Here is a 57303-nt window from a genome sequence, read left to right on the forward strand (position 1 = left end):
CGCGCTATCATGCGCTTCATTTCCCTCCTACAGGTTATGTAGTGGTGCCGGCGATAGGACTTGAACCCACAACCCCCTGATTACAAGTCAGGTGCTCTACCAATTGAGCTACACCGGCATTTGATTTGTTTTTCGTTGTGTGCGTTTCGTGTGTGTCCCGCTCACGAGATTTAATATAGCACGTATAAATTTTAAATGCAATAGAAAATCTAAAATAATTTCATTCAGAATAAAAATCGAACAAAAAAAAGAGCAGTGGAACGACTCCCCACCGCTCTTTTCTTCTATTATACTATCCTGCTCGAAAGCCCTCTCCCAACACTTCTTGAGCAGGGCACAAAATAATGAATGCATCTGGGTCCACGGAGCGTACCATGATTTTCAGCTTGCTCACTTCACTTTGGCTGACAACTGCCATGAGTACCTTACGCGCGTCTCCGGTATATCCACCAGCACCATCCAACAAAGTGACACCACGGTCCAAATCATACAAGATGGTTTCTCTCAGCGTATCTGTTTCATTCGAAATGATATAAGCGACTTTGGAGGTATTCCAGCCCATCTGAACAATATCAATCGTCTTGCTGGTCACAAACAATGCGATAAGTGCATACAATGCTTTTTCCGGATCGAATACAATCCCTGCAAACAAGATCACTAGTCCATCAAACACAGCTACACATGCACCTAAGCTAAATCCTGAATATTTGTGGAGGATCTGCGAAGCAATTGAAAAGCCCCCCGTCGATCCTCTCCCCCGAAACACGATACCGATCCCGAGTCCTACCCCGATTCCCCCATAAATACTCGCCAACAGGAGATTCGTAGTTAACGGCTGCAGGTGACTGGTCAGCATGACACACAAAGGGAGAACAATCGAACCAACCGCCGCCTTCATACTGTATTGCCGATCGAGAAGTTTAAATCCTAATAGAAACAAAGGAATATTCATTGCCCATTGCACCACTGCCGGAGAAAAACCAAACATGTTATGCAAAATCGTAGAAAGTCCAGAAACGCCTCCAGAAGCAATTTGGTTTGGATTCAGAAACAAATTGAAACTAGTTGCCAATACTAGCGATCCTAGAACCAGCATGCCATATTCGAGCACTTTTCGCTGCGGACTGTTCATCTGGATTGCGGTTCGTCTTTTTCGTGCCACATGGTTCCACTCCTGACATTATCACGTAAGCAAAATCCGCACATACACTACCATGTTTTGGTCGAAAAGAAAACCCCTATTTCATTATCCCTCTTATGTAAGATTTACGCATCCCCCAGAAACATGCACGCTCAAGCCAAGAGCTGGATAAGATATGGAAAGAAAAAGTTGACTGCACACAAAATAAAAAGGATAATTATAATATAGTAATTATTATAATCTAAGGACGGGGTGACCTGTAATGGATCATCATATTGTCAGTGTCACACAACAAGTAAAACATCTAGGAAAAAGATTAACCATTCAAAGAAGAGCCGTACTCCTTCTTATGCTTAGCACTCGGAAATACTATACAGCCAAAGACGTTTACCATGCTTTGAAAAACGAGATGCCAAACATCACACTCTCAACCGTTTACACCAGCCTGCGCTTTTTCGTGAAAATGGGTATTCTCAAGGAGCATGTTCACCACGACTCCCCCAATCAATTTGAATGTGTGGTAACGATGGACGACATTCAGTTGCCAGAAGTCATTTGAATCCTATTCCTTTTCCTCAACGCAAAAAACTCCTGATGATTTCAGGAGTTTTTTGTATGCCATCAGCTATTAAAAATCAAAGTTATCCGGGTCTGGACCTACTCGAAGATTTTGGTTCAACGCATGAATCATTTCCATGTCTTCTTTCGACAGTTCGAAATCAAATACGGATGCATTCTCGATGATTCGATGCTCCTTGGTCGACTTTGGAATGGTCACAACGCCATTTTGCAAATCCCAGCGTATAATGACTTGAGCAATGGACTTCCCGTATTTTTCCGCAATTCCTTTTAGTACTGGATTGTCCAATAGCTGTCCTTGCATAAGCGGAGACCATGCTTCAAATTGAATCCCTTGCTCCTTGCAGTAGGCACGCAGTTCATCTTGGGACAGGCGCGGATGGAATTCCACTTGGTTCACCATCGGCTTAATCTCAGCGTCTTTAAGCAGTTCCTCTACATGATGAATGTGGAAATTGCTTACCCCGATAGCTTTTACCAACCCTTTTTTGTACAGCGTCTCCAATGCTCTCCATGCTTCTTTGAACTTTCCTTCTACCGGCCAGTGAATGAGGTACAAGTCCAGGTATTCCAGCCCGAGTTTTTTCAGGCTCGTCTCATATGCTTCCAACGTGGACTCATACCCTAAATCCGCATTCCATACTTTCGAGGTAACAAAAAGATCTTCACGAGTGATGCCCGCTTCCTGCAAACCTGCACGGATTCCACGGCCAACACCTTCTTCGTTGTTATAAATAGCGGCGGTGTCGATACTGCGGTAGCCATGCTTAATTGCTGTTTTCACAGCTAGCTCGAGCTCCTGGCCTTCCTCTACTTTAAAAACACCCAGACCCACCCAAGGCATTTTTACTCCGTTGTACAGCGTAGTCGTATCTTGCAAATGTTTTGGCATAACTTGTCTCCTCCATCCATGTTCTCTATGTTAGTAAGACTGTTTTCAGCCACCTAATGTGCTTCATGCCGTTTGACAAGTGTTATTATGAGATAGACTAACGAAAAGTAAAAGTACGCACTTTTTTGTGTGATAGGCACTAATAAGTACCTATCATTCAGGAGGAAATCAACAATGAAGAAGAAGTATAACATTTCAGTGGAAGCTACACTTGAGGTCATCGGCGGTAAATGGAAATGCGTTATTTTGTGTCACCTGACTCACGGAAAAAAGCGTACAAGTGAGTTAAAACGACTAATGCCGAGGATTACGCAGAAAATGCTAACGCAGCAACTTAGAGAGCTTGAAGACGATGGCATCATCAACCGGATTATTTACAATCAGGTTCCGCCAAAAGTGGAGTATGAGCTCAGCGAGTACGGCTGGACCTTGAAAAGTATTCTCGATTCGCTCTGCTTATGGGGCGAAAAGCATATCATTAAGGAACACGGCGACAAGTATGCTGTATTGGAAGAAAGTATCTTAAATCAATAACAGAACGGGAGTAGGTGAAGTGGCTTGGGAGCAATCGAAACGCCTGTCTTGCGTAAATTGGGCAGCTCAGACCTGATGCTTTCTCCTCTAGGCCTCGGCTGCTGGCAGTTCAGCAATGGACACGGAATGGTGGGGAAGTTTTAACCTTCAACAAATGAAAAAGCTGCCGATCTAATCGACAGCCAAAATGGCGTAGTCATACACAGCTCTTCCCAGTAATCCTAGTGTGTTCAAAGCGGATTGAGCGGTTACATCTTTGGATAGGGCTGTAATGGAAAAGCAGCGATTGTTCGTATACAGCAAACCTACATCATGCTGTCTGCCAGTATCCCAACCCGATTTACACGGCAGTTCCCAAGCAGGATGATTGGATTCTTCCTCATTTGGCAATTGAGACGGCAGACCATTACGGACTTGCTGCTTTTTCATAATGGCGATCATCTCTTTGCAGGCACGCTCAGACAAATAACTGCCCGTTGCCAATTGACCTAGCATACTCGCAACATCCCCAGCGGTTATCTTATTGTTTTCTGTGATGTCGAGTGGATAAATCATCAGCTTGCGTGAATAACAGCTTTGGCGCATTCCCAAATCGATCATGGTCTGGTCGATCTGCGCTTTTCCTACCAAATCAATCAGCATATTTGTCGCTGTATTGTCGCTCTGAATAATCATGAGGGTCACCAAGTCGCGAATCATAAGCTTCAAGCCTGGAGATAGCGCGTACAAAATCCCCGATCCCCCCACCAGATCCTCATGGCGTAGGACAAGCTGATCATCCAATCGAAAATGCCCCTGCTCACTTGCCGCGAAAACGGCTGCCATGATCGGTACTTTGATCACACTCTCCGCAATAAACAGCTCGTCCGGTACATGTTCAAAACGGGTTCCTTTAGCTGAGCCCTGTTCCTCCACAACGACGCCCCAAGTCCCCTCTGCTTGTCCGATAATGGCCGACAACCTTTTTTCCAGCTCCACAGCTTTTCTTCCCTTCTCCTGTTGGCTCATAGTTTCTTGCCGCTTTCTTTTTATCATACTATTCCGAAAACGTTCCAGACAAGAGACGGTACCTGCTTACGGTTCGTTTATCCATCCTAAACTTGGAAATAATACGTAAGATAAACCTACGGACAAGGTGAGGCATCATGCAGAACTCCGATAAGATTGGCAGCCGTCAATTTATCATCCTCGTAACATTCATCACCATAGGAGATTCCATCCTGATCTTACCTTCCATACCTGCGACTGAAGCGAGTCACGATGGATGGCTATCAGGATTGATCGGCATGGTACTGGGGATAGCCATCGTATACTTGTTTTGTGTAGTCGCTCGCATCTACCCCGAACAAACGCTGATTGAAAAGAACAAGCTCATATTTGGACGTTGGCTCGGCACGTTCTTTTCTCTCTTCTTTTTGGGGGCTGTGTTAATCAACGGCGCTATCTATGTACGGACGATTGGAGAATTCATGACCACTCACATTATGAAAGAAACTCCCATCCATGCTGTCCTGTTCTTACTCGTTGCCTGTGCCATATTCGCTGTTCGATTAGGCCTTGAAGCTTTCGCACGGACCAGCGAAATTTTTTTCCTTTGGTTTGTCTTTACATTCGTTATGTTTTTTCTTTTATTAAGCCCTCAGTTCCAATTCGAGAACCTTTTCCCCTTTCTGGAAAATGGCATAAAGCCCGTTATAAGAGGAGTATTTTCCGTGACCGCTTTTCCCTTCTCGGAACTGGTTATTTTCCTCATGATTACCCCGCTCCTAGATGCAAAACAAAAGCTCACGTCTGCTTTTTTGCGAGGAGCCATTTACGGTGGTGTTTGTCTGCTTGCCGTCATCTTCTTATCGCTTTTGGTGCTCGGCCCGGAATTGGTTTCCCGTGAGACCTTTCCGAGCTATTCCCTCGCCAAACGAGTCCATGTAGGGGAGTTCTTTCAAAGGCAGGAAGCGATGATGGCTCTCATGTGGTTTGTCTCGATCTATTTCAAAGTGGTGTTGTACATGTATGGCTTCTGCGTGGGTATCAAGCAGCTTCTCCAATTAAAGGAGCATCAGGCGCTTACGTTGCCCATTTGCATCTTATTTGTCGCCAGCGCAATTCTGCTCATTCCCAACGGTACTTTTTTATATGAGACTTTTACCTATTGGCCATTCTTTGATCTGACAGTAGGTTTCTTGTACCCGCTACTCCTCGTCATCGGCTACTGGATACGGAAGCAAATGAACAACAAGCCGGCTACCTTACAAAAGTAAGGTGTCGGCTTGTTTTATACTTACAGTAGTTGTTTGATGGCTGCCACTCGCTCTGCATCAACGTATCGAAGAGCCTGTCCTTCTTCTCGTACTGCCGATCCAAAATGAACCTCTGTGACACCCGTACGTTTCACGAGGTCTCCCACGTTAGCCAGCGACAATCCGCTTCCTGCCAAAATCGTGAGCTGCGTGTTCTCTGTCAGCTTGACGAGCTGCTCGATGCAATCAGCTCCCTCGATGGCCGTTTTTTTGCCCCCAGAAGTAAGAATGGTACGAACTTGGGGATATTTCAGGAGAATCAGCGCTGCTTCCATTTGATCCACAGCATCATCAAACGCACGGTGGAACGTCACATTCAAAGCACCTGACTCACCAAGTAACAGCTCCAATCCCCGCTGATCGAGCCTATTCTCTGGAGTCAGCATGCCAAATACGACACCTGTTGCCCCAAGTTCACGGATGATACGTACATCCTGCCGCATGACCGCAAGTTCTTCTGCTGTATAGCAAAATGATTGGCTATGCGGTCGCACCATGACGTTTACCGGGATGGAAACCGCCTTGACCACTGCCTCAATCAATCCCCAGCTCGGAGTAATGCCTCCCTCCAAAATTCCCGAGATGAGCTCCAGCCTGTCAGCTCCGCCCTGCTCCGCACGTTTTGCATCCTCAACTGAAGTCGCAATCACTTCCACTAGCATGATACTTCGCCTCCGTTTTTAGCATTTGTTCAAGATAAAAACTGGTCGTTTCTCCCCTACCACCAACTGATTGTCGTTTTTAATGGCTTTTGGCGCCAGCGCATGCAGTCGGTCGATGGTTTCCTGATTATCATACTGAATCTGCTCCAAAATCGATGCGATAATAAGCGGCCATACTAATTCAGAGCCATTCAGTACCTTAAGCGAGAAGCTGAGTCTCTCTTTTTTCAAAGCAAAGCCATATACACCCATCGCTCCGCCTTTGGCGATTATATTTTCATCCATTAAGAGCGCTGTACAGATGAAGTTGTGACTGGCAATGATCTCGGGACTGCTCGTCATCCAGCCTGTGACTCTCACTACTGCCTCTCGTGTCTCGTGATCCTCGATCAGATCCGGACAAGCGAGCTTTAGATATGCGATCGCCAGGTTCTTGAGCGGCAACGCAAAAACCGGGAAGCCACAGCCGTCGACGCTTAGCTGAACCTGCTCTTTTGGGTAATCAGCCAGGTTGGCAAACACCTCCAATGCCTCCTGTTGCGCTGGATGCTCTGCCTTGTAGTAATCATGAGTGGAATATCCTTGACCCTTCGATAACGCCAAGTACCCCAAATGCTTTCCCGCACAGTTATGAAAGAGTCTACGTTTTTCTATGCCTTGGGACAAGCAAGCAAACTTCGGCTCCTCGTTGAGCGGATAAGTCGGGCAAGTAAGTAATTCATCTTCCTGAATGCCAGTCTTTTGTAAAATCGACTCCAAGCCTTCCATATGATAGACTTCACCACGATGTGAGGCCGCAAAGAGTGCTGCTTCGCTGCTGTTCAGTCCGAATTTTTCATCAATTTTACGTTTGGCGATGGGAATGGCTTGAAAGGGCTTAGCTGCGGAGCGCAATAAGATGATATGGTTCTCATCGCCTGCCCGAAAAGCCACCTCTCCTTTTTCATTCACGCCGCACACGATGCCGTTATGTACGTTCTCCAGAATGCCGCCGCGATATTCTTCCACTAAAGGGACATCTCTCATCAAAATCACCCGCTCCACTCCATGTTGATCGATTATGAAAAAAACACTAGCAGTAGCACCCTCCATCCGTCAATCTTTTTCCAAGCGATAATCCCCCCACTTCGACACTGATTGTTGTATAATGTCTCAAGGTGCCCACTTAGGTTCCACAAATAAGAAATCCGTGCATCTGCACGGGAGAGGTTCGCGAACTCCCTCTATAAAAAACTAAGCTGGATAACAGTACCTTTCTTTGGTATTGTTATTGTTTTTTTGCAGGAAAGTTCAAGAACTCTCTTTCTTCGATAATTAAAAGGAGATGGAGAGCAATGAAAAAGGAAAAAGCCATTGTCGTCTTTAGCGGAGGTCAGGACAGCACTACCTGCCTGTTTTGGGCGAAAGAGCAATTCGGAGAAGTAGAAACCCTCACGTTTGATTACGGGCAGCGACACAAGCTGGAGATCGAGTGCGCCCAGCAAATTGCCGCAGAACTCGGCGTCAAAAACTCCGTATTGGACATGAGCCTGTTAAACCAGCTCGCGCCCAATGCACTCACCCGCACAGATATTGACATTACCCAGGAAGAAGGCCAATTGCCATCCACGTTCGTCGACGGACGCAACTTGTTGTTCCTTTCTTTTGCGGGCGTATTCGCCAAGCAACGAGGAGCACGTCACTTGGTGACCGGCGTATGCGAAACGGATTTTAGCGGTTATCCCGACTGCCGTGACGCCTTTATCAAATCACTCAATGTGACATTGAATTTGTCGATGGACTATCCGTTTGTGATTCACACGCCGCTCATGTGGCTGAACAAAGCACAAACGTGGAAGCTGGCGGACGATTTGGGTGCCTTCACCTATATTCGCGAAAATACCCTCACCTGCTATAACGGCATCAAAGGGGACGGCTGCGGCGAATGCCCTGCCTGCCACCTGCGAAAAGCCGGACTGGACACTTATCTTTCCGAGAAAAATCAACCTGGAGAAAAAGCCTGATGAGCGCGAACTTTGATTTTCGTATCGTCGATCGCATGCAGGCACTGGGTACCCATATTCAAAAATCACAGCTTCGCTACCATAACAAACGCGTTTTGGTAAGCAAGGAATTTACTTTTGACGCTGCACATCATCTGCACGCTTATGAAGGAAAGTGCAAAAACCTGCACGGCCATACGTACACGGTCGTCTTCGGCATCAGCGGCTTTCCGGACGAAATTGGACTCGTCATCGATTTTGGCGACATCAAGCAAATCTGGAAAGAGCACATCGAAATTTATTTGGATCATCGCTATCTGAATGAAATGCTCCCTCCGATGAATACCACTGCCGAAAACATGGTCGTGTGGATTTTCGAAGAGATGGAAAAGCAATTGCAGTCAGATGCTTACCGCGACCGTTATAACGGCGCTCGGGTGGAGTTCGTTCGCCTATTCGAGACACCGACCAGCTATGCAGAGGCAAGACGGGAGTGGATGACGGAATGATCCCGGTCTTGGAAATATTCGGCCCTACGATTCAAGGCGAAGGAATGGTTATCGGACAAAAAACGATGTTTGTGCGAACAGCTGGCTGTGACTATCGTTGCAGCTGGTGTGACTCCGCTTTTACATGGGATGGATCTGCCCGCGATGAAATTCAGCAAATGTCACCCGAGGCGATTTGGGAGGAGCTCACTCGTTTGGGCGGGGACCGTTTTTCCCATGTCACAATCTCCGGGGGAAATCCTGCTCTTTTGACTGGCATCGGCGACTTAATCGCCCTGTTGAAGGAGCATGGCATTCGCACAGCAATCGAAACACAAGGCAGCAAGTGGCAAGTGTGGCTTCCACTGATTGATGACATTACCATTTCACCGAAGCCGCCTAGTTCCGGGATGGAAACAGATTTTCGAGCGCTTGATCGAATTGTACACGATCTTTTGGAACAAAAACATCCTGGACTTAGCCTGAAAGTGGTTGTTTTCGACGACGCCGACTTTGCCTATGCACGCACCATTCATCAGCGTTTTCCAGAGGTACCTTTCTACTTGCAGCCAGGAAACAGTGATCTGACGGACGCTGATACTCCCCGGCTTCGGGATAAGCTTTTGGAGAGCTTTGAATGGCTGATCGATCAGGCGATGGCGACACCTGACATGAATGACGCGAAGGTTCTTCCCCAACTACATGCGCTTGTCTGGGGCAATAAACGAGGCGTTTAAACGATATTTTACTCTCATGGAAGAAAAGAGGACTGTACTCATATGGCACATCAACAAGAACGCGATTTATCCTCCCTCACTCTTTTGGGGAATCAAGGCACAACATACAACTACTCCTATGACCCGAGCGTATTGGAGTCTTTTGACAACAAGCATCCGTACCGCGATTATTTTGTAAAGTTCAACTGCCCGGAATTCACCAGCCTGTGCCCGATTACCGGCCAGCCAGACTTTGCGACAATCTATATCAGCTACATTCCTGACATTAAAATGGTAGAAAGCAAATCGCTCAAGCTGTACTTGTTCAGCTTCCGCAATCACGGCGACTTCCACGAGGATTGCGTCAATGTCATCATGAACGACTTGATCAAGCTGATGGACCCGCGCTACATCGAGGTATGGGGCAAGTTCACTCCGCGCGGCGGTATCTCGATCGATCCGTATTGCAACTACGGAAAACCGGGGACGAAGTACGAGGAGATGGCTAGCCATCGGATGATGAATCATGATATGTATCCAGAAAAAGTGGATAATCGGTAGAGTCAACAGTTATGAGAAAGGAAAAACCCTTATCTATTTATAAGGGTCAGAGTGTTGAGAAAGTCCCCTTTCGCAAAAAAGGGGACTTTCTGTGCCATTTTAGGGGGTACAAATATGTCTCCCCACCTTCGTAAAACGCCTTAGAAGCGAATCTAGAAGGTCAAAATTTTTTATCTTAATCCGAGAAATCCAGACTGGGGGTTTCTCGACAGCCTGACCCTTATCTATTTATAAGGGTTTTTTTCCTTTTCCAACTGGAAATCAAGGTCGTGATCGTTGGTGTGAATCTATTCCTTCTGCTACGGTTTACTGCGGAAGGAGGTGATTACTATGACCAAGCATCTGTATTTTTATTCAAGTTTCGAAGATGCAGCGCGACTCAATCGGGAGTTGATTCAGTTGGGCTACAGGAATTACTATCTGGAGCCGAACGAACACCTGGTTGCTTTTGTTTTCGAGCCCGTTACCGAAGTGAGCCACGCCATCTTGAAACACTTGTTCGATGCAGATGATCTGTCACACCTAGAAAACTAACTCTGCAGGGCTGGTGCTCCTCGAAGGGGCATCAGTTCCTATTCCTTGTATTCCTTTAAAAGGGGCGCTTTTTATGTATATTTCACACCTAAAAACATTGCTAAATTTTGGATATAGAGGTAATGTGTTTTTGATTATCAATAAATTGGAGGTGATAACATTGAAAAAATTTATCCAAACCACACTTCTCGCATTTTCTGCCATGCTTGTTATTCCGACGAGCGCACTAGCTAGCAGTCCCCAAACACAGTCTACAGACGCGGTTGCTCCTGCGTCGAAAACCACAGAAGTTTTGCGTTACACTAAATTAGAAAGTAGAAGCTCTGTTGACTCTAAATTGTTCGATATTCAGTCACCTGGAAAGCTTACTGTTCATGTAACGCAGAAAAGCAGGCTTTCCTCCATTAAACCCAACTTGACTTATCGAATCTTGAGTTTTGGTCCAGATGGTTCTAGTAGAACATTGGGTACTGGACGTTTTGAGGGTAGCGGATCCTTTACTTTTACAAGCCCCGAAGAATTACCCGCTGGAAAATATTATATATTAGTAAGAAACACTGGAATCGGGAGAGCAGTTGGAACCGTGTCGGTGACAATTCCTTAAATGTTTGGATTATTTATGGAGGCTTTCGCATATGAAAGCCTCTTTTCTCTACGCAACTAGTTGCTAATGGACTTACTCTAGACACTTAACCACTTAACGATTGTGTTCATCTCTCGTTCATATTCAACGATTACACTTACAAGCGTAGTCAAAAGAAATGATACAGGAGATGATTTAACATGTTAACAGCAGCTGTCATTTTTATAAATCTCGCTCTACTTGCCTATACGATTGGCGTATGGAGCGAAAGACGTTCTGGAGAACTAAAGCTGACACACCTTATCTTTTTTGGTTTCGGTTTAGTATTCGATACCATCGGAACAACCTTTATGAAATTGCTCGCTGAGAGCTCCAGCTTAAATTTGCATGGCATTACTGGGTTGATCGCTCTTATCTTGATGTTCTTCCATACAGTGTGGGCGTGTGTCGTTCTGTGGAAAAAGAATGAAAATCAGATCAAGCAGTTCCATAAATTTAGCTTGATCGTATGGATTTTATGGCTTGTACCTTATTCTATTGGCGTCGCTTTAAGCTTTATGAAATAGGAATACTCTCAATTACGCTCCGATCGCGAACACTCTAACCTTACCTCAACCCTCTCAACCGATGAGAGGGTCTTTTTCTTTTTTCGCGGCTGTTCAACATATCGTCAACTTTGCCTACCATTCGACAATATCTCCTAAAGTAATCCGAACGATAATCGTATAAAATGTAATAAATTAGTATTTTTAGAAATATACAACTTTTGATTACGACTCGATGATAGTTTCCAAACAACTTTTATTATGAAAGGTTGATGCTCATGTTTAAAAAAGCACTTATTATCCTGTCATTAAGTTCAGTTGTCGTAGTACCCTCTCTAGCCACACAAGTCCAAGGAGCAGCGCTCCCTACACAGGAAAAGGCAACCACCTACGCTTCCAATAAAAAAATCAGAAACGCCATGTATGGTGAAGAAATCTGGGTGTCGCTTACCTCACCTATTCCAGCCGGATGGGTTATCGTTAGAACTTTAGGAACGCAGAACCTGATCAGGAATGTGAACGGTGCTTCTTATGGCACGGAGGTAGAGGTGCTGCTAGCTTCGCCTATCCCAACCGGATGGGTCATGGTTCGTGCCTTTAGAGGATCGAATGTAATCAAGAATGTGAACGGTGCTTCTTATGGTACGGAGATAGAGGTGATGCTCGCCTCGCCTATTCCAATCGGATGGGTCATGGTTCGTGCCTTTGGAGGATCGAATGTAATCAGGAATGTGGACGGTGCTTCGTACGGCACGGAGGTAGAAGTGATGCTCGCTTCTCCTATCCCAAAAGGATGGGTCATGGTTCGAACCTATGGAGGATCGAATGTGATCAGAAATGTCAATGGTGCTCCTAACGGAACACAGATTGAGGTACTGCAAGCCTCGCCTGTTCCTGAAGGATGGATCATTCTCAGTTCAGGTGGAAATTCGAAAGTGATCAGGAAAATTGGCTAAAACAAAGCGCACATGGCATGCATCTAGTCCGCAGGCTGACGTCGAAAGCAATCGGCATCAGCTTGCGGGCTTTTCTCTAATAAGTTTCCATCAATGGTGGAATATATAAGGGAAGCAAACGTCCTAAGGAGGCCAATGATGAGCACGTTTTACGAGAAATATGGTGGCGAAGATACGGTCGCAAAAGTAGTGGACTACTTTTATGAATTAGTTTTAGCTGATGACACCGTGAACCACTTTTTCAAAAACACCGATATGGAAAAACAGCGTAAACATCAAACAAAGTTCATCAGCTATGCCCTCGGTGGCCCGAATCAATATTCTGGCCAGTCTATGGCAAAGGCTCACGAAGGGATGAATCTGCAACCCATTCATTTTGATGCTATCGTTAGGCATCTGCGTGATGCCTTGACTCACTTTGGTGTCAGCGAAGAAGATATTGCTGATGCTCTGAGCAAAGTAGGATCACTACGGGATGATATTTTGTATAAATAACCGAGCATCAAAACGCCTGATGCAATGGTTCAGGGAACCCTTTCCGTTCCCGGACAAGCAACAAACAGGCTGACACCTCGACCAAGTGGATACGTTCCTCTCAGTGGCCCTTCGTTTTCGATTGGCCATTTTTAGTTTAGTCATACACATTTTGTAAAATTCTTAGCAACTCTATTTACTTCATTTCGTATATGATAGGAGCAATATTTGAACAATGGAGGAAATTTCGCAAATGGAAGATCAATATGTTGTTGGTTGGGGTACATTGGCCCTCATCAACGCTGGACTAGCTCAAGGAAAAAATCGTAGCGGTCTCAACTGGTTTTTTCTCTCTTTATTTCTCGGCCCTATCGCAACGCTAATCATTGTAGTCTGGGAAAAACTGCCCGAGCAGAAAGACTTGTCACAGTGAGCATGTTGATAAGGAGGCACGCATGATGCAAATCCGAAATGTACAAGAACAAGACTACCTCAAAGTTATTACGGTCCTCAACGATTGGTGGGGCGGGCGACAAATGTCTGATATGTTACCCAAGCTGTTTTTTATCCATTTCCAGTCAACGAGCTTTATTGTTGAAGAGAATGGAGAAGTCATCGCTTTCCTCATCGGCTTCTTGTCCCAGACGTTGCCTGGCGAAGCTTACATTCACTTCGTTGGGGTGCATCCCGACAAGCGAAAAGATGGATGGGGACGCGAATTATACCAACATTTCTTTCAAACTGTAAAACAAAAAGGATGCGATACGATTCGATGCATTACCTCTCCTGTTAATAAAGGCTCAATCTCCTTCCACACGAAGCTAGGTTTTGCGGTTGAAAAAGGAGATCAAATGGTGGATGGAATCGATGTGACTTCTAATTATGATGGAAAAGGAAACGACCGGGTTACTTTTGTTAAGAAGATCTAATCTTATGGCAACCCGTAAATACAGTTAAAATATCCAAAAAAGCAGGTCGTTCACATGCTTAAAGCACTTGGTCTTGGCGTTACTTTGCAGATCCTCTGTATGATCCTAGCGATAACGACTGAGAACATCGATCAAGCTGGCAATTATGCTGTCATCTTTTCATTTACGTAACCAAGAAGCACCATTTCACGTACTAATCAATAGCCACACCAAAGTAATCTTTCACGTGGAAGGATGCGGTCTGATTTGAAAAGTGTAAAAGCAATATGGGGCTGGACGAAAACGTTGGGCATCTCCCTTTCACTCGCGATGTTAGTTAACATATTTGTCCTCCAACCATTTAAGGTGAATGGACAATCGATGGAGCCCACTTTGCAAAACGCCGAACGCATCTATGTGTCGAAATTGTCCCACACATTCTCTTATCTCCCTGAGTACAACGATATTGTCGTGGTCGACAGCCGTGTAGACCGGGACCGTACGTTAAAAGACGACATCCTTGAAAATCCTCTCCTCATGCTCGCCATGGGGAAAAGCGATGCTAAAACATTCTGGGTAAAACGAGTCATTGGCAAACCCGGCGATACTTTGGAGTTTAAGAACGAGAGCCTGTATCGGAATGGACAGCCGTTAAACGAGCCGTACATAAAAGAAAAGATGGTCGACGTACCTGATGCCAAAATCGTCATACCGGAAAACCATGTGTTTGTGATGGGAGATAATCGTAACAATAGCGATGATAGTAGAGTCATTGGCGTAATTCCACTCGATCATATCATGGGGAAAAAACTGTTTTAATCAGACGAGAGCCTTTTCCACTGAGGAAGGCTCTCGTTCTTTTCAACGCATAGACGAATGTCCGTTTCGAAACGCCTGATAAACGCATTTATTAGTGATAAATGCATGCAAAGGGGCGTTTCTTAATGAGCTCTCAGCACTCTCACTCATTACGCTTTATTCGATTTGCCGATCGGCCCGGGCATTTTCATGGCTATGACACACTGACAAGCATTTCGGATCGTCATCGTCACCGAATACGTGGCAGAACGTCGCCCCCAGAAGGAATGAGAGATCGGCACGTCCATTACTACGAAGGTACGACTACGTTTAATGATGGACATGTGCATCACTACAGGGGATGGACGAGTCCGCCTATTCCACTGCCGGATGGAAGTCATTACCACGAGTTTTCAGGGCAAACCACTTATGATGACGGGCACACTCATTACTACCGGGGTGTAACCAGCGAGGCCCTATCTTAAGCGAAAAAGGCTGTCCCTCTTCGGAACAGCCTCTCTTCCTTTTCTTATTTTTCCAATACTAACGCCAACGGACAGTCCAATGTATACAGGTTGCGATACCTTGGATTGTCCCGATACAACTGGTCATGTGTCCCTCGCATCGAGATGACTCCCTGCTCCATAAAAATGATTTCGTCCATTTGCTCTACACCGCTCAAGTGGTGAGTCACCCAAATCAAAGTCCTCCCTTGCAAGACACGGAAGATCGTTGTCATCAGATCGCGTTCAGTCAACGGATCTAATCCCACTGTCGGTTCATCAAGGAGAACAATCGGCTTGTTTTGCAGCAAAATCCGGGCAAGAGCTATGCGCTGCCTTTCTCCGCCCGAGAAGCGCAGACCGGTTTCCTGCATCCGTGTTTGATAACCGTCCGGTAGGGTTTCAATCAGCTGAGCCAGACCGACTTGAGCTGTCACAGCACGTACTTCTTCATCGGACGCATCGGGTCGACCGAGCCTGATGTTATTGGCTACGGTTGTGTCAAACAAATACGGCTGCTGATTCAACACAGAAAACAAACAAGCAGAAGCCTTTTCTGACTGGACAGGCTGCCCATTTACTGTCACCTGACCTGCCTCCGGCTGTATGGCACCTCGAATCAAGTTCAGTATCGTCGATTTACCCGCTCCGCTGCGACCAAGCAACGCGATTTTACCACCTTGAGGCACCTCAAAAGACACGTCCTGCACACTCCAATTGCTGGCTTGTTGGTAGCGAAAATGAACATGATCGAGATTCAAGCTGCCTCCAGCTTGATCTGCCCCCTTTTCCTTTTGCGCTTCCCCAATGGATGGACGACTGCCCTCGATCTCACGAAGCCGCCCCAGAGACTCCTTGTATTCTGGCATTCGCACAACAGCATCAGAAATACGGGCAAACGCATCCATCAACGGAAACGCAACCAGCCCAATCGCAGCAATCAACGTAGCAGGAATCTGATTCGCAGCGGCAAGTCCGCCCGCCCAGATAACCAGTAAGACAATGGCACCACCGATTGCACACTGCGACATCCACTGTACTCGCCATTCTCCGCGTCGAATGGAGTTTTCGATTTGGGCAGCTGTCTTTTGCCGTCTTGTAAACAACTGGAGAAACTGCTGTGTACGACCACTGAGAATCCAGTCACTCATGCCAAAAACAGCATCAGTCAGTTCCCGATATGCTGCCTGTCTCTCCTGCTTGAACCGACGACTCTTGGCAATGGATGACCACAAAACTACTGCGGGTGCAACAAACAGCAGAAAACCACAGTACAACGCCATCAGCAGCGCGAACATCCCGTCCATTCTTCCCAGTGCCACAATACCTGCCCCGTAGAGGAGAACCGCCGAGACAGCGGGCAGCACAAAGCGCAGATAAACATTCTGTAGTTGCTCGATGTCATCCGCTAGTACACCAAGCAGATCTCCCGTACGAAAACGAGTGCCAAGGAGCTGAGCTTGCGGCTCGATGGCCCGGTACAAACGCACACGCATACGCGATAACACACGCAAAGCTGCATCGTGTCCAACCAAACGCTCCAGGTACTGTATGACAGCTTTGCTAAAGCCAAAAGCCCGGACAAGTACGATGGGAACATAGACCATTAAGACGTTTTCGGGCTTGAGTGCAGAGCGAGAAATCAGATAGCCGGACGTATAAAGCAAAGCACTCGCACATGCCACTGCCAAGGTTCCAAGCAAAGCCGCTGCGGCAAACTGCCAGAAAAATTGGCGAAAGTATGGAAGAAACCACCCCTGATTGCCTTCTCGCGCTTCCTTCATCCTTTCTCCCCCTTGGCACCAGCTGTCAACAACCGATAAAATACGCTTTTTTGTGCAACGAGCTGTTCATAGGTACCCGCTTCCACCAGTCGTCCCTGGTCGATTACCCAAATCCAATCCATGTCTCGCACCCAATGCAAACGATGTGTGGCCAAAAATACGCGTCTGTCCCCCAACACCGACAACATGGTCTGTTTGAGCTCCCATTCCGTTTCAATATCTAAGTGAGCGGTCGGCTCGTCGAGCAAAATCACTGGTCGGTTGCCAAGCAGCGCACGTCCCAATGCAACCCGCTGTGCCTGTCCGCCACTTAACGTACGACCCCCTTCGCCAATGATTTCGTCACAGCCATTTGCCAAGCTGTCCACCAGCTCTCCCAGACCGACATCACGAATCACCTGCTCCACCTGTTCCTGCGTCGCTTCCGGCTCATAGAAGCGAATGTTATCCGCCAACGATTGATTGAATAAATACGGATGCTGTGGAATGTAAGCGATTTGCCGCTGCCACTCCTGCTTCGCATCCCCCGTAATGGGTTGCCCATCTACTTGTATCATGCCAGCGTCGGGATCAGAAAAGCCGCCTAACACTCCGAGGAGGGTTGATTTTCCAGCCCCGCTCGCCCCTACAATGCCCACTCTTCTCATGTTGATGCCCAATTCCGCAGATACCTCACCCAATACCTGTCTGCCATCCTCACCGACGACACGAATATCGGACAAGATAATCGTTCCTTCCAATACACCTGTCAGAGACGTCTGGCTATCTGTTGCTTGTGGTTCCGCCTTATGTTCATCCGGAGCGCCACTATCGATAATCGTACGAATAGTCCCCAAGGCTTCCTTGCCATCCAATGAGGCGTGGTAGTCTGATCCCAGCATCCGTACTGGCAAAAAGTATTCCGGTGCAAGAATCAGGATGACCAATGCCGTTTCAAACCCAAAGTTTCCTTCAATCAGCCGCAACCCAAGACCAACTGCCACAAACGCAACCGACAGCATGCTGAAGAAGTCGAGTGCCAAAGAAGACAAGAAGGCCACGCGCAACGTACGCATCGTAGCGGAACGATATTGATCGCTCACTCTACCGACAGTCTCCCCATGGTCTTTGCTGCGTCCCAAAAACCGGAGCGTCGCAAGCCCGCGAAGCGAATCCGTGAAATGATGGGATAGCATTCGATACGAGCGCCATTGTTTGTCTGCTTGTTTACGCGCCGCCAGACCGAGTACGATAAAAAATCCAATGAGAACAGGCATCGTTACCGTCAGGATCAGTCCAGAAATCACATCTTGCATGTAGACAAATGCCAGAAGCGGAAACGTAACAAAAACCATATCCAGCGTACGCGGAACAGACAACTCCAGGTAGGTACGTACACGATCTACACCTTCCAGGACAAGCGTAACAAGCTTTCCGCTTCCTTCACTGGCGGCAAAACGTGGACCACGCTCGAACAATCGGGATAGAACTCGCTCTTGCAAAGACTCACTAGAGGCTTCAGCAAAACGGCCTGCGACTTTCTTTTGCAGCCAAACGATGCTATGACGAGCGACTATCATGACCAAAAACAGTGCAAGTGGCTGATACGCCATCTGAACTGCTTGACCTTCAAACAAGATCGCGATCGACTTCGCCAAAAGCAGTGCCTGACCGATAATCGCCGCACTTTGCAGGAGGGAAAGACCGGCTAGCAGCAGCATAACCGGTCGGATTCCTTGTAAGCGGAACAATTCCTTGTCCATTAGTACTCCAAATGATCCTTTTCAGTGACTCGTTTGTGGAAAACGAAGTAGCTCCAAGCCTGATAGGCAAGCACAAACGGTAAAAGCACTGCTGCAACAATGGTCATTGCTTTTAACGTGTATGGACTCGAAGCTGCATTATAGAGGGTCAAATCAAACGCGCTATCAATCGTGCTGACCATCACCCGTGGGAACAAACCGATAAACATCGAGACGAACGTCAACAGGATCATTGCACCTGTCATCCCGAAAGCCCATCCTTCCCTGCCTTGTCTCAAGAAGTGACGAGCCAGTACAAAAGCCACAACACCTAAGAGTACAGCTACTGTCAACAAAACACCCTGGCGCTCAAACAGATCGGTTACCATAAAGGTCCACCCTACGAGTACCGCCATGAGAACCGCTTGCATCGGCAACAGCTTCCCTGCCAGTACACGTGATTTTTCACGCAGCTCGCCTACCGTGCGCAGCGAGATAAAGTTTAGACCGTGTAGCAAGCATAGTCCTGTAACTGTCAAACCTGCCCACAAAGAGTAACCATTCACAATGTCAGAGAAGCCAGCAGTCATTTCCATATTCTGATCAATTGGAACACCCTTCACCAAGCTGGCAAACACCATTCCGAACAACATCGGCGGTACAAAGCTTCCAATCAGAATCGCTGCATCCCACGTCTTTTTCCAAGCCTCGCCTTTCCCTTTGCCTCTAAATTCAAATGCTACCCCGCGTCCAATCAACGCAAGCAGAATCAGCGTAAGCACGAGATAATACCCGCTAAACATCGTGGAATACCACTCCGGAAACGCTGCAAACATCGCTCCGGCAGCTGTAATCAGCCAAACCTCATTGGCATCCCAGAACGGGCCAATCGTATTGATCAGAACCCGGGTTTGCAAATCATTTCGTGATAGCAGGCGCGTTGCCATGCCGACACCAAAGTCGAAGCCTTCGAGAAAGAAAAATCCGGTAAACAGAACGGCAATGAGTAGGAACCACAGTTCATTAAGCTCCATAACGTTCACTCCTTACCCGATCAAATGGATCCTGAAGCTGTAAATCCTCTACTTCCTCATGACTATCCATATCCGGTCCTTTTTTGGCCACACGAGCAAACAGATATGCCAAGAGGCAAAGCAGGATGAGATAAATCGTCGTGAAGGCGATGAGAGAGAACCATACCTCTCCTGTGCTAATGCTTGGCGAAACCGAATCTTCAACACGCAGTAGCCCGAATACCGTCCACGGCTGACGACCTACCTCCGTCATGATCCACCCAGCTGAGTTTGCGATGAATGGTAGTGAGATACCCGCAACCATCAACTGCATGAACCGCTTGTTTGGCTGTTCCAGCTTTTTGCGGATGGTCAGATATGCCCCGTACAAAGCCAGCAAAATCATTGCACTACCGCCCGCTACCATGATTCGGAAGCTCCAGAAGGTCGTACGAACCGGTGGAATGTAGTTTCCTGGACCGTAGGTTTTCTCATACTCTGCCTGCAATTCCAACATGCCCGGTACAGAACCTGAAAGGGAATTGTACGTCAGGACGCTAAGCAGATAAGGAATCTTTATTTCAAAACCGTTTTCTTGTTTTTCCGGATCAATCGTTGCAAAAACCGTCCAAGGAGCTGGGTCTGAGCTTGTTTCCCAGAGACCTTCACTCGCTGCCATTTTCATCGGTTGGGTAGCAACCAAATACTGTGCCTGACCATGACCGAATTGAGCAATAGCAAGTGAGGAAATCAATGCTACCACGATCGCAATTTTGAAAGATTGCACAAAGAATGTAACGTCTTGTTTTTTCAACAGCTTCCAAGCACTGATACCTGCTACCAAGAAGGCACCTGTCGCAAATGCCGCAAATACGGTATGCGGGAATTCATATAGTAATTGTCCATTGCTAAGGAGCGCGAAGAAATCGACCATCTCTGCACGTCCGTTATTGATAGCGAAGCCGACTGGCTGCTGCATGAACGAGTTGGCTGCCAAAATCCAAAGAGCCGAAAGAATCGTTCCGATGGATACGAGCCAAATACATGCGAGATGCACACCTTTGGACAAGCGATCCCAACCAAACACCCATAGTCCAATAAAAGTCGATTCGAGGAAGAATGCTAAGAGTGCCTCAATCGCTAGTGGTGTCCCAAATACGTCGCCGACGAATCGTGAGAAATCAGACCAGTTCATCCCAAATTGGAACTCCTGCATAATCCCTGTCACGATCCCGACAGCAAAATTTATGAGCAAAAAGGTTCCCCAAAACTTGGCCATTTTTTTGTACAAGTCATTCTTTTTTACCACATACATCGTTTCCATAATGGCTACTAATAATGACAGCCCGATGGAAATCGGCACAAAAACAAAGTGAAAGATAGTTGTTATCGCAAATTGAAGTCGTCCCAAATCCACTATATCCATGTACAAGATCCCTTTCTATTCGCGTTTTGGCCTTTATGTACCGGAATTATACCAGTGGGGAAACCAGCATTTATGGCGACTTTGTGAAAAAAATCACAAATATATGTGAAAAAAATCACAATTGATTCTCTCTCTTGTAACCCCCTTTTCGCATTCATCTTCTCGTGAGAGAGTTCTTTGTTTTGTTTTACCCTGTATATTTCCGGTCATGCATAATTGTAGCAGGACTTTTGACCCTAGAGGGTGTCCGATTCGTTACATGATTTTTAACACTCTGTGACTGTTTAGGATTATCCTATCATTTGAGCTAGACTTATGCTTCATTACTTATTTCATTACATGTGCAATAAATTTCATTCATATTAAAAATTATCAACAATTATGGCCGTAGAAAATATGGACCCTTTTACAGGCCCATCTTTCCCCTATTGATTTTTTTCGATGAGATACGACACTTGTGGAAGCGGCGTATCCATTCCCAAAGCACTACCAATTCCATCATTACGAAAATACCCAGGCGATCACCGACCTCGAAAAACAATCGAAGTCGGTGTGCCTGGGTACGTGGTGAAGCAACAACTGCTTATTTTTTTGCGGATTTCGTTGACAAGGAATCGATGATGTTGCCGATAGTCGCAGCATCAAAGCTCTTCTCTGCCATCTGGTACAGCTCGTACGTGAATCCTTCATGCTCCCAAATCACGATTCCGTTGGCGAAATGTACCTTTTTCCCGCCAATGGTTTCGATCTTGACACCCTCTGTCGTGCTGATGCCGTTTTCGCCACCGTTTGAAATCAACAAGGAAATAAACTCTTTCTCTTTTTTATACTGAATCTCTACCATACGCTCGCCTTGAACGACCGTGTTCACATAGGAATAATGCTCTGCCAACCATGTCGGTGCGGGAAAGTCCATTTTGCTAGCTGCGCGTGCTTCTTCCACTGTCATCTGTAGGGGGGCCTTGCGTTCTATAGGTATCTCGATTTCTTGGGTATTGGACTGTGTAGCAGGTAGCTCTTTATCGTATTGGGTAATTTCCATGTTCCCAACCTGAAAGCGTGCCAAGATCGTCTGGAGCATTCCTTGGGCAAACGATGTAGTCGAGAATGCCCCTAAAAGGCAAACAACAGCAACAGCACTAATTGTGGCAACTTTCCATTTATTGGTTTTCATATAGATCCCGTCCTTTTTACTATCATGTAGTTGTATGTTTCCTGATTCCAATTTGAATTTCAGCCGATTGTATATGTTGACTTTTGGAGTGGCGTCATCTAATTCCAGATCAGTAAGCAAGTCGGTGAGTTCACGAAAATCGTCTAGATTATGCTCACTCTTCATAACGGAAGCCCCCTTTTTGCAATTCCATTTGCAGCTTTTTCAAGCATCTGTAGAGAACGACGCCAATATTTGAACCACTGACACCAAGAAGTTCTGCGATTTCTGCGTTTTTAAGACCAGCCGCATATTTCATGGCGATGATATTGCGTTCCTTGTCACTCAGCTTCGCCAGTGCTTGAAATAAGGCTTGATGATTGTCGTCGCGGATCACGATGTCCTCCGGTGACGACTTCGGCAAGACCAGATTCAGAATCGAATCCAATGAAAAGCTGATTCTTTTTTTCTGTGAGCGGAAGTAATCTGCCACTGCGTTTCGGGCGATCGCAAACAGCCAGACTTCAAAGTTTGATTTATCCGGTGAAAAGCTGCTATATTTTGAAATCACCATTTCAAACACATGGCTACATATTTCTTCTGCTGCGTAGTGATTGTTGATCCGATAGCAAATATATTTATAGACGCGCTTATAATAAGCACCATAAATTTGGGCAAATGATTCGGTCGACATACTTTCTGCGTGCCTAGCGTTTTCTTCGTTTTGGCAGACGCCTGTGTTCACTTGGGCAATCTCCAACTACTTCCCCTCCCTTCTTGCTATCATGAACAAATTGCGCAATTTGTCTGGTTTGTGAGCCTCACGATAGTTAATACGGAAAAAGTAGAATTGTATTAACAACCATTTTTAAAGAGCCGAGGAAATGACGTGTGGATACCCTACGAAGAAATAAGGAGGCCCCCGGAACTGCAAGCATGCGGATTCTACGAAATGACTGAAAAAAGCAGGCTGTCAACGAATGACATCCTGCTTTTGGTTCATTTATTTAGCCCAGTGCGGTGGACGCGTGAACGAAGGTGGTAACTTGGTGCTTGCATCGCCCTTCGCCGCGTTGAGCTGAACCTGCGTGAGAAACAACGTCTCCGTCAAGTTCGCTCCGCTCACATCTGTATCGCGAAAATCTGCACCAATGAGGTCAGCTCCCCGCAAATCTGCTCCTCTCAAATCAGCAGCAATCAAATAAGCCCCGCGCAATTGAGCTCCTCGTAAATCAGCACCTTTGAGCTTGGCACCGATGAGATCAGCGCCTCGTCCATAGGTTTTTCCTTGCTTGCCCCCTTTGTACTTGGCAATCGCGTCCTTACGTACCAATTCACTTGTCTGCAACAATAGTTCATTAACTTTTGCTCGATGAAGAGTGATGTCCAGCTTCAGGATGTCCTCAGGACCGTGATCCGTCAGGCGCTGTGTCTCCTCCAAAGCTTCCTTCAATTCAGGATGGAGGGACTGGGCAGCTTGCTGGGTCAACGCCTCCGTTATATACCAGAGCAGCTCATGAAGCTGCCACATGATCGGAAATACTTCGTACATTTGCTTCGCTGTTTCAGGTACTGCACGCCAATCTTGGCCGCCATAAGTGACTTGAGACACCTTTTGACCAGCTCCAAAACAATCGTAGACAGTACAACCGCGAAAGCCTATCCCTCTCAGCTTGGTGTGAACACCACACCGGAAGTCTGCCTGTAAGTTACTACAGGGCTTGCCTGCGTCTTTATTGGTGGCAAAGTCAGAGGAAGCAGCAAAAGGCAATGCCACACAGCATAAGCCAAAGCAGCTTTCACAGTCACCTTGAAGATGACGGCGACTTTTATCGTCAGTTGATTGTATGTGTTCTTGATGCGTAGCCATAAATGATCCTCCTGGAAAAAAACACGATTCTCTCGCGTGTGGCGAATAGAATCGTGCTACTTTTAATTGAAGGCGATTTGAGATTCGATCAGGTAATTCCCAAAGACTTCGGCAAAGGCTTCTGCTGTATTATAGCCTTCTTCCAAGGTGTTGTTCGTACCACCGAATTCCAAAAGCAGGGCTCCCCCGGAAATGGACTGATTGTATACCCCGTTCCCTTGATTTGAACCTTTCAGGATAATCCCCCGCGACAAACCGGGATAAGAGGCTTCCAGACGGGCGTGCAGCTCTTCCGCCAGCTTTTTGTTCGCCAGATGATTCGGATTCGCTGTTCCGATTACAAACAGCATCCGGGAATAGGTTTTGCCATTGATCGTGATCGCTACCTTGCTGCGTGGCTCATCACTGTCCCGATGAATATCGAAAATGTACTGCAAGTGCGGACTGGTTGCAGCCGCTGCCGCTACAGCCTTGTACGATTCGGAATAAGACATCGAGTAGCTTTTATTTTGTTCCCTCAATTTCTGAGCGAAATCGTCCTGGCTCGCCATTGCCGAAATGCCTCTTGTTTGCAACAGCTCGCCCAGCCTTTTCCCCACAAGCGTGATGTTGATCTCAGGATCATCTACCGAGCTACCTTGTTGGTTCCGCGCTACATTTCGCCAAGACTCACGGTTATGGGTGTGATAGATATACACTTTCTCGTTTCCAATCATCCCACTGTTGTACTCGTACGTTGCTCCTGTAGGCGGCAGAGTACCAGCTGGTTGAATCTTCTCTACGATCCACCCTGCGATATAGGCGGTCGAATTGTCTGCCAGCCTGATGATGTACCAGTCTCCTACTGTTTGCACAACCGGGAATACTTGTCCGGGTTGAACGTTTCCGATTATGGCATGATCGGTTGAGGGACCGTTGCGGATGTTAGAATCAGGATTTTTGACGCGAACCTGTAGTTCTTGATTAGAGGGAGGCGTTGTTGTTGGCAAAGTCGCTGGTGCCCCCGGTGTTGAACCAAGCAGTGGCGGAGCCGTCCCAGTCTGTTCCATTGGTTTGAAAATATAGGCATAGGTACCGTTGAAGTTGATGGTATACCAACCATTTGCATATCCGTAATGATTGATTGTCATCCCGCCATGGATTTCACCAATGACGGTACCAAGAATATCTGGCTGTGCATAAACTTCATAGCCTTCGGTTAATACGATTGTCCCTTGCCCGAATTCACTCCCTGTATTGGATGGGAGTACAGGTGGGGGCGGTGCTGGAATTGTTGTCGGGTCTGGGATTTGTGCTGGTACCTGGGGTGATTTTGGTGCTGGTGCCGTTGTCTCCGTCAAGTAACTGACTTTAACCCAGCCGTTCTTTTGATCAGACAGCTTGATTTGTGCCCATTCCCCTTGCTTTCTCATTTGCAAAAACACACCGTTTTTGTCGATGATCTGCAAAATTTGTGCAGTGGCATTTGGTTCTGCCCGAACATTCAGCATGTCCACATTACTTTTGACATATTTGATCTGTGGAACTTCTATCATCTTCACATACTTATTATTGACCCATCCGGTATTGCCGTTCGGCAGCTTTACCTGAGTCCAATCTTTTTGCTGCTTGGTGATTGGCAACCGGGTCGCTTTTTTGAGTGTTGCGACGATCTGGGTAGTCGTACCTGGCTCGCTTCGAATATTTAACTGATCGACCGCCACGTCTACATGGGTGGCCGCTCGCGCAATGGACAGAGGCATCAGCAAAATCAAGAAGAAAACAGCTAGCAAGCTGACATTTACTCGTAAAAGCAAGTTCCTCGTTCCCCTCTGTTTTTTTCGTATTTTTGGAAAATCCAGCTAATAGAAAGAACTTCTCGATTCGTCCGCATATTCCTTCATGTTTTGACATCTTTTGCTCTCAAAACAGCAATATCGTCACGATCATTCTAGCTCCTGAAAATAGTGACGTTTTTACTAGAAAAAAGTTACAGAAAAAAGGATGAAGCGAAAAGCTTCACCCTTTTTCTTTTGACTCTATTTCCTTCCTACCATTTCGCTGCCCAAGCTTCTATCTCCACTTTGAGCGAAGGGACTGCCAATGCCGGGACGTAAGACATGGTCATCGCTGGCGGTGTCCCCCCGTGGAACTTCTCCCACACCTGATTAAAATGCTTCCAATCCATTTCCTCGGTTGCCCATATATTGATTTTGATGATATGGTCCGCAGTTACTGACTCACTTTTAAAATTGCGCAGTATGTTCTGTAGCGTGTTTTCTACCTGTTCTTTCATATCTGTCGGTAACTCTCCGTGAAGGTCCATTCCTACTTGCCCAGAAAGTACTAGCAAATCGGCTCCTTTTGGAACGACCGTCAGATGTGTATAGGGTCCCATAGGCGGAGCAACTGTACCAGGATTTTTGCGCTGAACCTTGGGCTTCACTTGATCGGTTTGCTCTTCTTTCACGATTGCCAGTGTTTGATGATCTTCCCACCGACCATTGACTTTCACGTTTTTCATGGCAATCCCTTCCTTGTGAAAACCAGCTTTTAGCAGCACCTTGATCGAGCCTATATTATGCGGCATCACGCCTGCTTCCAAACGATGAAGACCTAATGTCTCGAAGGCATAGTCAACGATGAGCTTTACCGCTTCGGTCATGTAGCCTTTTCCATTATGCTCTTTGTCCAGGAAGTAGCCGATCCAGCAGCTTTGCAGATTCTCTCTTACGACCTCTGAAAGGATGACTTCCCCAATGATTTCATCCTGTCCTTTTTTCGCAATGACAAAGACGTACCCTCTATCTTCTTCTTTTAAAGCCATCGAGCTCTTGATCCTGTCGATTTGCCCCTCCAGCGTGTAAAACGCCTCTTCTCTCGTCCCTGTGAAGTTTTGAAAAAAGTCTCTGTTTCTCACTTCAAGCCCCAAGAGGCTCTGTGCATCCGATTCCTGTACCAGTCTTACGTAAATGTTCTCTCCGTTTCCTTGCATACAATCCATCTCCCTTTTTCGAAATAAAAAAACACCACAGGAAATCCTGCGGTGCTCAAAAAAGAAAACCACAGGAAGCGACCTGTGGCGTTTTTCCACTGTATCCTGATGAGTCCCACTACATCAAAGGATGGTCGCTATATCCGTTTTTGGACATACTTCTCCCGTGATTTAGCCAGATCAAAGAAAACAGCGGTGGAGTATCCGATTCCTTTTGGCAAAGACAGTAATGATCTTTTTTTCATGTGGATACCCTCCTTTCCGCTGTTTTTACGTGCATACAATTTCGATATAGAGACGGTCGTAGCAACAACCGTTACATTATTATCCATAAACTACTCCACAAGTATAGCGGCAAATGACATACGTGGCAACAGCATTAATGTCTCTTTTTGCCGTTTCGCCAAAGCATAAACACATTCGCAATGGAGGTCAGTACAAGTAGACCCAACAGGATGTTTGTGACAATCAATGTGTTCGTCAAATGCTGAATGGGCTCATGAATAATTGATAAAACGCTCATCAGCTTGTTCGGAATATCATTGATCGAGGCGATAAGATTATTGAAATATTGCACATAGTCCCCCAAACCGGAAAACCTCCTCTCGCATACCTTATCCCGTCCATAGCCTTTGATAAAATTCGCCGTCTTACTCCACCGAAGAGGAATAGATCCATTTTTTTGTGGAACAATGAAAAGGAGAGAAGATTGTCATCATTCATAATCCGATTGCAAGAAAGAAGGGAGCTACCTTTATGACAATTCAACGTTTTGTTCGGGAGTCGCGCACGTTTAAAGCAAGCCATGTGCTGCCTCCGGATACGAACAATCACAATACGCTGTTCGGCGGCAGGCTGATGGCGCATATCGACGATGTTGCTGCGATCTCTGCCATGAAGCATGCCCGGGGGCCAGTCGTTACTGCTTCTACTGATTCCGTCGACTTTTTGCAGCCGATCCGGGTGGACAATGAGGTTGCACTCGAAGCGTTCGTCACATGGACGCATAACACGTCGATGGAGGTTTTTGTCAAAATTGTTGCGGAGGATTTGCTAACGGGCGTTCGAACCGTCTGTGCTACGTCTTTTCTTACGTTTGTCGCGATTGGTGAGGATGGGCGACCTACCCCCGTTCCCAAGGTCGTGCCAGAGACGGAAGAGGAAGTATTCCTGCACAATGGTGCTGACGATCGAGCTGCGGCACGTAAAATCAGGCGCAAGGATAACAAGCATCTCGCGGATTTACTTGGAACGAGACGTCCCTGGGAGCCGTTATTGAACACCCCGTAAACGCCAAAAAGTCCCCTTACCTTTTACAGGCTGGGGACTTTTTGCTGTTTCTATCCTACTCTTTGGACGCCCACTTGAAATCAACGACACCAATGCCATCGATCACGACATTTTTGAGCTTCTCATTTTGCACCCAGTGATCAGTTAAATAGTAAATCGGAGCGACAGGCATTTCCTCCATGAGGATCGCTTCTGCTTGCGCTAACAGTTGCTTTCGCTTCTCAGGATCTTTTTCGGTCGCGGATTGATTCAAGAGCTCTTGGTACTTGTTGTTTTCCCATCCGGTTTTGTTGTTGAATCCATCCTTGTCCTTAAACAGCTCCAGGAAGCCGACAGGATCATAATTGAAATCACTAATCCAGCTACTCCGTCCGATCTGATAGTCTCCGTTGTTCATTTCTTCTAGGTACACTTTCCACTCTCGCTCATTGAGCGTTACATCTACGCCGAGTGTTTGCTTCCACTGCTTTTGAATGGTTTCTGCTGCCAGACGATAATTCTCAGAAATTTTAAAGGAAAGTGTGATTGGTGGTAGCTTCGTAATTCCTAATTCCTTCATGCCTTCAGCCAGCAGCTTTTTCGCCGTTTCCTGATCGTTGTCCTTGAAGTAACCTTCCTTTTTCAGCGTCATCGTCGGGGGCAAGGCACCTGTAGCCGGTATTTGTACGCCATTATCCAGCGCCTGACGATTGATCGCGTAAGCAAACGCCTTGCGAATTTTTGCGTTGGTAAACGGGGCCTGCTCTGTGTTGAACTTGTACCAGTAAACACCAGCTATTGGTCTGGTTTGCAATATTTCATCGTACTCCAATGCAGGCAACGCATCGATTGGTAAAAAACCAAACGGAGCGCCTGACCAGTCAGACTCGCCATGATCGAACATATACAGCTGTGTATTCTCATCCTGAATGACGGTAAATTCCAGCTTGTCCAGCTTCACAGCCGCTTTATCCCAGTACAGGTCGTTTTTGACCACCGTGATTTTCTCTTTATCTGCGGAAACTAATTTGAAAGGTCCGTTCCCGACATGTGTCGCAGCTTCTCGATACCATCCCGGGTTTTTCTCATCGAGCTTTTTGTTCACCGGATAAAAAATCGGTGCGGCCGTTAGCTCTGTAAAAAATGGCGTAGGCTGCTCCAACTCCACGCGCAATGTCTTGGCGTCAATTGCCTTTACCCCAACTTCCGCCAGTTTCATCTCGCCTATATTTGCTTGCTCCGCGTTTTTGATGGAATAGAGTAGATAGGAGTAGGTACTAGCTGTTTTCGGGTCTAGCGCACGCTTCCACGCATATTCGAAGTCATGGGCAGTGACTGGATCGCCATTACTCCACTTCGCCTCACGTAAATGAAACGTATATGTTTTCATGTCATCCGATACGTCTATTTTCTGGGCGATTGATGGCTGAACTTTTCCATCCGGACCTAACCGGACCAACCCATCAAACATCGTCTGCATCACAGAAAACATCGCTTCATCCTCAGCCATAGCGGGGTCCAATTGACCTGGCTGATCAATCAGGTTCAACCGCAAAACCTTATGAGCGGGTGTAGTGCTCGCTTCTTGGGCTTTTACTTCGTTCGCCGAAGCATATCCTACAGATGAAACCAGCATCCCTGTCGCCACTAGCATATTTGCAATCATCTTACCTTGACGTTTCATCTCAATTCCCCTTTTTCCTTATACAATGTACAAGCGATAGTGTAGAAAAACATCCGGTGTTTCCGGCTTCATGTCATAGTGCTCGAATCCATTTTTCAGCAACACTTTTTGCGAGGAGATGTTATCCGTTGTTGTTTTCGCACAGATCATTCTGACATTCAAGTGGGGAACATGCCCCTCTAAAAAGACCTTCAGTGCCTTCGAAGCTACGCCTTTACCAGCGGTATCTTCCCCGACTCGATAGCCGAGATGTCCAATTCCTTCGTCTTTCTCGATGTCTACCAAATTCATTCTTCCCAAGATGTCACCTTGGCTGTTTTTGATGAGGCCAAAAAACGAGATTCCTTGCGCCTGCTCGTCGAGCAAGGCTTGCAGACCTCGTAAAAAATGGTCATATTGGTAGTAAGCGTCTCCTCGACTGGGAACCGATTTTTCAAAAAAAGCGCGATTGCGCACTTCAAATTGAAACAAGCTGGCTGCATCTTGTATGCTTAATTTTTCGATCGTAATCATCATAGGTAGGTAGGTATCCTTTCTTGAATCGAGGTGGAATTTTCATATGACTGTTGCTTATCTAGAAGAAGGTACGTTTATCGCCTTTATTGCCTTTACGATATTTTTCCTGGTCGCTTACAAGCTCGATCAGATTTCGTTTATCTCGTTCATTGTCTCCTTGTCGGTCACGGCTTGCGTTCACGCTGCCTTCTATGTGTTAATTGTAAAATATTGGCCGTTTTTTTAATAGCACAAAAAAAGGCGCAGGATGAACATCCGCGCCTGTACGTTTATCTGCTCACAGCTTCGCTTCATAGGCCGCAAGCAATTTAGCCGCTTGCTTGTTGTACTGGTTGACCAAGCTTTGAATGGCTTTCTGCCACTCAGCATGTGGGAGCGGGATTGATAGTTGATCTACGGGCTTTCCATTAATGATAAGTGCTGTAGTGAGCATTTGCTGTTGTACTGGACTGAGCGTAGCCACCGTTAACACCTTTGGCTTGAGCACTTTTTTTCCTTTCAGGGAACGCATGAGCTCTGTCATCAAGATGTGCTGATACTCCGCGTACAAATTCATCGTCATGTAGTAGCTCATTCCCTCTCGCACCGGCACAATTCCCCGCTTCTGTGCCCACTCCATCACCTGTAGCGTCGTCATCGCTTGACTTGTTTTATCCGTCGCCATGAAATAAGCCACTCGGAACATATCTTCGTCGCTCATGACAGAACGATTCTCATCGGCTTTGATGATACCCTTGAACACCAGTTCTGAAAGCACCGCCTGCTTGCCTGCATCCTTCGGCAGATTCAAATAAAGCGCCAGATTGGCAAAAAAATGGCTCTCGCTGTTGCCACCAGCTGGCCAGCTATACGGTTTGCCGAAATCGATCAGCTCAAGCGGGCGTTGTCGCATCGTATCCGAGTAGGCCGAAAACGATTGGAATGTGATCGGACTATAGGAGACCACTGGTTTTTTCGTCAGAAATCTTGTCGCAAACAGCTCTTGCCCACCTTGACTGAGATAACCGAACTGGTCTTTGGTTGTGAATACATAAGGTATCTCATCGTCTGCCTTACTCCACCACACTTGTGAAAATACTTTATTTGTTGGCAAAATCGCTTCATATTTGGCCGCTGTCAGCACCTTTCCTTCCAGCGACATAAGGCCGTACAATCCTGTCTTCTTATCCTGGTAGGCAATGGCACCCGTCTTGAGAGCCGGTAAGGGCATATACTTCATGGACTGATAATCGCCCGTGCTTAGGCGGAGCAACTGCGGTGAATAGACATCCCATCCTGTACTTGACTGAATCAATACCCGATCAAAATTAGATTCCGTGTGAAAACCTTTCACGCTAGTGAGCTTGTTAGCGAGCTGGTTCCCTTCTTGCGCCCATACATCCAGTGTGCCGTCCAACCGTGCTGTCATCGCGATCTTTTGATTCTGTACCATCGTTTCGTTTGCATCCCGATACACAAAATCGCTCAAGACCTGGAGCTGCCCGCCATCGACCTTGATCATCGCCATTCCGACATTCTCCGCTCTCACACCCATCGTGTATACGGAATCAGCAACTTTGATCAAGGTAAGAGGCGGTCTGTCGTTGCCTGACTTCCACACCGCGACTTTGAGCTCCGTAGTCAACAGCTTGCCATCAGGGGTATAAAGATCCGCCCAATCGTGATCCATTGCAACGATGAGATCGGTATCGGAATCCATGTAGACTGATTGGTAGAGCTTGCTGATCGGTTGGTTCGTCTTGCGGTCCACAATCATCTCGCCTTTTCCCGGCTCATACTTTTTCGTCAAATCATCGGACAACGGTATTGAATTTCCGGTTTCTACCGATTTCCCGACGGAGTTGTATCGCAGCACCTTTCCATTCGGCTCAGTCACCAGCACCTGACTCGATTCTTCCTCGTAGCGAATGACTCGATTCTCAACAGGGGGCAATACCAAGCCTTCATTTTCAGAATAAAGTCCGATTTTTTTTCCGTCCTTAATGCTAAGCATGCTGTAGCTGCCCAATGTCACATACGAGTCGAACCAAAAATCAGGCTCCTTGACTTCTTTATCCCAGCCTGGGAGAATCGCTTTTTTCCCGTCGCTACGAACGAGCAAGCGTGCAGCTGGCGGACCTTCAGCCCGCGGATAAGCAAAGGGGATGACCGTCTCTCCCCCGACTTGGAGGACGCCGTACAGATTCGTTTTCGGGTCCTGTCCCAGGACATAGCTGCCATGTAAAAACTCAGCACCTTTTTTCAATGGATGTGACGTACCTTTGGACCTGGAATGATAAGTGATGACATCTCCAGAAACTGTGTAGTACACATCCGAATTATTGTGCTCGATCCCCACTTCTTTATAGATGGGCTCTGCGAGCATCCGCCCGTCTTTCCACAGCCCTTGTCCTTTGGCCCCCATCACCTGAAAGTACCCATTATTCCAAATATAAATCGCGTTGTATTTGGGCTCGAGTACGTACTTGCCATTGCGATCAATCAAGCCTTCTTTTCCACCGGATCGAACCTTGAGATACGCGGTGTCTGGACCGCCTTCGTTCGGAATCAGTTCTGCTTTTGCCAGCACGAACATTTTTTTTCCGGAAGCAGGATCATACATGATGAGCTCTTTCGGAGTAGTCGCTACGACATACGGCTTTTTCTCCGCTTCTCTATTTTCCGTCTGATCAGGAGCAACCAATCGAACCATCGTGAGCTTGCCCCCGAATGGCGGAATCAGGACCTTTCCATTCGAATGGAGCAACATAGATGATTTTCCCAGCAGCATTATCGCCGTCCCCTGCTCTTTGGACAAATCATACGGATGCGCCCCTGCAAACTTCATGGTCGACAGCTTGTGCGTCGTTAAATCGATGTATTGGAACCAGCCGCCTTTTTGAACAATCGCGATATTTTTGGAATCGGGAATGTCAATGTTATCCCATATCGTAGGGGTTATTTCTTTCCCGGTTCGTGCGTCGAGAATTCCTTTTTTACCGCCCTTCGTTACGATTATATCTTTCGAAGATAGCTGAAAATCCTCATAAATAGCCTGTGTGACCAGCTTATTACCGTCCGTAAAACCGATCTTGTAGTCTGTGATATACGGCTGAATCTGGGAAAACGTAGCAGCATGGACAGAAGAAGTCCACGCACTTGCCCCAAGTACGACAGCGGTAACCAGACTGATGGTTTTCGTTTTTATGTTCATTGGTTATTGGCCTCCCTTGGCAAACATTCCCTTCCTTTGACGCTTCGTGGGGTGAAATAGTTTCGTTGCCCTTTTTCAAACAACTGGAACCTTTTCTTTCAATCAACTCGCTTTTAAGCGTGCTATAATTGTTCACACCGACGCAGTATAATCATCGTATACGGATGGGAGTGCTTATAAGAGCACTTGGAAAGGATGTTCCCATGAATTTCTTTGCTGCCGCCTTGCAAAAGCCGGATGTAAGACGATTTGGGATTTTGGCGTTATTTTGTTTGTTGCTTTACTCCTTGGGAAGTATGCTGAACATGGTTTTGCTAACCTTTTTAGTTACCTATTTAATGAATCGGCTGCATCAATACCTCACGCGACTCACTCACAAAGTCGTGCCGATCCATCCCAAGCTGATTCTCATTTTTCTCTATATGTTGCTGACGTTCTTTCTCATTGTGGGTGGGATGAAAGCCATTCCGGCGCTTATTCACCAAACCGGACAATTGTTCCATGTCATCGAGCAAGTGTACCACCAAAATCAGCACAATGAGTTTGCTCCCTACCTTATGTCTGTTGTTGGGAAGCTAGATATGAAGGGCATCGTACAAGGCAGCCTTGATTTTCTCGCAGTGGTCAGAAACGTTGGGTTCAATGTCTTTCTGGCGATTATTCTGAGTCTGTTTTTCCTGCTCGGCAAAGACAATGTCGTTACGTTTACGGCTCAATTTCGCACGAGCAAATTATCCTGGCTGTACAACGAAATCGCCTACTTCAGCCAAAAATTCATCCTGACCTTTGGCAAAGTAATCGAAACACAGCTGTTGATCGCCTTATTCAATACGACCTTCACCGTCATCGGTCTATGGATCATGGGCTTTCCGAATCTATTGGGACTCGCGATCATGGTCTTCATACTGGGACTCATTCCCGTTGCAGGTGTCGCCATTTCTTTGATTCCGCTCAGTGCCATCGCCTTCAGTGTCGGTGGTATCGCAACCGTCGTCTATTTGCTCATTTTCATCATGGTAATTCACGCGCTTGAAGCATATGTGTTGAATCCTCGCTTGATGGCAACGAAGACTCACTTGCCGATTTTCTACACGTTTGTCGTTCTGATCTTTTCCGAGCATTTCTTTGGAGTATGGGGGCTGATTGTCGGGATTCCGGCCTTTGTTTTCTTGCTGGACATCTTGGAAGTGAAGAAAATGGAACAACCCCCTGCCAAAAATAGATCCGTTCCAAAAGATGTACGAGATGTACAAGTCAACACGTGACAGATAGACATAGAGAAGGAGCCCTTCGTGAAAAGGGCTCCTTTTTACTTCTACTTGCCTTCAAACCATTTGATCAAAGCTTGCGTGCCGCTATCTGCCTCGCCATTTGCCGCCAGTTCTTCATAGAGCGATTTGGAGAGCGCGAGTCCTGGTGTCATTAGCCCCATTTCCTCCGCTGCTTCCAATGCGATTCCCATGTCCTTGATAAAATGTTTGACGTAAAAGCCAGGTGCGAAGTTGCCCGCGATCATGCGCGGCGCCAGATTCGACAGCGACCAGCTGCCTGCGGCACCCGCTGCAATGCTCGTCAGCACTTTCTCTGGGTCCAGACCTGCTTTTTTCGCATACGCAATCGCTTCACACACACCGATCATGTTCGTGGCAATACAAATTTGGTTGCACATTTTGGTATGCTGACCTGCACCTGGTCCACCCTGCAAGACGACGTTTGTCCCCATGATCGTAAACACAGGCTCCATCGCATCAAATACTTCCTGATCGCCTCCGACCATGATGGTCAGGCGCGCTTCCCGTGCTCCCACATCTCCACCGGAGACAGGCGCATCAAGGGAATACAACTCGTGCTTTTTGGCTTTCTCATAAATATGTTTCGCCAGCGACGGCTTCGATGTCGTCATATCGATCAAATAAGTGCCTGGCTTCGCATTTGCCACAATTCCGTCCGCGCCTAGATACACTTCCTCGACATCAGATGGGTAGCCGACCATTGTGATGATCACGTTTGCCTCTTTTGCCAGCTCACTGACATGTTCCTTCCAGATCGCACCTGCTGCCAGCAAATCTGCCGCTTTTTCCTTTGTACGCGTGTACACCAGCACTGTATATCCTGCTTGCAGAAAATGGTTTGCCATGCTTTTCCCCATGACACCCGTTCCTACAAATCCAATGATTCTTTCACTTACAGGCAAAGTCATGTGAACCACTCCTTCGTTTCTCTCTTTCCTATTATCTCGACAATTGTACTTCTCGAATCTATCCGAATATTCCTGCTACGCCTCTTCTGTGTTTAAATGAGAAAAAGGACATATGTCCTTCAGAGTGTTGAGAAAGTCCCCTTTCGCAAAAAAGGGGACTTTCTGTGCCATTTTAGGGGGTACAAATATGTCTCCCCACCTTCGTAAAATGCCTTAGAAGCGAATCTAGAAGGTCAAAATTTTTCATCTTAATCCGAGAAATCCAGACTGGGGGTTTCTCGACAGCCTGAAGGACATATGTCCTTTTTTTTCGCGCGCAAATGCCTTTTACTTAAGAGGGTATAACCTGCAAGCAAACTAGCAGGAGGCATGTTACATGAAAGAAATTCACGACCGCACACTTTTGTATACGCTGATGCAAAATAGTCCCTTGCCCGATATTTTTGATGCCATTACCCTCCATGAAATGCGCTTGTATCAGGCTGAGAAGGGTGACATCCTCTGTTCGAAGGGCGATCAGCTTCACCATATGTACTTCATTCTGAAGGGAAAAATCAAAATTTTCACGACGCTCCCTAACGGAAAATCTTTGTTGCTACGCTTTAACAATCCACTCGCGATTATCGGAGACGTCGAGTATGTCACACAATGCGAGGTCCGCAATACGGTTGAGTTTGTCCATCGAAGTCTCGTAGTCAGTCTCCCCTTTCACGTTTTGCAGGAAAACTACCAGAACCACCCGCCTTTTTTGCAATTCATTCTACATAAAATCAGTCACAAGCTGCATACATCATCGAACTCAACCAGCCTGAACCTGTTGTATCCCGTTGAAAATCGCTTTGCCAGCTATTTGCTCTCCACGTTGTCCAGCGATACGGGTTCGACCGCTTGCGAGGAGCTAAAGACGGCGAAGCTGACAGAGGTTGCCGAGCTGTTGGGTACCAGCTACCGACATTTGAACCGGGTCATCCGCAATCTTTGCGCAGCATCCGTGATCGAACGCAAAAAAAGCGCACTGATTATCAAGGATCGAGAAAAAATCAGTGAGCTTGCGAGCGGAAACATCTATGAGTAATCAACCATATAGGAGGTCATATTGTGCAAGGCATTCTCTTTTCATTACTCGCTGGCGTTTTTATTTGTCTGCAAAACGTGTTCAATGCGCAGGCCAGTACAAAGCTCGGACTGTGGCAAACCAATGCGATTGTTCACGCCGTAGGTTTTCTTGTATCGTTCGGGATCTTTCTTTACGTTCGTGATGGCGATTGGAAAAGCATCGGGGAAGTGAACAAGGTGTATTTGCTAGGAGGCGTTTTCGGAGCGATCATCGTTTTTAGTGTGATGAAAGGCATTACCGCCATCGGCCCTGCTTACGCCGTATCGATTCTGCTCATCTCACAATTGCTCGTCGCTCTCCTCATTGATTCTCTCGGTCTGTTCGGTGTACAAAAGGTTCCGATCACCTTGAACAAAATCATCGGAATCGGCATCATGATCGCAGGTGTAGTCGTTTTCAAACTCAAATAAAGGAGGAGGGCATTATCGCCCTCCCCTACAGAATCAATTGCTCCGGATTCAGCCCCAGCAGAGCCTCATGCACAAACCTTCCATCTTTTCGAATCAGCACATCGTCAAACCAGATTTCGCCGCCACCGTAATCCGGACGCTGAATGCAGATCAGGTCCCAGTGAATCGTGCTGCGGTTGCCGTTATCCGCCTGATCATAGGCACGGCCCGGTGTGAGATGGAAGCTACCCGCGATTTTTTCATCAAACAAAGTATCGCCCATCGGGTGCAAAATGTACGGGTTAAACGCAATGGCGAATTCACCGATGTAGCGTGCACCTTCATCCGTGTCCAATATTTCCATGAGCTTGTCTGTATGGTTAGCGTACGCCTCGACAATCTTTCCTTCCCGAAAAGTAAACCGGATGTTTTCAAACGTCGTGCCTTTGAAATTGCTGGGCGTATTGTAGCTGATCGTCCCGTGAATCGAGTCGCGCACGGGAGAGGTATACACTTCGCCATCGGGAATGTTTCGTTTGCCTACTGCTGTCCGCGTCCCAATCCCTTTGATCGAAAACGTCAGGTCCGTCCCCGGTCCGACGATGCGCACCTTGTCCGTTTTGTCCATGAGGTCATACAACGGCTGGCACGCTTCGGCCATTTTCCGATAATCGAGTGAACATACGTTGAAATAAAAGTCTTCAAACGCTTCTGTCGTCATGTTGGCCTTTTGGGCAAGGGCCGGGGTCGGGTAATTGATGCGCAGTCCTGTAATTTGATTGTCGACATGATGGAAAATGGAATCATACGCTTCTGCGTACAGACGGTACTTCTCCTGCGGAACATCCTTCATCTCACTGTCATTTGTCTCGCCATGAATTCCGATATAGCCTTGCATGCCAAACCACATGTCCTTTTCCCACTGAACGGTCTGGGCAAGCTGCTCTTCCGTTAGCCCTTTCAACCATTCCCGCTGGACCTTCGGCCGGACAAAGCGCAGGTGAGGATACGCTCCCTTCGCATACAACCGCTTCACCAATTCCATTGCCAGCGGCTCTCCTTCATCCACGACCATGATCATAATATTCTGTTTGGCTTGAACATCCAGGCTGTACGAAATCAAGTTGTCTGCTATTTTTCCTATTCTTTCATCTCTCATCGCGCACGCATCCTTTCCAGATTTTCATTGCTCTTCCAGCATAACGCGCGTTTGTCAGAGGAATATCATCGGAAAAATCCTGACCTTCACTGTTGTGGTCGGGAGAAGCTGCGTAGAAGAAGCGAATTTCCAGTCCAAGCGCCTCTGGAGCCCACCCTAGCGTAGGAAAAAATGGCGGGGAATTTCAGCTTTTATTACATACAAAAACGCCTGCGCGTTTTCTGGTTTGAAGCGCTCCCGCCATTTATTCCGAAGCGTAGACTGGAAATCGCTTCTTCCCCCACTACAGCCCCATTTCATACAAAAAAGCGATGCTAAGGAACTTGCCCTGCACCGCTTCTCCATGATTCACTTTCCTAACTGCTTGTGCTGGACATCTTCCACACGCTGACTGATCCTAGCGAGTACAAATGCGATGATGACCGAGAATATCACAATGCCGTAAAATCCGGCACCGATCCCTATGCCAATTCCTCCAGCGAAAAAGATCATGGCTGCGGAGGTCAGTCCTTTTACTTTCAAGCCGTCCTTCAAGATGACGCCTGCTCCTAAAAAGCCAAGACCTGTGACAATCTGTGCAGCCAAGCGCATCGGGTCCATCATCGTTCCGTTGCCAGGCGCGCTGTATAGCTTTGTGCTGTAAATAGAAACGAGTGTGATGAGCGTGCAGGCTACCGACACATACATGTACGTTTTCAGCCCGGCAGGCTTATTTCTATGCGAGCGATCCCACCCGATAAACAAACCGAGAATCGCGCTCACCACTACCCGCACATACATTTCCAAGTCATACTGCACATACAACCATTGTAGAGTCTCCATCCTAGTCACCTTCTTATAGCGATAGAGACATGATATGTGCAGACTCGAAAAATAGACCGGCTTTTTCTAAACCTTACTCCCTTTCAATCTTCACTTCTGGCCCGACAAAGACTTCAAATAACCGTTCCCAAGGAAGCTTGATCTCCCTATCCGTTAATTCGACGATTTCGCCTTCAACCGTATTCTTGCCTCGCTTCCCAATAACCAGCGATTGATTGGCAAAGTAGTTTTCGTACCATTCTTCCGTATGTGGTGTCAGTGCATCTCTCACAAAATCATTGACTTCGTCGTAGTCATCTCCGAGATTCCATTCATTCCCATTCAACTCTTTTACGAGATTGCGTGCTTCTGCCATGACTTCATTTCGGTAATGATGGTCATTTACAAACGATGACAAGAGCAGATTGATATGGGTTTCTGCGGCATCCACCGTTAAGGGCACACCGGACTGATTTCCTTTTTCCAAAAAGGCTGATCGTTGCAATGCCTGTCCCAACGCGCTTCCCATGTTATTTCCCGCCGTCCCCCATGCCGTGTAGGCGAAAAGTTCTGGCAGCTTTACTTCTTCTTGTAGTCGCTCGATCAGCTCAGGGTCAGCTTTGTTTGTAATCGTAACGTCTGTAATTGCGACCTGCTTTCCTTCCTCCAGAAGATCATTGATTTCTTCGACGAACTCATCCAGATCTTCGCGTCTCTCTGCGTTGCTCTGTCCTTTTTTCTTCGGTGAATTGATCATTAATACGATATCTGCATCGTCTTCATCCCGAACTGGTTTGCCGCCTGCTGCGATGATATGTTTCTCGACATTTACATCAAAGGTCGTGTCTTCAAACGGCGCCGTCCACTCACTGCCGTCTATACCCGAATACTCGACTGCTACTTTTGGATGGATGCGCATTTCGTTCAAGGCGAATCGGCTCAACAAGACGGTTCCTACTTCGTCCGCTCCAGGGAAAATCGCCACACGATCCTCTACATCCAGCTCCTTTGCTTTTTTGACCAAGGTCTCCCGCTCTGCCCGGTGAAGACCATGGGGAGCAGCGTCATCCTGAGCCAGCACTAAATAATCAATGGTCCCATCCTCTACCCAATCAATCATCAAGGAGTTAATCTTGTGGTTACGTTCGCGGGCATTCAAGTAATCTTCCAGCACAGACTCAGGAATCTCCCTTTCCAACTGATCGAGTCGATCCTTTTTTTCTGTCATGCCGAGGTTGTGCACTTCATCGTATAAAATGGCCCATTCTCTGATTTGCTCATAGTACTTCAATGTTTCGGGATCAGTCGCCGTCACCGCCAGGCGTTGAATTGTATCGAAGACGTAGATCGGCATTTTGGAATGTTTGTCTCTCAGTCTCTTAATGGCTTCGATATTTGATAAGGCATCTTCATAGGATTGTTGATCGGTACGGGACGCAACAAGTCCGCCATATGCCAGCATGCTGACAGAGATGACCGAGCCGTCCACTTTGCTTGCTTGTTTGATCAGCCAATCGCCAATTTCTTCTCCATCGCCCGGCGTCATAAAGTGACCGAGCATGTCTTCATCCGGCATAATCGCCTCCACCCCGCCTGCCCGTGCTGACATTTGCGGAAAATACGTGTTGACCGGACGATCATCGAGGGGGACAAGGGCGACTTTGGCAATTGGCTTTGGTGACGCTTTTTTCGCCGCAACTGTACTCGTCTGCGTAAATGGAACCATGCCTGTTACTAGTGCTGCCATAGCCAGTGTTGAAATGACAACGCGCAACTTTTTCATAGATCCAATCTCCTTTCAAAATGAAAAGGTTTAATCGAGGACGGCATTCGCTAGACGCAATTGTTCCTGTAATTTCGCCACGTGAATCAAACGCGGAATGGTCTTGTCGTGAAAGGCAATAGCCGCTGCTGTACCTGCTGCTTGCCCTGTAGCCATACAGCTCGGGGTAAGCCTGGTCGTAGCCAGCGCCTCATGTGTCGTAGAGATACAACGCCCCGCCGCAAGCAAGTTGTCGATGGATTGAGCGATTAGACAGCGATACGGAATGTCATAAGCGCCCTCTCCTTCAATATCTGCTGCCACTACGCCTTTGCCAGAAGGATCGTGAATGTCAACCGGATAGCCGCTTCGTGCAATGACATCCGGAAAACGCCTGCCCGCGACCACGTCTTCGATCATCAAGCTGTACTCCCCGACGATTCTGCGTGTCTCACGGATACCAATTTGCGTTCCGACTGCGGAGACGGACGCTTTCGCAAAACCGGGAACTTTATTTTTTAAAAATTCAGACATCAATAACACTTGACGTCTCCCTTCTTCCTCCGCTTCCGTCAAATCCTCGACATCTGTTCCATCCAGCCCCTGCACCCGCGTGCAATTGATCAGAACTTCATCGCTCTCGGGCCCTGTGAAAAACAGAATTTGATCCCGATTAATCGGAACACCTGACACCTTCCAATGCGTATAAAAGCCTTGGACACCCGTCAGTGGAATGGACGGCAACTGCGCAAACGGCGTCTTGTGATAAAACTCATCTGGATGGTCAAGCATGTACTGCTTCACCTGCTCCAGATCAACGCCGCGCATGCGAAACTTCATGGTCATCGGCTGTGTCAGCCCATCTGCATCTCGCCCTTTACTCGTCGGCGCTCCCGATAAATAAGCGATATCTGCATCTCCTGTCGCATCGACGAACACCTTGGCCTTGATCTCATACTTGCCTGATTTACTGGTGAGCGTAACAGAAGTAATCTCTGTCCCCTCTACATTCACCTGATCGACAAAGCTATGGACAAACAGCTTGACGCCCGCTTCCTTGAGCATTTCCACAGCTACCAGCTTGTAAATTTCCGGATGATACGGTGTAACTGTGCTGACAAATCCTACCGTATCCTGCAAATGTCCAGGCGATCCCCCCTTTTCTTGCAAGCGGTCGACGATTTCCTGTGCAATTCCTTTGATGACTTGCTCGCCTGTCTCCGTATGAAACGTCATCCACGGATAAACGAGCGCAATCGTCGACATCCCTCCGAGAAAGCCGTAACGCTCGATCAGGATCGTTTTAGCTCCCAATCGTCCGCTGGCGAGGGCGGCACTGATTCCTGCCGGTCCCCCGCCTACCACGACTACATCTGCTTCCACTACTCGATCCATCTGCACTCACTCCTTGTTGAACTTTTACATCCATGCTTCCTCTAGTCTTTGAGGCCTGTCATCGATACACCCTCGATAAACTGCTTCTGGGCGAAAAAGAACACGATCAAAAGCGGCAAGGTCGCCATGACGGACGCACTCATCAGATGATGCCAAGCTGTCCCTACTTCATCGGTAAACAGGGACAAAGCGAGCGGCAGCGTCATCAGCTCTCTGTCGTTGATGAAAATGAGCGGATCGTAAAACTCGTTCCAGCTCGTCAAAAACGTAAAAATCGTCAGCGTCGCGATGGCTGGCTTCGCTAGTGGCAGCATGATGCTCCAGTAAATCCGCCAACGCGAGCAGCCATCAATCATCGCTGCTTCCTCCAGTTCCTTTGGAATCCCGAGGAAAAACTGGCGCATGACGAACACACCAAAAATTCCGCCTGCCCCGAAAATGGGAAGCACGATCAGAGGCACATGCGTATTGATAAACCCAAGCATGCGCATGAACAAAAACATCGGAATCGACGTCACTTCATGCGGGATCATCATCGTCGACAACAGCACCAGAAAGACGATATTGCGTCCACGAAACGGAATTCGGGCAAACGCATAACCCGCAATCGAGGCAAATAATACCGTTCCAACCGTGACCAGAATCGCAATGTACAGGCTGTTCCAATAGAACAAATGAAACGGCGTATTCGCCAAAACCTCCGTGTAGTTCTCCAAGCGGATCGACGAAGGGATAAACTCTGGCGGAAAGACGAATATTTTGGCCGGCTCTTTTAACGATGTAGAAAGCATCCACAAAAAAGGCACCAGCATCAGTAGGGAGATCGCTCCTAACGCTACATAGTGACCGCCAATTCCCAATAACTTGCCCGCTTGTAATCCGTGGCGATTACTCTTCATGGAACACCCACCTTTTTCTAAACTGCCACTGCAAGAGCGTAAACACTAAAATGATAAAGAACAGCACAAAGGCAAGTGCAGACGCATAGCCGAATTCAAAGTTTTTGAAGGCACGCTCCCATATGTAATAGACTAGCACCTTTGTACTGTTATCTGGCCCACCCTGGGTCATGACGTAAATCTGCCCAAACACCTTGAGAGAGCCGATGATCGTCAACAACGTAGTTAAAAAAACCGTCGGACTGATCATCGGGATCGTAATCAGAAACAATTGACGCGTCCGACTGGCCCCATCAATGCGCGCCGCCTCGTATAAGTGAACAGGCACCTGCTGTAAGGCAGCGATGAACAGAACCATGTTCAACCCCACATTTTTCAGGACACTCGTCACGATCACCACTGGCATCGCCAGCATTGGATTGTAAAGCCATGAGGGACCTGTAATCCCGAACATCTGCAAGATTTGATTGATAAACCCTGTGTCTGTCGCAAACAAATACTTCCACACAATCGCCCAGACGATCAACGATGTCATGACCGGCACAAAAATGGCTGTGCGGAAAATCCCGATCCCTGGCAGCTTGCGCACGAGCAGTAAGGCCAACCCCAACGCCAACACGATGTTCAGGGGGACGAGACCAGCAGAGAACGTAAAGGTATTGCCCACGACCGTCCAAAATTCGGCATCCTGAAAGATCGCTCTGTAATTTTCCAAACCAATAAATTCAGCTTCCCCTAGTAACGGCCAATCCGTAAAGCTCATGTACAGCGCGAGCAAAAGCGGACCAAGCAACAGCACCACAAACCCGATGGCCATCGGACTTATAAACAGCCATCCTGTCAGATTGGCTTCCCGGTTGAAGGATTTTTTCCTTGTGCCACTTGTTCTCTTGTCAGGAGAGAGCGGGACATTCAACTTGCTCTCCATACGATCCCTCCTTAGTTGTCAATCGCATTCCGCAATGCATGGATGGAACGGCGCATTTCATCCTCTGTCCTCCCGATCGCCATCGCTCCAGCTAACAGAACACGAACTCCCGTTTCCCGCAGAGCTTTCATATCCTCCGCCACAATTTTCCGCTGTGTCGGGACGATGATCGGGATGCCTGCCTTTTCTACGATGTACCGATAGGTAAGCAGGTCGGCAAACGTAAGCCTCGTGCCATACTCACTCCCCGGAATAATCGACGCCTCCAATGCGGTCATGGGAAAATGCTTTACGGCTTCCAATCGGGACAAATCAAACTGATCATCGATGGCAAACGTACTCGCCACCCCTTCGATTTTCAAAAGGGACGCAGGCAAATGATGACCATAAATGGAGAGGAAGTCGATTCCCAGCGAATCGAACTGTTTGATTTCCTTGGGATTGAGCTCCTCCATTGACCCGCCCGGAACAATGCCAATCGGCCCTGCGAACTGGCTGCGTATCGTTTGGAGAAAGTCCGTATATTCAGCCAGAGGACCGAACCGGTTGCCACTGGCACGATGGTACACATTGATGTGCATCTTCAAGCCATCTGCGCCTTCCTCCATCGCTGCTCTGGCCAAGGTCTCATCGTTTTGCGGGAGACTGACCATGAGCAGAAACGGCTTCTCTTCCAGTGCTTGTCGAAAACGATTCATCGTAACCTCCCTCTCAAGTCACAACGGCCTGTATCCCAGACCGTTGTGGCGAGCTTACTTTTTCATGATTGGATTGACTTTCTCTTCCAGCGACTTCACGATATCCGCAGGCTGTGCCGTTTGACCGAATAATTGATCAAAACCAGCCAGTATCGTCGTGTCGATTTTTTGCCAGTCCACATGGCCTGGTTGCAGGTGTGCCTTAGGCATTTCATCGATAACCGCCTGCTTGATGTGTGCAGGGTCAGGGTTGCCTGGAACATTCAAAAACGGATCGGAATTCAGCACAGACAAGCGCGGCGGCACAAAGTAAGTCGAGGTCTCCTGAACACCCTGCTCACTCGCGAGAAACTTGAGGAATAGCTTGGTCTCCTCCAAATGCTTCGTTCCTTTGAAAATCGAATACCCTGCCTGACCGAGCATCGGTGCCGAGCCTTTTGAACCCGCTGGCATCGGAGCAATGTCCCACTTGAAGTCCTTGATCGTCCGCGCCTTTGAAACGTAGCTGTACACATCAAAGAACATGCCGATTTTGCCTGATTCAAAGCTGACTTGCTCACCCGCCTTCGGATGCGACCCATCTGTAAACATCATCCGTTGGAGCATGCTGAGTGTCTCCACCCCGTATTGGTCATTCCACGTAAACTGATTCATTTCTTTGTTGAACGGGCCGCTGCCATTTGACCACGAATAGGAAGACAGGATGATCCACGTTTTCCAATCGCGGAAGAAGTTGGCCCCGTAGATTTTACTCGCCCCGGTTCCGCTCGAAATCGCCTGAGACGACTTTTCGAATTCCTCCCACGTCCATTTTCCTTCTTTCGCTAGGTCGTTCGGCGATTTCAAGCCTGCCTTGTCAAACAAGTCTTTGTTGTAAAACATCACGGTAGGCGGGGTAGAAAACGGCAGTCCGTACAATTTGTCATCTTTTTGGAACAGCTCAAGCGTCGACGGAATAAAGTCGTCCAACTTAAAAGCAGCGTCGTTCTTTACATCCGAAACATCTTCCAATATCCCATTTTCCATAAACTGCGGCACCATTCGCTCAGACACCCAACCGATGTCAGGTAGCTCTTGACCAGCAGCCAGCACCGTCACCTTTTGCTGGTAATCGGGGAATGGCACAGATTCCAGCTTCACTTTGATGGTCGGGTTTTGTTGCGTAAACTTTTCAGAGAGCTTCGTATACAGGTCTAGGTGGGCTTGGTTGCCCCATGTTAAAAACGTAAGCTCAACTGCTTCTTTCTTGCCCGTTGTGGAGTCACCGGAAGTCGTTGCGGTGTTGCTGCACCCAAATGTAAATGCTATCAAAGCAGTAGACAATGCCAACAGGATTGCCTTTTTCATGGCGTACCTCCTTATCTGATTTCCCTGTCACCAGTATAAAATTGATCGAATAGTAAGATAAATCACGCGAGATTTAGATTTGGTATGAGATTTAAAGGTCTTCACTGCCTACGAGATCTCGGTAGCTCCCGGGTGTCATCCCGACTTCCTTTTTAAATACCAACATGAAATGCTTCGCGCTCTGATACCCGACTAAGCGGGCGATATCATACACCTTTAGGCTCGTCTCGTGTAAAAGCCGCTTAGCGCGGTTCATCCTCACCTGGGTGATGTAGTCGGAGACATTTTCCCCCGTCTCGGTCTTGAACAATTGACTCAAATAAATCGGATTCAAATGAACAGACTCCGCCAGCGTCTGGAGTCTCAGATCGCCGTCCAAATGATCGTGAATGAATGCTTTTACCTTGCGAATGATTTGTCTTTCTTCTTTATGGCTGCTGTCGACGCTGTTTTCTTCTTCCCGAACTTTCTTTTTGCGATCCAGCACTTGCCTGATTTTTGCGAGCGTGCTCACCAGCTCTAATCGATCAATGGGCTTCAAGAGATAGTCGGAGACTTTGTACTTCAACGCTTTCTGTGCATAGTGAAAATCACCATAGCCACTAATAATCACGATGGGCAGCTCCTCGTACATCTCCCGAATTTTCCCGATCAGCGCCAAGCCGTCGACTTCCCGCATGCGGATATCTGTCACAATCAAATCAGGCATTTCCGTGCGCATATACTGCAGGGCATCCTTTCCATTTTCCGCTTCTGCCATGACGGCAAAACCAGATGCTCCTTTTTCAATTAACGTTTTTAAGCCTTCCCGAATCATTCGTTCATCTTCCACCAGCAATACTTTGTACATCGCGTGTTTCTCCCTTCTGAAAATCGAGCGGAATCTTCATCGTAATTTCCGTGCCTTGATCCGGTCTGCTCACAATCGTCAGCCCATACTCTTCCCCGAACAATAAAGTCAGCCGCTGGGAAATATTTCGCAATGCTGTCCCATTGTGTGCGTTTCCTGTCATCTCGTGCTGCTGCATAGGCGTACGCAGACTTGCGAGCAGCCGACTCAATGATTGCTCAGACATTCCCTTGCCATTGTCCCTCACGCTGATTTGCATTACACCCTCCTGACAAAGCACCGTGAGCCATATCGTCCCTCCCCGTTCCTGATGCTCAATCCCGTGCGCAATTGCATTTTCAAGCAATGGCTGTAGCAGCAGCTTGGGGATACGCTGATCCGACAGGCTCTCTTCCACGTCCATATACACCTGAAGGCGATCTCCCAGACGAATCTTTTGGATACGGACGTAGGATTCTAACGATACGAGCTCTTGCGTCAGCGTAACGTGCCCATCCTCTCGAGCGACCGTATAGCGCATGAGTTTTCCGAGCGAAGAAACCATGTCAGACACATCGTAATTGCCCGAGCGGATCGCCATCATATTGATCGATTCGAGTGTGTTGTAAATAAAATGCGGATTGATCTGGCTCTGCAAGGCTGCCAGCTCCGCCTCCCGCTCACGCAAGCTGCTGAGATACACCTCATTGACAAGGCGGTTGATCTCCTCGACCATCTGATTAAATTGCTCGCTCAGCTTCCCGATCTCATCTTGGGAATCGACAGGAACTCGTTCATGGAAGTTACCTCGCTTTACTTGCAGCATTTTTTCTTTCAATTGAACGAGCGGCTTGCTGAGTGAATAGGAAAAATAAATCGCGAGCCCGCCAGCGACGAGTAAAAACATTGCCGCAATCAGCATCGTAAAACTGCGCAAGCTATTGGATTCTGCGAGCAGGATATCGAGCGGAATCAGACTGATCACCACGAGCCCCGTCTCTCTCGATTGATGATCCACGAAGAGATATCGCTGTCCCTGAATCATCATCTGATTCGCATCCCCACGATTGATCCCGTCAGTTTCTTGCAGCAAAGTACGATAGCCCGGCGAGCCTTCGCTCTCCCTCTTTTCATAAAACAGCTCGTTTCCCTCATTTACGATGATCAAGCTCCTATCCTTGGTAAAAGGCATATCGGACAAGATTTGGTCAAACATGTCCATTTTCATATCGATTTTAATGATTCCGAGCGGTACTTTCGTATATGGCTCTCGCAATAATCGAGCCACTGACACATAGCGCTCACTAGAGGCATCCAAATAATAGCCGGGCCGATGCTGTGCAATAATGACGGCTGCCCCCTGTTCCTTGATCACGCGCGAATACCATCCCTCTTCTGCCAAATCTCCCTTGCTCTTCATGACGGAAGGGTCCAGATTGGAAAAAATCATGCCATTCCCCGCCATGATTTGAATGCCTTTTACTTCTGGTCGGCTATAGGAAAGACTGGATATATACAGCGTCATCTTCTCTCTTTTTTCCATGGAGAGAAAAGAAGTAGCCGACGTATTTGTCTGAATTTCTTTTAAAATGGACAGGACTTCTGGATCGTAGAGCGGCATGAGTGATAAACGCTTCATCTCCCGAATATTGCGCTCCAGGTTGCGATTGATCTGACCCACAATCTGCCCCGTGTATTCAGCCGTCCTCAATTCCGTTGAAGCTGAAAACTTGTTGTATGTGATGATTCCTTGCAAACTTAGCGGGATTGCAATCAAACAGAGAAAAAGTGTGAGAATCTTCGCCCGCAGTGTTCCTTGCAAAAAAAGTGTCGAGACTTTCCTTTTCATGATGGCCCCTTTCCACTTATTTGAATAATCAGTATTTTATTTATCAAAAAATCCGTCAGGTCAACATCCTGACGGTCTGTTCCTCAGTCTATTTCGATTCCCATGTAGAGACAATCGTAGAATGTATCCCCAATCAAAAATTCTCTCGTCAACGTACCTAATTCCTTGAAGCCTAGCTTTTTGTACAAACGAATAGCAGAATCGTTGTCTGAACGGACTTTCAGATTAATTTTTCGTATTACCTTTGATTGCTTGGCCCATTCCAGTAAGGATTCCAATAGAAGTCTCCCAACCCCTGATCCCCAGAACTCTTTCAAGACGCTAATCCCAAATTCACCTACATGCTGCGTCCGCGATCGAATACCCCCTCGAAAAGTCAGGTTCCCCACAATTCTCCCGTCCACCTCTGCAATTAAAAACAGTTGATTATGCGTTTCTAGACATCTTTTGATGTTTTCTTTTTGCTCATCTGGGGTGACTGTCAATTCTTGCGGTCCAAATGACAAATTATCCGTCTCTCCTGACACGCGATGTACGAATGCAATAAAGGCTTCTGCGTCAGCAATTTTTCCTAAACGGATGATGACCTCTTGGCCAGACCTAAGCTTGGATACCTTCATAAGAACCTCCCAGCATGGAAACTTTTCATACTATTTAAACAGAAAAACGGACGCCTGTTAACCGTCCGCTTGTAGCTTGTTCGACTATTCCAATGTTTTAAAGTAAAGGACGGTATCATGCAAGCTGCCATCAGCCGCTCGGGCGATTTCTGCCCGATGCAATCCATTTGGACGACTCACCAGATGCAGCTGGATGGTTCCAACGATGACATCTTCCTGTACAGCTACCCAAATTTTCACATGTTCATGGGGCACGGAGAAACCAAAACTATGTAAGATAATCTAACATCACTTGTTTAAGGTCGATATCCGTACATACTGAAAACAAACAGCAAGCATAGATAAATAATCGCTGCGGGTACAATGGTAAGAGCAATGAAAAACCGTTTCTTCACACTGTTGGCTTTTCGAAACAGCCAAAAGTAGATGAACAGCAGGATGAGAAGAAATGGGACAAAATAAAAGCCCAGCATGAATCCCACCCAATCCGAGTTGGTTTCCCAGAACTGCTCTGGCACGGGTACCCGATGATATTCACTATATATCTGTTCTTTACGAGAGATAAATAGGTAGGATAGCACGAGGTAGTAACCGAATATAACGAATTTCAGCCAAGGCTTGATCTGTTTCGCCGCGAGTGTTATGGAAAAGATGATCCCTACGATAAACCATAATGACAAGTATTCCATCTGGATCCCTCCTACGAAGGATTATAGGGATCCGTTCTGTTGGAGATAAGTACCAACTTTTTTTGGTACCTCACCCTCACGTGATTGCAAGAGTCGACAAAATTTGGAATCCTTCCTATAATAGACTTGTCAAACAACACGGTATGCGAGTATCTTTGCAATAGAAAGCTTACTACCTGTAGGAGATGGTCACGATAACGTACGCTCTTTCGTTTTTACTGTCGTTTTGTATCGTTATGGTGCTGATTCCGCCTCTGGCTAAATTGGCATTTCGCCTTGATTTTGTGGACAAGCCACGTAAAGACGTGGAAAGAAAAATTCACCGGGAGCCTATCCCATTGACAGCTAGCTACGCTATTTTTGTCGGCTTTGCTGCATCGTTTTTGCTCTTCTCGAAAGAATCGACCGGGCAAACGATCGCTGTTCTGTCAGGCTCACTACTGCTGCTAATTATCGGTACCATTGATGACTGGTACAAGACGCAAGGCAAGGATTTTTCCGCCCTGCCCAAGCTGATCGTCCAAGTATCGGCCGCCGTGATTGTCTACTTGTCGGGTATTACTTTTTCCGGCTTTTACAATCCATTGAGTGGCGAATACATATTACTCCCGGAATGGTTGCAATTCATCCTGACCATCCTGTGGATTTTCGGAGTAACGACGGTCATCAATTTTTCGGATGGCATGGATGGCTTGGCTGGAGGGCTTTCTGCGATCTCCGCAGGCACGCTCTTCGTAGTCGCTTTGGTAAAAGGACAAAGCACATCTGCGATTATGGCGATCAGTCTGGTTGGTGTTGCCTTGGCTTATCTGCGGTACAACAAGCCGCCGGCCAAAATTTTCATGGGAGATGCAGGCGCGACCTTCCTGGGCTTTATCTTGGCAGTCATCGCGTTGGATGGTGCCTTTAAGCAGGCCACTGTTCTCTCCTTGTTCATTCCGATTTTAGCACTCGGTGTGCCGATTTTTGATAATCTGTTTGTGGTGACCAAACGCTTCCTCCAAGGAAAGCCGATCTACCAAGCAGATGCCAGTCAGGTTCATTATCGCCTGCTGCGTTCTGGACTCAATCCAAAGCAGGTCGTCACCTTCCTGTGCTTGATCAGTGTTTGCTTTAGTCTGACGTCCATTATCCTGCTCCTGCTCGGAGTATAGGTTATCGGTCACAATGAAAAATGCCGCTCGGGTCTAATCCCTGCGGCATTTTTTTATGAGCGGATTACGCAAAGTCTCTCTTCGCTGTCGTGGTCGTCTGAAACGTCTGGAAGCCTGTCCGTTCGTACAATGCAATCGCAGGCTCGTTGTGAGTACCTGTGACGAGATAGGGCTTCAAGCCCTTTTCCAACGTCCGGTTCACAAAAAAGCGGACAAGCTCTTTGCCGTAGCCCTTGCCTTGATGCACGGGATCAACGAACACATCGTAAACCTCGCCGTGTCCTGTGATGATCAAGGACCCTACGAATACTCCCTCATGCTCGAACAAATAAATGTCCTCTCTCATCTCACCCAGCAGCCAGTTTTTCCATGTGTTCATCGTTTTCTCAGGATAATCCACCAAACGGTATGGCTGAAGATCGATGCCTTTGCGCACCTCATAGTAAGCGTCACTCTGCGATTGGATGTACATATCCATATCGGACTCGGTGAATTGTCGTACGTCGAGTGTCGGCGCAGGTCCGATCTCTCCTGTGTATTTCATCAGATGATGTCCCCAGATAGAAGAAAAACCTCTCTTGGCAAAAAAATCAGCACCCTGCCCGTGGTCTACCCGATAGGTAGCCATGACTGCCCTCGGCTTCTCCTCGTTCTGTTGCAGTTCCAGCCAAAGCTTATCGAACAGCCGGGAGCCGACTCCTCGCTTTCGATGGTCTGGTCTTGTATAGACGTATATTTCTGCTGTCCCGTCTTCACCGGAGGAGTTCAAATCATATGTGCCACAGCCGATGATTTGATCATCTTCCTCCCAGATGTAAACCGTAGCTTTTTCCACGATATCAACAATCTCTTCGATCCTCCAAAGCATGCCTTCGCCAATCATCGTCACGATTGTCGCTTTGTCAGTTGATTGTGCTTGTCGTATCATCTACGCACTCCTCCGTTCTCTCCCGTTAGCTCTGTTGGACGGTTGCTGCTTCTGCGGCTTTTTCCAACTTCTTGCGATGTTGCAAGCAAGCCTCGCATCTTCTGCTTTTTCGCCCGAAAGCCGTGTAGTATTTGCTTTTTTTGCAGGATCGGCACGTAATGTACAACGAGCTCGACAAATTGTAGTTCTCTTCTGGCGTGTTTTGTTTCAAGTGTACCGTTTTGTTGTATTTGATGAGCAAATGAGCTGTGTGGATGGCATCGACCAAGGCGGAGTGCAGCCTGCCCTCCTGGATGATTCCTGCCGTGTCGATCGCTTCTTTCAGACTCATCTGTTTGCGATCAGCCAAAAGCATGCTAATTGGCGGCTGGATGTCGTTGTAATTGCGCATCCAGTTGAAGTCCAAGCCAAACCGCGCACAATGCTCGATCATCAACCGCTTGTCGTCTTGCCCCCATGTGCACAGGAAGTATTCAGAATCGGTGCCGATCCACTCCATAAATTCTGCGAATGCCCGGCGAAACGGGATAAAGGTTGGCATGTTCTCTTTATCGAGACCGATGAATTTGCGCGTCCTCTCAGTGATTCGGCGCTCAATGGCTGGAAAGGTGTAGCGCTGAAATGTGTCGACCTCCACGCCATTTTTTCCGGGTACGACTTTTGCCGCTCCGATCTCAATAATTTCCGGGATCTTGTCTCTCTGATAAGTCAGTGTCGTTTCAAGGTCAAAAACAATGATCTGCAAGCGTAATCACATCCTGTATGTATTGTCTCTATTATGGCTTGGATTGGGCATAGAAAGCAAAACAAAGACAAAAGCGGCTGCCTGATTGGCAACCACTTTTTTAAAATTCTTTTGCTGGAGGGACTGCGAATAGGATTTCTACTTTCGTCCCTACTCCTACTGTCGATTGGATATTGATCTTCCCGCCCATTTCTTCGATGAGCTTTTTGCATACCGACAGTCCAATCCCGGTCCCTTTTTCCTTCGTTATATAAAAAGGTTCGAATAAGTGCTTTTGGCGTTGCTCGGAAATCCCGTATCCATTATCCTCAATCGTCATACTTACAAATGATTGCAGCGGAGATGTTTCCGTATAAATGGTGACACATCCATTATGGGCTACCGCATCCATTGCATTCTTAATCAGATTCAGGCAAATTTGCTCCACATAGGAAGGGATCGCCCACACCTGAACATGCGGCTCTTCATAAGCAAAGGACAACCGCACATCTTTCTCCATCACGTAATGCTTCGCAAGCTCGTGCACATGCTCCATCAAAGGACGAAGCTCGACGATCTCATTTTGACTGTTCCCCGTTTCATTTTTGCGGGCAAGAATCAAAAAGCTCGTCACCAGATTATTCAAGGACTGCATCTCGTGCTGGCAAATTTGAATGTACTGTTCAAACATCTCCCACCCTCTGCTGCGACCATCGTGCTCTATCGTTTTTCGCATAAGCTGCAAAAACCCATTCACCGCTGTCAGAGGATTGCGTATTTCATGTGCCATTCCCGCTGCCATCTGCTCAATGATCCCGATTTTTTGCCGATTCAAATGGCTGATCATTTGATCCTTGCAGGCCAAATATCCGCGCATCGCATGGTAGTAACGAATGTTTAATATCTCATGCAGGCGAGACAGTAGCGCATCTCTTATCTCGGCATCCGTACAGGAATGTCTCACACGCTCAAAGATAAGCTGGCGTAGATTGTATAACGTTTGCAGCAGTACTTCCTTTGAAATGTCTCCTTTTGCCCATGTCTCCCCCCAAATGTAGGACTCCACAGACAGTGCGTACAAATACTCGGCGTACTCTTTCTCTTCGGAAAACAATTGCTGCATGACATCCGTCAACATACCAGAAATTCCCATGCGCTGCTGCTGTTCATATTTTCGATAGTAATGGGAAATCGGTCCGCCAAACGAAAGCATGTCCGTCATATGCCCTTCCACGACATCTTCCATCGACAAGAGCAACGACGATAGCCATCTGTCTTTCGCCGCTATCCAATCCATCCTATTCGTCTCCCATTGTTCCTAGATTGCCCCTGCCTTTTTTTCCCATTAGAGAAGAACAATTCGCTAGCAACGGGTGGGTTCCCTTTTGGGGAAGAAAAAAAGGATAAGAACCCTGAGGATTCCTACCCTTGTTTTCCCTTTTAACTTGGCGATTTTGTGGATTCCCTCGTCAACTGACGTAATCCGTAGCTCATCCTCGCTATTTGCCCGTCTTCATCCCGGATAAACTCAATCCAAGGGATGGAATCTTTTTTTGAAAAACAAAGCTGTCTTTTTGTACTGGTATCAGTGGATACGAGAGACCATCCACCGCAAGGAATAGCTTGCCTTCGCTTTTGGCTATCGATGCGCTTACCCATTCCTGCGAAGAGTAGCGACCCTCGTACAATGACAACTGCTCATCTGTGACCTCGTATGGATCATATGCAAAGACCGGTGCTCCAGCCGGCCTTGCAAAATAACTGTTCAAAAAGCCGAGGACCAACTCTCGGACGCTCACTCCATCGAGATTGACCAGGATCACGCCCGTAATCCCTTGATCCGGAACCGAAAAAATGTGCGAGCTGATTCCCTTCAGCGATCCACCATGCTCTACCAGTAAGCCATCTGGAAAGGCAGGCGAGACCATCAGACCATAGCCGTAGGAGCGGTGCCCGTCCACACGAGCAAAGGGAGTGAGCATCTGCCGGACGCTATCGGCAGACAGAATCGATGTCGGGTTTCCCACTGCCCCCAAACGAAAGACTTCCAAATAAGCGAGTAGATCACTCACAGTCGATTTGAGGAAACCGGCTGCTCGCATCGCTGGGGCATCGTGCCAGATGGGTGCTGCAATGATTTGGTTTTCGTCCTCGATTTTTTTGTTGGTATACAAAATCGTGACGTCATCCTTGTCAGCCCATTCATCCACGGAGAAAACGGTTCTGTCCATACCCAGTGGCTGCAAAATATGCGTCGTAACGTAGTTTTCATACGTCTGGTTGCTGACCCGTTCAATGATCGCCCCCAAAAGCCCGTACGCATCGTTGTTGTAGCTAAAGGCACCCCCTGGCTCTGAGAGCGGCTTCCCTTCGAATCCAGCAATCGCTTCCATGACTTCTTCGTACGTATCCAGATAAGGCACTGTCTTCAGTTCTTCCTCCGCCTTGGTGCCAATGACAGCAGGATCATTCTCCATACTCCTCCTCATTGCGCCGTCTAAGTAAGGCATGGGCGCTATTCCAGGCGTATGTGTCATGAAGTGATGTATCGTCATGCGTGCTGTCAGCTCGTGGTCGCCCGCCCGAAATTCAGGCAAATATTTCACGACCGGATCGTGGACAGACAACTTGCCAGCCTCCTGCAGCTGCATGATCGCAACGCAGGTAAACGATTTGGTGATGGATGCGATGCCAAAAACGGTGTCGCTGGAAAGTGGCAGTTGCTGTTCTCTGTCACGAAAACCGAACGTCCCCTCGTACAAAAGCTCACCATCACGTGCAACAGCAATAGCGGCGCCCGGAGCCTTTGCCTCGTCCAGCAGCTGCTGTGCATACGCCTGGAACTGTTCCTTCCATGCCGTCATTTTCATCAACTCCCCATCGCTTGCTCATAAATCGCTTTTGCAACACGGGCGATAGTTAGCTCTGCGGCTTCTTTGTCAGTCACATCGCGTGATAGTGCCGTGATCGCTATCATTCCTTTTCCTTCAGGCAAATAAATGATGCCCGCATCATTGACGACTGCATTGACTGTCCCTGTCTTATGCGCCACCTTTGTTCCTTCTGGCAACAAGTACGGCAGACGGCTGTTGTAATGCTGACGTCGCATGATGTCCAGCATGAGCTCACAGGAGGCTTCCGTGAGAATTTCTTTTCGCGCAATCATGATAAGCAGGCGGTTTAGCTCGGCTGGTGTCGCTACGTTATTATCACGGGTAGGCATCGATACATCGTGGATCAATTCGTAATTGCCTGACTCTTCCCGTCGCATGAACTCATCGAACCCTGCTTCCGAAGGTGTAGGCTCGTTCATACCCACACAGTGGTTGAGGAGCTCCCAGCAATTATGCCGCAAATGAATCTGCGAAAAACCCAGCTCATGCATGTGCTCATTCACCTTGTCGATGCCGCCGATCAGCTCGATGATTTGGTCCGTCGCATAGTTATCGCTGACAATCGTCATCAGTGTCGCCAAGTCTTTGACTGTTAAGGCCGCTCCGGCATCCAGCTCTTGCAAAATGCCTGACCCCGGCACGCGATCCTCCCATTTTAGTGTCGCACGCTGATCGAGGCGAATGCGTCCTGCTTCCACCTCGCGCATCAAGGTGACCATGATCGGAATTTTGAATGCACTCGCCAGTTGAAACAACTCTTCATCCAGATGCCCTGCTGTCTCTCCTGTTTCCAGATGCACAGCTGCGATTCCAAAAATACCGGGCGCTTCCTTCAGCACGTTTTCTACTGCTTGTTGCCATGTCATGAAAATCCCTCCCCCATCGCTCGCGAAACGGCCCACACATGGATTTTTATGTCGGCCATTTCTTTCAGCGCTATTGTTCTTTGTATCCCCACTTGAAGTCGATGTAGCCCAAAGGATCGACGGTGATGCCTTTTACCTTTTCATTTTGTACCCATGAATTGACGCTGGAGTACACACCTGTAACCGGCATTTCTTCCATCAAGATGCTCTCCGCTTCGACCAGATACTGATTTCGTTTGGCCTCATCTGGCTCGGCGTACGCCTTTTTCACCAGCTCTACGTACTTCTCGCTAAACCAG

The 57303-nt window shown here is 47.4% G+C and carries 60 protein-coding genes, 1 tRNA gene, 1 pseudogene and 1 riboswitch (1 of these 63 only partly in view); of the genes and pseudogenes, 23 read left to right on the top strand and 39 right to left on the bottom strand.

Annotation, left to right across the window (positions count from 1 at the left end):
* Window positions 1–42: 42 nt before the first annotated feature.
* Both ACM6JA_RS03055 and ACM6JA_RS03060 read right to left on the bottom strand, forming a co-directional pair.
* A tRNA-Thr gene (locus tag ACM6JA_RS03055) sits at window positions 43–118 on the bottom strand.
* Between the two features lie 174 nt (window positions 119–292).
* Window positions 293–1162 carry a YitT family protein gene (locus tag ACM6JA_RS03060; protein WP_414851141.1) on the bottom strand — a complete coding sequence of 290 codons (870 nt, stop codon included), beginning with the start codon at window positions 1160–1162 and terminating at the stop codon, window positions 293–295.
* Window positions 1163–1403: 241 nt separating this feature from the next.
* On the opposite strand from ACM6JA_RS03060, the gene ACM6JA_RS03065 reads away from it, so the two are divergent.
* Entirely contained in the window at window positions 1404–1700 is a 297-nt protein-coding gene (locus ACM6JA_RS03065; RefSeq protein WP_414851142.1) for a Fur family transcriptional regulator, read from the top strand.
* Between the two features lie 69 nt (window positions 1701–1769).
* Here the strand turns inward: ACM6JA_RS03065 and ACM6JA_RS03070 are convergent, their stop codons facing one another.
* The gene (locus ACM6JA_RS03070; RefSeq protein ID WP_414851143.1) at window positions 1770–2612 is read right to left on the bottom strand and encodes an aldo/keto reductase; all 843 of its coding nucleotides are present in this window, start codon (window positions 2610–2612) and stop codon (window positions 1770–1772) included.
* Window positions 2613–2786: 174 nt separating this feature from the next.
* Between ACM6JA_RS03070 and ACM6JA_RS03075 the strand changes: the two genes are divergently transcribed.
* Together ACM6JA_RS03075 and ACM6JA_RS03080 are read left to right on the top strand one after the other, a co-directional pair.
* Complete coding sequence (locus ACM6JA_RS03075) at window positions 2787–3146, top strand: winged helix-turn-helix transcriptional regulator (protein WP_414851144.1); 360 nt, start codon at window positions 2787–2789, stop codon at window positions 3144–3146.
* 24 nt (window positions 3147–3170) lie between these two features.
* Window positions 3171–3287, top strand: a pseudogene (locus ACM6JA_RS03080) (aldo/keto reductase); the annotation flags it as partial.
* A gap of 30 nt (window positions 3288–3317) precedes the next feature.
* Here the strand turns inward: ACM6JA_RS03080 and ACM6JA_RS03085 are convergent.
* A complete protein-coding gene (locus tag ACM6JA_RS03085) occupies window positions 3318–4154 on the bottom strand; it encodes a serine hydrolase (protein WP_414851145.1) in 837 nt (278 codons plus the stop codon).
* 137 nt (window positions 4155–4291) lie between these two features.
* Here ACM6JA_RS03085 and ACM6JA_RS03090 point away from each other — a divergent pair, with 137 nt between their 5' ends.
* A complete protein-coding gene (locus ACM6JA_RS03090) occupies window positions 4292–5404 on the top strand; it encodes a GerAB/ArcD/ProY family transporter (RefSeq protein WP_414851146.1) in 1113 nt (370 codons plus the stop codon).
* A gap of 20 nt (window positions 5405–5424) precedes the next feature.
* On the opposite strand, the gene ACM6JA_RS03095 is transcribed toward ACM6JA_RS03090, so the two are convergent.
* Window positions 5425–6105: a copper homeostasis protein CutC gene (locus ACM6JA_RS03095; RefSeq protein ID WP_414851147.1), complete on the bottom strand. Its 681-nt coding sequence runs from the start codon at window positions 6103–6105 to the stop codon at window positions 5425–5427.
* An 18-nt stretch (window positions 6106–6123) separates the two neighbouring features.
* Entirely contained in the window at window positions 6124–7131 is a 1008-nt protein-coding gene (locus ACM6JA_RS03100) for an asparaginase (protein ID WP_414851261.1), read from the bottom strand.
* Window positions 7132–7304: 173 nt separating this feature from the next.
* Window positions 7305–7348, top strand: a riboswitch (PreQ1 riboswitch).
* Window positions 7349–7439: 91 nt separating this feature from the next.
* Here ACM6JA_RS03100 and queC point away from each other — a divergent pair.
* The 13 genes from queC (at window position 7440) to ACM6JA_RS03165 (ending at window position 15135) form a co-directional block, all read left to right on the top strand.
* Window positions 7440–8108, top strand: coding sequence for a 7-cyano-7-deazaguanine synthase QueC (gene queC / locus ACM6JA_RS03105; protein ID WP_414851148.1), 669 nt, complete (start codon window positions 7440–7442; stop codon window positions 8106–8108).
* Window positions 8108–8596 (top strand): 6-carboxytetrahydropterin synthase QueD, encoded by a 489-nt coding sequence (queD, locus tag ACM6JA_RS03110; RefSeq protein WP_007729718.1) that lies wholly within the window; start codon window positions 8108–8110, stop codon window positions 8594–8596. The genes queC and queD overlap by 1 nt, the downstream gene beginning before the upstream one ends.
* Window positions 8593–9312 (top strand): 7-carboxy-7-deazaguanine synthase QueE, encoded by a 720-nt coding sequence (queE, locus tag ACM6JA_RS03115; RefSeq protein ID WP_414851149.1) that lies wholly within the window; start codon window positions 8593–8595, stop codon window positions 9310–9312. The genes queD and queE overlap by 4 nt, the downstream gene beginning before the upstream one ends.
* 42 nt (window positions 9313–9354) lie before the next feature.
* On the top strand, window positions 9355–9852 hold the full coding sequence (gene queF / locus ACM6JA_RS03120) for a preQ(1) synthase (protein WP_007729714.1): 498 nt from the start codon (window positions 9355–9357) through the stop codon (window positions 9850–9852).
* A 330-nt stretch (window positions 9853–10182) separates the two neighbouring features.
* Window positions 10183–10386, top strand: coding sequence for a hypothetical protein (locus ACM6JA_RS03125; protein WP_414851150.1), 204 nt, complete (start codon window positions 10183–10185; stop codon window positions 10384–10386).
* A gap of 160 nt (window positions 10387–10546) precedes the next feature.
* Window positions 10547–10990, top strand: a complete 444-nt coding sequence (locus ACM6JA_RS03130; RefSeq protein WP_414851151.1) for a hypothetical protein — start codon at window positions 10547–10549, stop codon at window positions 10988–10990.
* A gap of 179 nt (window positions 10991–11169) precedes the next feature.
* Window positions 11170–11535: an HsmA family protein gene (locus tag ACM6JA_RS03135; protein ID WP_414851152.1), complete on the top strand. Its 366-nt coding sequence runs from the start codon at window positions 11170–11172 to the stop codon at window positions 11533–11535.
* Window positions 11536–11792: 257 nt separating this feature from the next.
* Window positions 11793–12470 carry a hypothetical protein gene (locus tag ACM6JA_RS03140; RefSeq protein WP_414851153.1) on the top strand — a complete coding sequence of 226 codons (678 nt, stop codon included), beginning with the start codon at window positions 11793–11795 and terminating at the stop codon, window positions 12468–12470.
* 138 nt (window positions 12471–12608) lie between these two features.
* Window positions 12609–12965: a group I truncated hemoglobin gene (locus ACM6JA_RS03145; protein WP_414851154.1), complete on the top strand. Its 357-nt coding sequence runs from the start codon at window positions 12609–12611 to the stop codon at window positions 12963–12965.
* Between the two features lie 232 nt (window positions 12966–13197).
* A complete protein-coding gene (locus ACM6JA_RS03150; protein WP_414851155.1) occupies window positions 13198–13377 on the top strand; it encodes a hypothetical protein in 180 nt (59 codons plus the stop codon).
* A 25-nt stretch (window positions 13378–13402) separates the two neighbouring features.
* Window positions 13403–13873, top strand: a complete 471-nt coding sequence (locus ACM6JA_RS03155) for a GNAT family N-acetyltransferase (protein WP_414851262.1) — start codon at window positions 13403–13405, stop codon at window positions 13871–13873.
* Window positions 13874–14107: 234 nt separating this feature from the next.
* Entirely contained in the window at window positions 14108–14671 is a 564-nt protein-coding gene (gene lepB / locus ACM6JA_RS03160; protein ID WP_414851156.1) for a signal peptidase I, read from the top strand.
* A gap of 125 nt (window positions 14672–14796) precedes the next feature.
* Entirely contained in the window at window positions 14797–15135 is a 339-nt protein-coding gene (locus ACM6JA_RS03165) for a YmaF family protein (RefSeq protein WP_414851157.1), read from the top strand.
* A 44-nt stretch (window positions 15136–15179) separates the two neighbouring features.
* Here the strand turns inward: ACM6JA_RS03165 and cydC are convergent, their stop codons facing one another.
* From cydC to ACM6JA_RS03215, 10 genes are all read right to left on the bottom strand, one after another.
* Complete coding sequence (gene cydC, locus ACM6JA_RS03170; RefSeq protein ID WP_414851158.1) at window positions 15180–16937, bottom strand: thiol reductant ABC exporter subunit CydC; 1758 nt, start codon at window positions 16935–16937, stop codon at window positions 15180–15182.
* A complete protein-coding gene (cydD, locus tag ACM6JA_RS03175; RefSeq protein WP_414851159.1) occupies window positions 16934–18679 on the bottom strand; it encodes a thiol reductant ABC exporter subunit CydD in 1746 nt (581 codons plus the stop codon). Before cydD ends, cydC begins: the two co-directional genes overlap by 4 nt.
* Entirely contained in the window at window positions 18679–19692 is a 1014-nt protein-coding gene (cydB, locus tag ACM6JA_RS03180) for a cytochrome d ubiquinol oxidase subunit II (protein WP_414851160.1), read from the bottom strand. Before cydB ends, cydD begins: the two co-directional genes overlap by 1 nt.
* Entirely contained in the window at window positions 19682–21097 is a 1416-nt protein-coding gene (locus ACM6JA_RS03185) for a cytochrome ubiquinol oxidase subunit I (RefSeq protein ID WP_414851161.1), read from the bottom strand. Before ACM6JA_RS03185 ends, cydB begins: the two co-directional genes overlap by 11 nt.
* A gap of 583 nt (window positions 21098–21680) precedes the next feature.
* Window positions 21681–22436 (bottom strand): hypothetical protein, encoded by a 756-nt coding sequence (locus ACM6JA_RS03190; RefSeq protein WP_414851162.1) that lies wholly within the window; start codon window positions 22434–22436, stop codon window positions 21681–21683.
* Window positions 22426–23010 carry a sigma-70 family RNA polymerase sigma factor gene (locus ACM6JA_RS03195; protein WP_414851163.1) on the bottom strand — a complete coding sequence of 195 codons (585 nt, stop codon included), beginning with the start codon at window positions 23008–23010 and terminating at the stop codon, window positions 22426–22428. Before ACM6JA_RS03195 ends, ACM6JA_RS03190 begins: the two co-directional genes overlap by 11 nt.
* Before the next feature lie 243 nt (window positions 23011–23253).
* Window positions 23254–24120, bottom strand: a complete 867-nt coding sequence (locus tag ACM6JA_RS03200; RefSeq protein WP_414851164.1) for a pentapeptide repeat-containing protein — start codon at window positions 24118–24120, stop codon at window positions 23254–23256.
* 62 nt (window positions 24121–24182) lie between these two features.
* Window positions 24183–25916: a stage II sporulation protein P gene (gene spoIIP / locus ACM6JA_RS03205; RefSeq protein WP_414851165.1), complete on the bottom strand. Its 1734-nt coding sequence runs from the start codon at window positions 25914–25916 to the stop codon at window positions 24183–24185.
* 233 nt (window positions 25917–26149) lie between these two features.
* The gene (locus ACM6JA_RS03210) at window positions 26150–27094 is read right to left on the bottom strand and encodes a GNAT family N-acetyltransferase (RefSeq protein ID WP_414851166.1); all 945 of its coding nucleotides are present in this window, start codon (window positions 27092–27094) and stop codon (window positions 26150–26152) included.
* Between the two features lie 379 nt (window positions 27095–27473).
* On the bottom strand, window positions 27474–27683 hold the full coding sequence (locus tag ACM6JA_RS03215) for a hypothetical protein (RefSeq protein ID WP_414851167.1): 210 nt from the start codon (window positions 27681–27683) through the stop codon (window positions 27474–27476).
* Between the two features lie 167 nt (window positions 27684–27850).
* Between ACM6JA_RS03215 and ACM6JA_RS03220 the strand changes: the two genes are divergently transcribed.
* Complete coding sequence (locus tag ACM6JA_RS03220) at window positions 27851–28384, top strand: acyl-CoA thioesterase (protein ID WP_414851168.1); 534 nt, start codon at window positions 27851–27853, stop codon at window positions 28382–28384.
* 55 nt (window positions 28385–28439) lie between these two features.
* Here ACM6JA_RS03220 and ACM6JA_RS03225 read toward each other — a convergent pair whose 3' ends face one another.
* Window positions 28440–30047, bottom strand: coding sequence for a peptide ABC transporter substrate-binding protein (locus tag ACM6JA_RS03225; RefSeq protein WP_414851169.1), 1608 nt, complete (start codon window positions 30045–30047; stop codon window positions 28440–28442).
* A gap of 18 nt (window positions 30048–30065) precedes the next feature.
* Complete coding sequence (locus ACM6JA_RS03230) at window positions 30066–30563, bottom strand: GNAT family N-acetyltransferase (RefSeq protein ID WP_414851170.1); 498 nt, start codon at window positions 30561–30563, stop codon at window positions 30066–30068.
* 43 nt (window positions 30564–30606) lie between these two features.
* Here ACM6JA_RS03230 and ACM6JA_RS03235 point away from each other — a divergent pair, with 43 nt between their 5' ends.
* Entirely contained in the window at window positions 30607–30789 is a 183-nt protein-coding gene (locus ACM6JA_RS03235; protein ID WP_414851171.1) for a hypothetical protein, read from the top strand.
* Window positions 30790–30840: 51 nt separating this feature from the next.
* On the opposite strand, the gene ACM6JA_RS03240 is transcribed toward ACM6JA_RS03235, so the two are convergent.
* Entirely contained in the window at window positions 30841–33756 is a 2916-nt protein-coding gene (locus tag ACM6JA_RS03240) for a WG repeat-containing protein (RefSeq protein ID WP_414851172.1), read from the bottom strand.
* A gap of 203 nt (window positions 33757–33959) precedes the next feature.
* Between ACM6JA_RS03240 and ACM6JA_RS03245 the strand changes: the two genes are divergently transcribed.
* Window positions 33960–35021: an AI-2E family transporter gene (locus ACM6JA_RS03245; protein ID WP_414851173.1), complete on the top strand. Its 1062-nt coding sequence runs from the start codon at window positions 33960–33962 to the stop codon at window positions 35019–35021.
* A 50-nt stretch (window positions 35022–35071) separates the two neighbouring features.
* On the opposite strand, the gene ACM6JA_RS03250 is transcribed toward ACM6JA_RS03245, so the two are convergent.
* Entirely contained in the window at window positions 35072–35956 is an 885-nt protein-coding gene (locus ACM6JA_RS03250; RefSeq protein ID WP_414851174.1) for an NAD(P)-dependent oxidoreductase, read from the bottom strand.
* A gap of 376 nt (window positions 35957–36332) precedes the next feature.
* Here ACM6JA_RS03250 and ACM6JA_RS03255 point away from each other — a divergent pair, with 376 nt between their 5' ends.
* Both ACM6JA_RS03255 and ACM6JA_RS03260 read left to right on the top strand, forming a co-directional pair.
* On the top strand, window positions 36333–37031 hold the full coding sequence (locus ACM6JA_RS03255; RefSeq protein ID WP_414851175.1) for a cyclic nucleotide-binding domain-containing protein: 699 nt from the start codon (window positions 36333–36335) through the stop codon (window positions 37029–37031).
* A gap of 23 nt (window positions 37032–37054) precedes the next feature.
* Window positions 37055–37483 (top strand): DMT family transporter, encoded by a 429-nt coding sequence (locus ACM6JA_RS03260; RefSeq protein ID WP_414851176.1) that lies wholly within the window; start codon window positions 37055–37057, stop codon window positions 37481–37483.
* Window positions 37484–37508: 25 nt separating this feature from the next.
* Here the strand turns inward: ACM6JA_RS03260 and ACM6JA_RS03265 are convergent, their stop codons facing one another.
* From ACM6JA_RS03265 to ACM6JA_RS03325, 13 genes are all read right to left on the bottom strand, one after another.
* Entirely contained in the window at window positions 37509–38621 is a 1113-nt protein-coding gene (locus ACM6JA_RS03265; RefSeq protein WP_414851177.1) for an aminopeptidase, read from the bottom strand.
* Window positions 38622–38969: 348 nt separating this feature from the next.
* Window positions 38970–39443 (bottom strand): MgtC/SapB family protein, encoded by a 474-nt coding sequence (locus ACM6JA_RS03270; RefSeq protein WP_414851178.1) that lies wholly within the window; start codon window positions 39441–39443, stop codon window positions 38970–38972.
* A gap of 73 nt (window positions 39444–39516) precedes the next feature.
* Entirely contained in the window at window positions 39517–41205 is a 1689-nt protein-coding gene (locus ACM6JA_RS03275) for a DUF4127 family protein (protein ID WP_414851179.1), read from the bottom strand.
* A 30-nt stretch (window positions 41206–41235) separates the two neighbouring features.
* Window positions 41236–42579: an FAD-dependent oxidoreductase gene (locus ACM6JA_RS03280; protein ID WP_414851180.1), complete on the bottom strand. Its 1344-nt coding sequence runs from the start codon at window positions 42577–42579 to the stop codon at window positions 41236–41238.
* A 41-nt stretch (window positions 42580–42620) separates the two neighbouring features.
* A complete protein-coding gene (locus tag ACM6JA_RS03285; protein WP_017251189.1) occupies window positions 42621–43478 on the bottom strand; it encodes a carbohydrate ABC transporter permease in 858 nt (285 codons plus the stop codon).
* On the bottom strand, window positions 43468–44406 hold the full coding sequence (locus ACM6JA_RS03290) for a carbohydrate ABC transporter permease (protein WP_414851181.1): 939 nt from the start codon (window positions 44404–44406) through the stop codon (window positions 43468–43470). The genes ACM6JA_RS03285 and ACM6JA_RS03290 overlap by 11 nt, the downstream gene beginning before the upstream one ends.
* Window positions 44407–44417: 11 nt before the next feature.
* Window positions 44418–45104, bottom strand: a complete 687-nt coding sequence (locus ACM6JA_RS03295; protein WP_414851182.1) for a hypothetical protein — start codon at window positions 45102–45104, stop codon at window positions 44418–44420.
* A 54-nt stretch (window positions 45105–45158) separates the two neighbouring features.
* The gene (locus tag ACM6JA_RS03300; RefSeq protein ID WP_414851183.1) at window positions 45159–46451 is read right to left on the bottom strand and encodes an ABC transporter substrate-binding protein; all 1293 of its coding nucleotides are present in this window, start codon (window positions 46449–46451) and stop codon (window positions 45159–45161) included.
* Window positions 46452–46542: 91 nt separating this feature from the next.
* The gene (locus ACM6JA_RS03305; RefSeq protein WP_414851184.1) at window positions 46543–47301 is read right to left on the bottom strand and encodes a response regulator transcription factor; all 759 of its coding nucleotides are present in this window, start codon (window positions 47299–47301) and stop codon (window positions 46543–46545) included.
* Complete coding sequence (locus ACM6JA_RS03310; RefSeq protein WP_414851185.1) at window positions 47273–49129, bottom strand: cache domain-containing sensor histidine kinase; 1857 nt, start codon at window positions 49127–49129, stop codon at window positions 47273–47275. Before ACM6JA_RS03310 ends, ACM6JA_RS03305 begins: the two co-directional genes overlap by 29 nt.
* Before the next feature lie 83 nt (window positions 49130–49212).
* Window positions 49213–49749 carry a GNAT family N-acetyltransferase gene (locus ACM6JA_RS03315; RefSeq protein ID WP_414851186.1) on the bottom strand — a complete coding sequence of 179 codons (537 nt, stop codon included), beginning with the start codon at window positions 49747–49749 and terminating at the stop codon, window positions 49213–49215.
* A gap of 84 nt (window positions 49750–49833) precedes the next feature.
* Window positions 49834–50004: a hypothetical protein gene (locus ACM6JA_RS03320; protein WP_414851187.1), complete on the bottom strand. Its 171-nt coding sequence runs from the start codon at window positions 50002–50004 to the stop codon at window positions 49834–49836.
* 41 nt (window positions 50005–50045) lie between these two features.
* Complete coding sequence (locus ACM6JA_RS03325) at window positions 50046–50438, bottom strand: hypothetical protein (RefSeq protein ID WP_007729631.1); 393 nt, start codon at window positions 50436–50438, stop codon at window positions 50046–50048.
* A gap of 185 nt (window positions 50439–50623) precedes the next feature.
* On the opposite strand from ACM6JA_RS03325, the gene ACM6JA_RS03330 reads away from it, so the two are divergent.
* A complete protein-coding gene (locus ACM6JA_RS03330) occupies window positions 50624–51592 on the top strand; it encodes an MraY family glycosyltransferase (protein ID WP_007729630.1) in 969 nt (322 codons plus the stop codon).
* 64 nt (window positions 51593–51656) lie between these two features.
* Here the strand turns inward: ACM6JA_RS03330 and ACM6JA_RS03335 are convergent, their stop codons facing one another.
* The 6 genes from ACM6JA_RS03335 to ACM6JA_RS03360 all read right to left on the bottom strand — a co-directional run.
* Window positions 51657–52520, bottom strand: a complete 864-nt coding sequence (locus tag ACM6JA_RS03335) for a GNAT family N-acetyltransferase (protein WP_414851188.1) — start codon at window positions 52518–52520, stop codon at window positions 51657–51659.
* 25 nt (window positions 52521–52545) lie between these two features.
* Window positions 52546–53265, bottom strand: coding sequence for an exonuclease domain-containing protein (locus ACM6JA_RS03340; protein ID WP_414851189.1), 720 nt, complete (start codon window positions 53263–53265; stop codon window positions 52546–52548).
* A gap of 100 nt (window positions 53266–53365) precedes the next feature.
* Window positions 53366–54541 carry a sensor histidine kinase gene (locus ACM6JA_RS03345; protein ID WP_414851190.1) on the bottom strand — a complete coding sequence of 392 codons (1176 nt, stop codon included), beginning with the start codon at window positions 54539–54541 and terminating at the stop codon, window positions 53366–53368.
* A gap of 202 nt (window positions 54542–54743) precedes the next feature.
* A complete protein-coding gene (locus tag ACM6JA_RS03350; protein WP_414851191.1) occupies window positions 54744–56108 on the bottom strand; it encodes a serine hydrolase domain-containing protein in 1365 nt (454 codons plus the stop codon).
* 5 nt (window positions 56109–56113) lie between these two features.
* Window positions 56114–57004: a serine hydrolase gene (locus ACM6JA_RS03355; protein WP_414851192.1), complete on the bottom strand. Its 891-nt coding sequence runs from the start codon at window positions 57002–57004 to the stop codon at window positions 56114–56116.
* Window positions 57005–57074: 70 nt separating this feature from the next.
* Window positions 57075–57303, bottom strand: partial view of a peptide ABC transporter substrate-binding protein gene (locus ACM6JA_RS03360; RefSeq protein ID WP_414851193.1) — the 3' portion only. Its footprint extends 1415 nt past the window's final position; only the last 229 of its 1644 coding nucleotides appear in the window; its start codon lies off the right edge, out of view; it ends in the stop codon at window positions 57075–57077.

The organism is Brevibacillus sp. IT-7CA2 (genome assembly GCF_949767855.1).
Taxonomy (GTDB): Bacteria; Bacillota; Bacilli; order Brevibacillales; family Brevibacillaceae; genus Brevibacillus.

Coding starts and splice junctions, on each gene's coding strand:
- ACM6JA_RS03290 (WP_414851181.1), bottom strand. CDS start 44,406: ATGGAGAGCAAGTTGAATGTCCCGCTCTCTCCTGACAAGAGAACAAGT.
- ACM6JA_RS03355 (WP_414851192.1), bottom strand. CDS start 57,004: ATGACATGGCAACAAGCAGTAGAAAACGTGCTGAAGGAAGCGCCCGGT.
- ACM6JA_RS03250 (WP_414851174.1), bottom strand. CDS start 35,956: ATGACTTTGCCTGTAAGTGAAAGAATCATTGGATTTGTAGGAACGGGT.
- ACM6JA_RS03305 (WP_414851184.1), bottom strand. CDS start 47,301: ATGTACAAAGTATTGCTGGTGGAAGATGAACGAATGATTCGGGAAGGC.
- ACM6JA_RS03220 (WP_414851168.1), top strand. CDS start 27,851: ATGACAATTCAACGTTTTGTTCGGGAGTCGCGCACGTTTAAAGCAAGC.
- ACM6JA_RS03210 (WP_414851166.1), bottom strand. CDS start 27,094: ATGCAAGGAAACGGAGAGAACATTTACGTAAGACTGGTACAGGAATCG.
- cydC (WP_414851158.1), bottom strand. CDS start 16,937: ATGAAGGAAGCGCGAGAAGGCAATCAGGGGTGGTTTCTTCCATACTTT.
- ACM6JA_RS03255 (WP_414851175.1), top strand. CDS start 36,333: ATGAAAGAAATTCACGACCGCACACTTTTGTATACGCTGATGCAAAAT.
- ACM6JA_RS03125 (WP_414851150.1), top strand. CDS start 10,183: ATGACCAAGCATCTGTATTTTTATTCAAGTTTCGAAGATGCAGCGCGA.
- ACM6JA_RS03315 (WP_414851186.1), bottom strand. CDS start 49,749: ATGAAGGTATCCAAGCTTAGGTCTGGCCAAGAGGTCATCATCCGTTTA.
- queD (WP_007729718.1), top strand. CDS start 8,108: ATGAGCGCGAACTTTGATTTTCGTATCGTCGATCGCATGCAGGCACTG.
- ACM6JA_RS03100 (WP_414851261.1), bottom strand. CDS start 7,131: ATGAGAGATGTCCCTTTAGTGGAAGAATATCGCGGCGGCATTCTGGAG.
- ACM6JA_RS03150 (WP_414851155.1), top strand. CDS start 13,198: ATGGAAGATCAATATGTTGTTGGTTGGGGTACATTGGCCCTCATCAAC.
- ACM6JA_RS03350 (WP_414851191.1), bottom strand. CDS start 56,108: ATGACGGCATGGAAGGAACAGTTCCAGGCGTATGCACAGCAGCTGCTG.
- ACM6JA_RS03190 (WP_414851162.1), bottom strand. CDS start 22,436: ATGAAGAGTGAGCATAATCTAGACGATTTTCGTGAACTCACCGACTTG.
- ACM6JA_RS03185 (WP_414851161.1), bottom strand. CDS start 21,097: ATGGATATAGTGGATTTGGGACGACTTCAATTTGCGATAACAACTATC.
- ACM6JA_RS03230 (WP_414851170.1), bottom strand. CDS start 30,563: ATGATGATTACGATCGAAAAATTAAGCATACAAGATGCAGCCAGCTTG.
- ACM6JA_RS03235 (WP_414851171.1), top strand. CDS start 30,607: ATGACTGTTGCTTATCTAGAAGAAGGTACGTTTATCGCCTTTATTGCC.
- queF (WP_007729714.1), top strand. CDS start 9,355: ATGGCACATCAACAAGAACGCGATTTATCCTCCCTCACTCTTTTGGGG.
- lepB (WP_414851156.1), top strand. CDS start 14,108: ATGCGGTCTGATTTGAAAAGTGTAAAAGCAATATGGGGCTGGACGAAA.
- ACM6JA_RS03065 (WP_414851142.1), top strand. CDS start 1,404: ATGGATCATCATATTGTCAGTGTCACACAACAAGTAAAACATCTAGGA.
- ACM6JA_RS03140 (WP_414851153.1), top strand. CDS start 11,793: ATGTTTAAAAAAGCACTTATTATCCTGTCATTAAGTTCAGTTGTCGTA.
- ACM6JA_RS03280 (WP_414851180.1), bottom strand. CDS start 42,579: ATGGATCGAGTAGTGGAAGCAGATGTAGTCGTGGTAGGCGGGGGACCG.
- ACM6JA_RS03135 (WP_414851152.1), top strand. CDS start 11,170: ATGTTAACAGCAGCTGTCATTTTTATAAATCTCGCTCTACTTGCCTAT.
- ACM6JA_RS03095 (WP_414851147.1), bottom strand. CDS start 6,105: ATGCTAGTGGAAGTGATTGCGACTTCAGTTGAGGATGCAAAACGTGCG.
- ACM6JA_RS03165 (WP_414851157.1), top strand. CDS start 14,797: ATGAGCTCTCAGCACTCTCACTCATTACGCTTTATTCGATTTGCCGAT.
- ACM6JA_RS03090 (WP_414851146.1), top strand. CDS start 4,292: ATGCAGAACTCCGATAAGATTGGCAGCCGTCAATTTATCATCCTCGTA.
- ACM6JA_RS03275 (WP_414851179.1), bottom strand. CDS start 41,205: ATGAAAAAGTTGCGCGTTGTCATTTCAACACTGGCTATGGCAGCACTA.
- cydD (WP_414851159.1), bottom strand. CDS start 18,679: ATGGACAAGGAATTGTTCCGCTTACAAGGAATCCGACCGGTTATGCTG.
- ACM6JA_RS03075 (WP_414851144.1), top strand. CDS start 2,787: ATGAAGAAGAAGTATAACATTTCAGTGGAAGCTACACTTGAGGTCATC.
- ACM6JA_RS03085 (WP_414851145.1), bottom strand. CDS start 4,154: ATGAGCCAACAGGAGAAGGGAAGAAAAGCTGTGGAGCTGGAAAAAAGG.
- ACM6JA_RS03345 (WP_414851190.1), bottom strand. CDS start 54,541: ATGGATTGGATAGCGGCGAAAGACAGATGGCTATCGTCGTTGCTCTTG.
- ACM6JA_RS03300 (WP_414851183.1), bottom strand. CDS start 46,451: ATGAAAAAGGCAATCCTGTTGGCATTGTCTACTGCTTTGATAGCATTT.
- ACM6JA_RS03240 (WP_414851172.1), bottom strand. CDS start 33,756: ATGAACATAAAAACGAAAACCATCAGTCTGGTTACCGCTGTCGTACTT.
- ACM6JA_RS03325 (WP_007729631.1), bottom strand. CDS start 50,438: ATGGAATACTTGTCATTATGGTTTATCGTAGGGATCATCTTTTCCATA.
- ACM6JA_RS03070 (WP_414851143.1), bottom strand. CDS start 2,612: ATGCCAAAACATTTGCAAGATACGACTACGCTGTACAACGGAGTAAAA.
- ACM6JA_RS03200 (WP_414851164.1), bottom strand. CDS start 24,120: ATGGCTACGCATCAAGAACACATACAATCAACTGACGATAAAAGTCGC.
- ACM6JA_RS03310 (WP_414851185.1), bottom strand. CDS start 49,129: ATGAAAAGGAAAGTCTCGACACTTTTTTTGCAAGGAACACTGCGGGCG.
- ACM6JA_RS03225 (WP_414851169.1), bottom strand. CDS start 30,047: ATGAAACGTCAAGGTAAGATGATTGCAAATATGCTAGTGGCGACAGGG.
- ACM6JA_RS03330 (WP_007729630.1), top strand. CDS start 50,624: ATGGTCACGATAACGTACGCTCTTTCGTTTTTACTGTCGTTTTGTATC.
- ACM6JA_RS03155 (WP_414851262.1), top strand. CDS start 13,403: ATGCAAATCCGAAATGTACAAGAACAAGACTACCTCAAAGTTATTACG.
- ACM6JA_RS03295 (WP_414851182.1), bottom strand. CDS start 45,104: ATGAATCGTTTTCGACAAGCACTGGAAGAGAAGCCGTTTCTGCTCATG.
- ACM6JA_RS03335 (WP_414851188.1), bottom strand. CDS start 52,520: ATGATACGACAAGCACAATCAACTGACAAAGCGACAATCGTGACGATG.
- ACM6JA_RS03145 (WP_414851154.1), top strand. CDS start 12,609: ATGAGCACGTTTTACGAGAAATATGGTGGCGAAGATACGGTCGCAAAA.
- queE (WP_414851149.1), top strand. CDS start 8,593: ATGATCCCGGTCTTGGAAATATTCGGCCCTACGATTCAAGGCGAAGGA.
- queC (WP_414851148.1), top strand. CDS start 7,440: ATGAAAAAGGAAAAAGCCATTGTCGTCTTTAGCGGAGGTCAGGACAGC.
- cydB (WP_414851160.1), bottom strand. CDS start 19,692: ATGGAGCTTAATGAACTGTGGTTCCTACTCATTGCCGTTCTGTTTACC.
- ACM6JA_RS03270 (WP_414851178.1), bottom strand. CDS start 39,443: ATGGAGACTCTACAATGGTTGTATGTGCAGTATGACTTGGAAATGTAT.
- ACM6JA_RS03285 (WP_017251189.1), bottom strand. CDS start 43,478: ATGAAGAGTAATCGCCACGGATTACAAGCGGGCAAGTTATTGGGAATT.
- ACM6JA_RS03265 (WP_414851177.1), bottom strand. CDS start 38,621: ATGAGAGATGAAAGAATAGGAAAAATAGCAGACAACTTGATTTCGTAC.
- ACM6JA_RS03245 (WP_414851173.1), top strand. CDS start 33,960: ATGAATTTCTTTGCTGCCGCCTTGCAAAAGCCGGATGTAAGACGATTT.